This is a genomic window from Celeribacter neptunius, assembly GCF_900113955.1.
Classification (GTDB): Bacteria; Pseudomonadota; Alphaproteobacteria; order Rhodobacterales; family Rhodobacteraceae; genus Celeribacter; species Celeribacter neptunius.
In genome coordinates this window covers 115344-169626 of the sequence record NZ_FORH01000007.1, presented here as the reverse complement: position 1 = coordinate 169626, position 54283 = coordinate 115344, and the positions used below count along the sequence as shown (strand labels likewise).

The 54283-nt window shown below is 62.0% G+C and carries 63 protein-coding genes, 1 pseudogene and 1 riboswitch (2 of these 65 only partly in view); of the genes and pseudogenes, 25 read left to right on the top strand and 39 right to left on the bottom strand.

The window, feature by feature from the left end; genetic code table 11:
- Window positions 1-901, bottom strand: the 5' portion of a protein-coding gene (locus tag BM151_RS16685) for an MFS transporter (protein ID WP_177213192.1). 290 nt of this gene lie to the left of the window's left edge; the window shows 901 of its 1191 coding nt (coding positions 1-901); the start codon lies at window positions 899-901; its stop codon lies off the left edge, out of view.
- A gap of 282 nt (window positions 902-1183) precedes the next feature.
- Here BM151_RS16685 and BM151_RS16680 point away from each other — a divergent pair, with 282 nt between their 5' ends.
- The 6 genes and pseudogenes from BM151_RS16680 (at window position 1184) to BM151_RS16660 (ending at window position 4883) form a co-directional block, all read left to right on the top strand.
- The gene (locus tag BM151_RS16680; RefSeq protein WP_090061881.1) at window positions 1184-1807 is read left to right on the top strand and encodes a 50S ribosomal protein L25/general stress protein Ctc; all 624 of its coding nucleotides are present in this window, start codon (window positions 1184-1186) and stop codon (window positions 1805-1807) included.
- 134 nt (window positions 1808-1941) lie between these two features.
- Window positions 1942-2511 carry a glycerophosphodiester phosphodiesterase gene (locus BM151_RS16675; protein WP_090061880.1) on the top strand — a complete coding sequence of 190 codons (570 nt, stop codon included), beginning with the start codon at window positions 1942-1944 and terminating at the stop codon, window positions 2509-2511.
- A gap of 15 nt (window positions 2512-2526) precedes the next feature.
- Window positions 2527-2682 (top strand): annotated as a pseudogene (locus BM151_RS22030) (hypothetical protein); the annotation flags it as partial.
- Window positions 2683-2714: 32 nt separating this feature from the next.
- A complete protein-coding gene (gene pth / locus BM151_RS16670; RefSeq protein WP_090061879.1) occupies window positions 2715-3440 on the top strand; it encodes an aminoacyl-tRNA hydrolase in 726 nt (241 codons plus the stop codon).
- Entirely contained in the window at window positions 3437-4477 is a 1041-nt protein-coding gene (locus BM151_RS16665) for a DUF2332 domain-containing protein (protein WP_090061878.1), read from the top strand. The genes pth and BM151_RS16665 overlap by 4 nt, the downstream gene beginning before the upstream one ends.
- Before the next feature lie 28 nt (window positions 4478-4505).
- Window positions 4506-4883 carry a DUF2237 family protein gene (locus BM151_RS16660; RefSeq protein ID WP_090061877.1) on the top strand — a complete coding sequence of 126 codons (378 nt, stop codon included), beginning with the start codon at window positions 4506-4508 and terminating at the stop codon, window positions 4881-4883.
- 8 nt (window positions 4884-4891) lie between these two features.
- Here the strand turns inward: BM151_RS16660 and BM151_RS16655 are convergent, their stop codons facing one another.
- The 10 genes from BM151_RS16655 to BM151_RS16610 all read right to left on the bottom strand — a co-directional run bounded on the left by BM151_RS16655 (window position 4892) and on the right by BM151_RS16610 (window position 13639).
- Window positions 4892-5398 (bottom strand): helix-turn-helix transcriptional regulator, encoded by a 507-nt coding sequence (locus BM151_RS16655; RefSeq protein ID WP_090061876.1) that lies wholly within the window; start codon window positions 5396-5398, stop codon window positions 4892-4894.
- Between the two features lie 191 nt (window positions 5399-5589).
- Complete coding sequence (locus BM151_RS16650; RefSeq protein WP_143093120.1) at window positions 5590-5967, bottom strand: hypothetical protein; 378 nt, start codon at window positions 5965-5967, stop codon at window positions 5590-5592.
- A gap of 290 nt (window positions 5968-6257) precedes the next feature.
- Entirely contained in the window at window positions 6258-6722 is a 465-nt protein-coding gene (locus BM151_RS16645) for a hypothetical protein (protein ID WP_090061874.1), read from the bottom strand.
- A gap of 368 nt (window positions 6723-7090) precedes the next feature.
- Window positions 7091-7582 (bottom strand): hypothetical protein, encoded by a 492-nt coding sequence (locus tag BM151_RS16640; RefSeq protein ID WP_090061873.1) that lies wholly within the window; start codon window positions 7580-7582, stop codon window positions 7091-7093.
- A 219-nt stretch (window positions 7583-7801) separates the two neighbouring features.
- Window positions 7802-9052 carry a tryptophan synthase subunit beta gene (gene trpB / locus BM151_RS16635; RefSeq protein WP_090061996.1) on the bottom strand — a complete coding sequence of 417 codons (1251 nt, stop codon included), beginning with the start codon at window positions 9050-9052 and terminating at the stop codon, window positions 7802-7804.
- 101 nt (window positions 9053-9153) lie between these two features.
- Window positions 9154-9795, bottom strand: coding sequence for a phosphoribosylanthranilate isomerase (locus tag BM151_RS16630; RefSeq protein WP_090061872.1), 642 nt, complete (start codon window positions 9793-9795; stop codon window positions 9154-9156).
- A gap of 24 nt (window positions 9796-9819) precedes the next feature.
- Complete coding sequence (locus BM151_RS16625) at window positions 9820-10167, bottom strand: LapA family protein (RefSeq protein ID WP_090061871.1); 348 nt, start codon at window positions 10165-10167, stop codon at window positions 9820-9822.
- A 77-nt stretch (window positions 10168-10244) separates the two neighbouring features.
- Window positions 10245-10526 (bottom strand): integration host factor subunit beta, encoded by a 282-nt coding sequence (ihfB, locus tag BM151_RS16620; RefSeq protein ID WP_090061870.1) that lies wholly within the window; start codon window positions 10524-10526, stop codon window positions 10245-10247.
- A 522-nt stretch (window positions 10527-11048) separates the two neighbouring features.
- Window positions 11049-12251, bottom strand: a complete 1203-nt coding sequence (locus BM151_RS16615; RefSeq protein ID WP_090061869.1) for a cytochrome b/b6 domain-containing protein — start codon at window positions 12249-12251, stop codon at window positions 11049-11051.
- 119 nt (window positions 12252-12370) lie between these two features.
- Window positions 12371-13639, bottom strand: coding sequence for an OmpP1/FadL family transporter (locus BM151_RS16610; RefSeq protein WP_090061868.1), 1269 nt, complete (start codon window positions 13637-13639; stop codon window positions 12371-12373).
- Window positions 13640-13879: 240 nt separating this feature from the next.
- Between BM151_RS16610 and rimO the strand changes: the two genes are divergently transcribed.
- Window positions 13880-15283, top strand: a complete 1404-nt coding sequence (gene rimO, locus BM151_RS16605; protein WP_090061867.1) for a 30S ribosomal protein S12 methylthiotransferase RimO — start codon at window positions 13880-13882, stop codon at window positions 15281-15283.
- 136 nt (window positions 15284-15419) lie between these two features.
- Complete coding sequence (locus BM151_RS16600; protein WP_090061866.1) at window positions 15420-16478, top strand: type I restriction enzyme HsdR N-terminal domain-containing protein; 1059 nt, start codon at window positions 15420-15422, stop codon at window positions 16476-16478.
- A gap of 91 nt (window positions 16479-16569) precedes the next feature.
- Here the strand turns inward: BM151_RS16600 and BM151_RS16595 are convergent, their stop codons facing one another.
- Window positions 16570-17250 (bottom strand): DUF2270 domain-containing protein, encoded by a 681-nt coding sequence (locus tag BM151_RS16595; protein WP_090061865.1) that lies wholly within the window; start codon window positions 17248-17250, stop codon window positions 16570-16572.
- Window positions 17251-17369: 119 nt separating this feature from the next.
- Between BM151_RS16595 and BM151_RS16590 the strand changes: the two genes are divergently transcribed.
- Complete coding sequence (locus BM151_RS16590) at window positions 17370-17762, top strand: rhodanese-like domain-containing protein (protein ID WP_090061864.1); 393 nt, start codon at window positions 17370-17372, stop codon at window positions 17760-17762.
- A gap of 15 nt (window positions 17763-17777) precedes the next feature.
- On the opposite strand, the gene BM151_RS16585 is transcribed toward BM151_RS16590, so the two are convergent.
- Window positions 17778-18128 (bottom strand): YigZ family protein, encoded by a 351-nt coding sequence (locus BM151_RS16585; RefSeq protein WP_090061863.1) that lies wholly within the window; start codon window positions 18126-18128, stop codon window positions 17778-17780.
- A 15-nt stretch (window positions 18129-18143) separates the two neighbouring features.
- A complete protein-coding gene (locus BM151_RS16580) occupies window positions 18144-18518 on the bottom strand; it encodes a diacylglycerol kinase (RefSeq protein ID WP_090061862.1) in 375 nt (124 codons plus the stop codon).
- 130 nt (window positions 18519-18648) lie between these two features.
- On the opposite strand from BM151_RS16580, the gene BM151_RS16575 reads away from it, so the two are divergent.
- Window positions 18649-19188 carry a DUF4405 domain-containing protein gene (locus BM151_RS16575; protein WP_143093119.1) on the top strand — a complete coding sequence of 180 codons (540 nt, stop codon included), beginning with the start codon at window positions 18649-18651 and terminating at the stop codon, window positions 19186-19188.
- A 99-nt stretch (window positions 19189-19287) separates the two neighbouring features.
- Here BM151_RS16575 and BM151_RS16570 read toward each other — a convergent pair whose 3' ends face one another.
- The 10 genes from BM151_RS16570 to BM151_RS16525 form a co-directional block, all read right to left on the bottom strand.
- Window positions 19288-19569: a DUF6455 family protein gene (locus BM151_RS16570; RefSeq protein ID WP_143093118.1), complete on the bottom strand. Its 282-nt coding sequence runs from the start codon at window positions 19567-19569 to the stop codon at window positions 19288-19290.
- A gap of 41 nt (window positions 19570-19610) precedes the next feature.
- Entirely contained in the window at window positions 19611-19880 is a 270-nt protein-coding gene (locus BM151_RS16565; protein ID WP_090061859.1) for a DUF6455 family protein, read from the bottom strand.
- A gap of 805 nt (window positions 19881-20685) precedes the next feature.
- Window positions 20686-22365, bottom strand: a complete 1680-nt coding sequence (gene rpsA, locus BM151_RS16560) for a 30S ribosomal protein S1 (protein ID WP_090061858.1) — start codon at window positions 22363-22365, stop codon at window positions 20686-20688.
- A gap of 230 nt (window positions 22366-22595) precedes the next feature.
- Window positions 22596-23126 (bottom strand): hypothetical protein, encoded by a 531-nt coding sequence (locus BM151_RS16555; RefSeq protein ID WP_090061857.1) that lies wholly within the window; start codon window positions 23124-23126, stop codon window positions 22596-22598.
- A 94-nt stretch (window positions 23127-23220) separates the two neighbouring features.
- The gene (locus BM151_RS16550) at window positions 23221-23853 is read right to left on the bottom strand and encodes a nitroreductase family protein (RefSeq protein ID WP_090061995.1); all 633 of its coding nucleotides are present in this window, start codon (window positions 23851-23853) and stop codon (window positions 23221-23223) included.
- Window positions 23854-23988: 135 nt separating this feature from the next.
- On the bottom strand, window positions 23989-24597 hold the full coding sequence (locus tag BM151_RS16545) for a (d)CMP kinase (RefSeq protein WP_090061856.1): 609 nt from the start codon (window positions 24595-24597) through the stop codon (window positions 23989-23991).
- A 49-nt stretch (window positions 24598-24646) separates the two neighbouring features.
- Window positions 24647-25180: a hypothetical protein gene (locus BM151_RS16540; protein ID WP_090061855.1), complete on the bottom strand. Its 534-nt coding sequence runs from the start codon at window positions 25178-25180 to the stop codon at window positions 24647-24649.
- Window positions 25181-25192: 12 nt separating this feature from the next.
- On the bottom strand, window positions 25193-26542 hold the full coding sequence (gene aroA, locus BM151_RS16535) for a 3-phosphoshikimate 1-carboxyvinyltransferase (protein WP_090061854.1): 1350 nt from the start codon (window positions 26540-26542) through the stop codon (window positions 25193-25195).
- A 101-nt stretch (window positions 26543-26643) separates the two neighbouring features.
- On the bottom strand, window positions 26644-27732 hold the full coding sequence (locus BM151_RS16530) for an amidohydrolase family protein (RefSeq protein ID WP_090061853.1): 1089 nt from the start codon (window positions 27730-27732) through the stop codon (window positions 26644-26646).
- Window positions 27733-27932: 200 nt separating this feature from the next.
- The gene (locus BM151_RS16525; RefSeq protein ID WP_090061852.1) at window positions 27933-28508 is read right to left on the bottom strand and encodes a bifunctional transcriptional activator/DNA repair enzyme AdaA; all 576 of its coding nucleotides are present in this window, start codon (window positions 28506-28508) and stop codon (window positions 27933-27935) included.
- Window positions 28509-28673: 165 nt separating this feature from the next.
- Between BM151_RS16525 and BM151_RS16520 the strand changes: the two genes are divergently transcribed.
- Window positions 28674-29540, top strand: coding sequence for a DMT family transporter (locus BM151_RS16520; protein WP_218151383.1), 867 nt, complete (start codon window positions 28674-28676; stop codon window positions 29538-29540).
- A gap of 105 nt (window positions 29541-29645) precedes the next feature.
- Here BM151_RS16520 and trmB read toward each other — a convergent pair whose 3' ends face one another.
- From trmB to miaB, 11 genes are all read right to left on the bottom strand, one after another.
- On the bottom strand, window positions 29646-30365 hold the full coding sequence (gene trmB / locus BM151_RS16515; protein WP_090061850.1) for a tRNA (guanine(46)-N(7))-methyltransferase TrmB: 720 nt from the start codon (window positions 30363-30365) through the stop codon (window positions 29646-29648).
- A 92-nt stretch (window positions 30366-30457) separates the two neighbouring features.
- Window positions 30458-30904, bottom strand: coding sequence for a DMT family transporter (locus BM151_RS16510; RefSeq protein WP_090061849.1), 447 nt, complete (start codon window positions 30902-30904; stop codon window positions 30458-30460).
- Window positions 30905-31282: 378 nt separating this feature from the next.
- Window positions 31283-31747: a preQ(1) synthase gene (gene queF, locus BM151_RS16505; protein ID WP_090061848.1), complete on the bottom strand. Its 465-nt coding sequence runs from the start codon at window positions 31745-31747 to the stop codon at window positions 31283-31285.
- A gap of 62 nt (window positions 31748-31809) precedes the next feature.
- Window positions 31810-32991 carry a methionine adenosyltransferase gene (metK, locus tag BM151_RS16500; protein ID WP_090061847.1) on the bottom strand — a complete coding sequence of 394 codons (1182 nt, stop codon included), beginning with the start codon at window positions 32989-32991 and terminating at the stop codon, window positions 31810-31812.
- Between the two features lie 8 nt (window positions 32992-32999).
- Window positions 33000-33050: riboswitch (SAM-SAH riboswitch) on the bottom strand.
- A 36-nt stretch (window positions 33051-33086) separates the two neighbouring features.
- A complete protein-coding gene (lnt, locus tag BM151_RS16495) occupies window positions 33087-34592 on the bottom strand; it encodes an apolipoprotein N-acyltransferase (protein ID WP_090061846.1) in 1506 nt (501 codons plus the stop codon).
- A 3-nt stretch (window positions 34593-34595) separates the two neighbouring features.
- Window positions 34596-35540: a transporter associated domain-containing protein gene (locus BM151_RS16490; protein WP_090061845.1), complete on the bottom strand. Its 945-nt coding sequence runs from the start codon at window positions 35538-35540 to the stop codon at window positions 34596-34598.
- Window positions 35541-35583: 43 nt separating this feature from the next.
- Window positions 35584-36072: an rRNA maturation RNase YbeY gene (ybeY, locus tag BM151_RS16485; RefSeq protein WP_090061844.1), complete on the bottom strand. Its 489-nt coding sequence runs from the start codon at window positions 36070-36072 to the stop codon at window positions 35584-35586.
- A 24-nt stretch (window positions 36073-36096) separates the two neighbouring features.
- The gene (locus BM151_RS16480) at window positions 36097-37110 is read right to left on the bottom strand and encodes a PhoH family protein (RefSeq protein WP_090061843.1); all 1014 of its coding nucleotides are present in this window, start codon (window positions 37108-37110) and stop codon (window positions 36097-36099) included.
- Between the two features lie 196 nt (window positions 37111-37306).
- The gene (locus BM151_RS16475; protein WP_090061842.1) at window positions 37307-37636 is read right to left on the bottom strand and encodes a hypothetical protein; all 330 of its coding nucleotides are present in this window, start codon (window positions 37634-37636) and stop codon (window positions 37307-37309) included.
- An 11-nt stretch (window positions 37637-37647) separates the two neighbouring features.
- Window positions 37648-38157 carry an OmpA family protein gene (locus BM151_RS16470; protein WP_090061994.1) on the bottom strand — a complete coding sequence of 170 codons (510 nt, stop codon included), beginning with the start codon at window positions 38155-38157 and terminating at the stop codon, window positions 37648-37650.
- A 308-nt stretch (window positions 38158-38465) separates the two neighbouring features.
- Entirely contained in the window at window positions 38466-39803 is a 1338-nt protein-coding gene (gene miaB / locus BM151_RS16465; RefSeq protein WP_090061841.1) for a tRNA (N6-isopentenyl adenosine(37)-C2)-methylthiotransferase MiaB, read from the bottom strand.
- Between the two features lie 198 nt (window positions 39804-40001).
- On the opposite strand from miaB, the gene BM151_RS16460 reads away from it, so the two are divergent.
- From BM151_RS16460 to BM151_RS16445, 4 genes are all read left to right on the top strand, one after another.
- Window positions 40002-40865 (top strand): glycosyltransferase family 2 protein, encoded by an 864-nt coding sequence (locus BM151_RS16460; protein WP_090061840.1) that lies wholly within the window; start codon window positions 40002-40004, stop codon window positions 40863-40865.
- The gene (locus tag BM151_RS16455; RefSeq protein WP_090061839.1) at window positions 40856-41536 is read left to right on the top strand and encodes a hypothetical protein; all 681 of its coding nucleotides are present in this window, start codon (window positions 40856-40858) and stop codon (window positions 41534-41536) included. Before BM151_RS16460 ends, BM151_RS16455 begins: the two co-directional genes overlap by 10 nt.
- A 112-nt stretch (window positions 41537-41648) precedes the next feature.
- The gene (locus BM151_RS16450) at window positions 41649-42083 is read left to right on the top strand and encodes an FKBP-type peptidyl-prolyl cis-trans isomerase (RefSeq protein WP_090061838.1); all 435 of its coding nucleotides are present in this window, start codon (window positions 41649-41651) and stop codon (window positions 42081-42083) included.
- Window positions 42084-42176: 93 nt separating this feature from the next.
- A complete protein-coding gene (locus tag BM151_RS16445; RefSeq protein ID WP_090061837.1) occupies window positions 42177-42686 on the top strand; it encodes a hypothetical protein in 510 nt (169 codons plus the stop codon).
- Here the strand turns inward: BM151_RS16445 and BM151_RS16440 are convergent.
- The 3 genes from BM151_RS16440 to irrA are packed head-to-tail and all read right to left on the bottom strand — an operon-like array spanning window position 42667 to window position 44087.
- On the bottom strand, window positions 42667-43272 hold the full coding sequence (locus BM151_RS16440) for a DNA-3-methyladenine glycosylase I (protein WP_090061836.1): 606 nt from the start codon (window positions 43270-43272) through the stop codon (window positions 42667-42669). The genes BM151_RS16445 and BM151_RS16440 overlap by 20 nt on opposite strands.
- 39 nt (window positions 43273-43311) lie before the next feature.
- Window positions 43312-43605, bottom strand: a complete 294-nt coding sequence (locus tag BM151_RS16435; protein ID WP_090061835.1) for a hypothetical protein — start codon at window positions 43603-43605, stop codon at window positions 43312-43314.
- Between the two features lie 47 nt (window positions 43606-43652).
- Entirely contained in the window at window positions 43653-44087 is a 435-nt protein-coding gene (gene irrA / locus BM151_RS16430; RefSeq protein ID WP_090061834.1) for an iron response transcriptional regulator IrrA, read from the bottom strand.
- 219 nt (window positions 44088-44306) lie between these two features.
- On the opposite strand from irrA, the gene fabA reads away from it, so the two are divergent.
- From fabA to BM151_RS16405, 5 genes are all read left to right on the top strand, one after another.
- Window positions 44307-44816, top strand: a complete 510-nt coding sequence (gene fabA / locus BM151_RS16425; protein ID WP_090061833.1) for a bifunctional 3-hydroxydecanoyl-ACP dehydratase/trans-2-decenoyl-ACP isomerase — start codon at window positions 44307-44309, stop codon at window positions 44814-44816.
- A 68-nt stretch (window positions 44817-44884) separates the two neighbouring features.
- A complete protein-coding gene (fabB, locus tag BM151_RS16420; protein ID WP_090061832.1) occupies window positions 44885-46114 on the top strand; it encodes a beta-ketoacyl-ACP synthase I in 1230 nt (409 codons plus the stop codon).
- Between the two features lie 374 nt (window positions 46115-46488).
- Entirely contained in the window at window positions 46489-47277 is a 789-nt protein-coding gene (locus tag BM151_RS16415; protein WP_090061831.1) for an enoyl-ACP reductase FabI, read from the top strand.
- Window positions 47277-47858 (top strand): histidine phosphatase family protein, encoded by a 582-nt coding sequence (locus BM151_RS16410; protein WP_090061830.1) that lies wholly within the window; start codon window positions 47277-47279, stop codon window positions 47856-47858. Before BM151_RS16415 ends, BM151_RS16410 begins: the two co-directional genes overlap by 1 nt.
- A gap of 102 nt (window positions 47859-47960) precedes the next feature.
- Window positions 47961-49547 (top strand): GMC family oxidoreductase, encoded by a 1587-nt coding sequence (locus tag BM151_RS16405; protein WP_090061829.1) that lies wholly within the window; start codon window positions 47961-47963, stop codon window positions 49545-49547.
- Between the two features lie 9 nt (window positions 49548-49556).
- Here BM151_RS16405 and BM151_RS16400 read toward each other — a convergent pair whose 3' ends face one another.
- Window positions 49557-50177 (bottom strand): hypothetical protein, encoded by a 621-nt coding sequence (locus BM151_RS16400; RefSeq protein ID WP_090061828.1) that lies wholly within the window; start codon window positions 50175-50177, stop codon window positions 49557-49559.
- 253 nt (window positions 50178-50430) lie between these two features.
- On the opposite strand from BM151_RS16400, the gene BM151_RS16395 reads away from it, so the two are divergent.
- The 5 genes from BM151_RS16395 to BM151_RS16375 all read left to right on the top strand — a co-directional run.
- The gene (locus BM151_RS16395) at window positions 50431-51210 is read left to right on the top strand and encodes a zinc metalloprotease (RefSeq protein WP_090061827.1); all 780 of its coding nucleotides are present in this window, start codon (window positions 50431-50433) and stop codon (window positions 51208-51210) included.
- A gap of 77 nt (window positions 51211-51287) precedes the next feature.
- Complete coding sequence (locus tag BM151_RS16390) at window positions 51288-52133, top strand: alpha/beta fold hydrolase (RefSeq protein WP_090061826.1); 846 nt, start codon at window positions 51288-51290, stop codon at window positions 52131-52133.
- Between the two features lie 8 nt (window positions 52134-52141).
- Complete coding sequence (gene pcaD, locus BM151_RS16385) at window positions 52142-52933, top strand: 3-oxoadipate enol-lactonase (RefSeq protein ID WP_090061825.1); 792 nt, start codon at window positions 52142-52144, stop codon at window positions 52931-52933.
- A gap of 8 nt (window positions 52934-52941) precedes the next feature.
- Window positions 52942-53655: an alpha/beta fold hydrolase gene (locus BM151_RS16380; RefSeq protein ID WP_245781238.1), complete on the top strand. Its 714-nt coding sequence runs from the start codon at window positions 52942-52944 to the stop codon at window positions 53653-53655.
- A gap of 87 nt (window positions 53656-53742) precedes the next feature.
- Window positions 53743-54283 carry the beginning of a TCR/Tet family MFS transporter gene (locus tag BM151_RS16375; protein ID WP_090061823.1) on the top strand. It continues 710 nt past the right edge of the window, so the window shows 541 of its 1251 coding nt (coding positions 1-541); it begins with the start codon at window positions 53743-53745; its stop codon lies beyond the right edge, outside the window.

The following is a 54283-nucleotide window of genomic DNA, read 5'->3' as shown; positions in this document are numbered from 1 at the left end:
GCGTCATCGATTGCGACAGGGTCAGGGCGCCGATCACCCCCATCACGCCGGAGAACAGCACCACACGGGCCTCGCCGAAACGCTGGGTCGTCACCTGCCCCATCAGCCGGAAGATGAACATGATGAAACCGAGCATGGCCGGGCCGAAGCCACCCTGTCCCGGCGCGCCGCCGAGCTCGCGCTCGAGAAACAGCGCCGACCAGCTCTCGATCGCGTTTTCCCCCATGAAGGAGACGAAGAGCATCACCGCCACCGGCAGGATCGCCGCCCAGGGCAGGCGCGCCGGCGCGGCACTGTCCTCTTCGCTCTCCACCTCGGCGGGCTCTTTCTCTTCACGACAGAGCCAGGCAAAGCCCAACAGGATCACGCCGATCAGCGGAAAGACCTGCGGGATGCCCCATCCGACACCGCGCATCAGCCCGGTGAGAATGGCCGCGATGCCGAGAAACAGCGAGAAATTCGCATGGTTGATATTCATCAGATGCAGACCGCTCTGCGCCTCGAGCTGGGAAATCCGCAGATTCGCACCGATGTCGAAACTGGCCACCGCAAGGCCGATTGCCACCATCATCGGAAAGAGATGCCAGGGCGCGGAGACCAGCAGCGGGATCTGCAGCATCATCGCTGCGAAAACGGCGAGGATCGGCAGGGTGCGATGTTTGAACAGCGCCAGCAGATAGGGGGCAAGATACATGGCGATCATGCCACCGGTGGCCGAGCCCAGGAGCGCCAGACCGAATTGCGCATCCGTCGCCCCGGTCTGGGCCTTCAAGGCCGGCACCATGGTGGCGAAAGCGCCCCAGACCACGCCGGTGCCGCCAAGCGCCATGAAGGGCGCGCGCGACATCGCCACAGCTCTTGCGAACCCGCCGAAGATCCCGTTCGAGATGTTACCTGACATATGCGACCTCCCGTTCGACACTGCCCGCCCCGCGCCAGTCCAATGTGCCCGCCCGACATGCCAACCCGACGAGCCAGTCCGACGCCATAGCCAAAGCGCTTTGGCGAACGCTACGCCGATGCCCTTCGCCCGTATAGAGCGAATAAACGCAAAGCCGGGTCGGCGATCCGCGCTCAAATCGCGAATGGCCCTTCCCATTTCAGCGATTCCCGTGTATGGGCACGGCTTCACGCGGGACTACAGCCTTGGAGGAGTCCCGCCCTTATTATGGAGAATTCAAAAATGGCTGGTGAGATTCCTGATCTTATTGCCTTGGAACGTACGGGGACAGGCAAGGGCGCCGCTCGTCAGGCACGTCGCGACGGTCTGGTTCCGGGGATCGTTTACGGCGATGACAAAGAGCCGCTTCCGATCAACATCAAATTCAACGAGCTGCTGAAGCGCCTGAAAGCCGGCCGTTTCCTGTCGACGCTGTTCAACCTCAAGGTTGAAGGCCATGACGACGTCCGCGTGATCTGCCGCGGCGTGCAGCGTGACGTTGTGAAAGACCTGCCGACCCATGTCGATTTCATGCGTCTGCACCGCAACTCCCGCGTCAACCTCTTCATCCCGGTCGTGATCACCGGCGAAGAAGCTGCCCCGGGCATCAAACGCGGCGGTGTCGTGACCCACGTGCGCTCCGACGTCGAGCTGATCGTGACCGCGTCCGACATTCCGGACCACATCGAGCTGGACATCACCGGCGGCAACATCGGCGATGTGTACCACATCTCCGACGTCAAACTGCCCGCTGGCGTGAAGCCGGTCATCGAGCGTGACTTCGTGATTGCCAACATCACCGCTCCGGCCGGTTTGGGCGGCGGCGCCGACGAGGAAGAGACCGAAGAGGCCGCAGCCGAGGAATAATCCTCAGCACGGTTTTCGACCGGTTCGAAAATTTGAAACGCGGGGTCTCAGGACCCCGCGTTTTTCTTTCGCGAGACGATGGCCTGCGCGCCCCTCGTTATCGCCCTGTCATGAAACGGCCCTAGCCTGCCCGCATGACACTGATTTCCTGCCACCGTGGCGCCCGTTTCACCGCTCCCGAGAACACCTTTCCCGCGTTTGACGCGGCGCTGGCGCAGGGGGGCGAGATTCTCGAATTCGATGTCCGCCAGTCGCACGACGGCGTGCTCTATGTGCTGCATGACGACAGCGTGGATCGCACCACCGACGGCAGCGGCCTCATCGCCGAGCTGACATCGACCGAGCTTGACGCGCTGGATGCCGGCAGTTGGTTCGCGCCGCGGTTCGAAGGGCTGCGCCTGCCGCGTCTCGAGGCGTTCTTCGAGCGCTACAAAACCCGCGCGCAATTCTATATCGAAGTGAAATGGGCCGATTGCGCCGCCATTGCCCGGCTCATTCGCCAGCTCGACATCGCGTCGCAATGCTACACCTGTTCCTTTTCCGAAGAAATGCATCTCGACATGCTGCGCTATGCCCCGGAGGTGCGGCAGATGGTACATTGGCGGCGCGAGGGCAACGCCGAAGCCGCGATCGAGAAATACAATGCCGCCATCGTCGAGTTCTTCGACCAGGAAGGCCACGCCCATCATGATTTCACATTGTAAAACGTCCGGGCGGCGCAAGCGGCAGGGCTGAAGACCCAGGTCTATAGCGAGCGCAACGATCCGGCTCTGTTTGCCCGCATCCGCGATTGGGGCGTCGATTGCATCAACACCGATCATGTCGCCGGTTTCAACGCGTTTCGCATGTCGCAGGACTCGCAAATCACCCTGTAACAGGCTAGGTGTTCCTGCAAAGGAGACCGCCCATGCGTTTGTTTGTCGGCCTCGGGAATCCGGGCGCAAAATACGAGAAAAACCGCCACAATATCGGCTTCATGGTGCTGGACCGGATCGCCTATGATCACAGCTTCGCGCCCTGGCGCGGCAAATTTCAGGGCCAGCTCTGTGAGGGCCGTCTCGGTCGGGAAAAGGTGATCCTGCTGAAACCCGTGACCTTCATGAACCTGTCGGGCCAGGCGGTCGGTGAGGCGATGCGGTTTTACAAGCTCACCCCCGAAGACGTGGTGGTGTTCCACGACGAGCTGGATCTGGCGCCGGGCAAGGTGCGGGTGAAATCGGGCGGCGGGCATGCCGGGCACAACGGGCTGCGCTCGATCCATCAGCATATCGGCGCCGACTATGACCGGGTGCGCCTCGGCATTGGCCACCCCGGACACAAGGACCGGGTGGCGCCCTATGTGCTCTCGGATTTCGCCAAGGCCGATCAGGACTGGCTCGACGATGTGATCCGTGGCTGTTCCGATGGTGCGCCCGCGCTGGCCGAGGGAGAGGCGGCGAAATTCGCCAATGCGGTGGCGCTGCGCACAGCGCCGCCGCGCAGCTCGACGGGGACGAAAGCCCCCAAGGCCCAGACTGAGACGAAGCAGGCCGAGGCGAAACTGACAGACGCGAAACAGGCTTCCACGCCCCCCGAAACGCCGGCGAAAGACAGCCGCTCGCCGCTCGAAAGACTGCGAGACAAGTTTCAATGAGCTGGCAAGACGCGTTCGAAGCGCAGGTCCGCTCCTGCCAGAACCTCGGCTCGCCTTTCACCGCCATGCTTCTCGAAGGGTTTGCCCGGTTCGGCCTGCCCGCAGGCCCCATTGGCGCCCGCATTGCCACATGGCCCGGCGATATCTCCAGCAACGGCGCCTCCGTCCCCTTGCGACTCGCGGGCGCGCTGCACGGGTTGGTGCTTGAAGGGGTGGATGCGGATCTTGGCGCGCTCTACCCGCCGCATCCGCTGCCGGAGCCGGAGCGCCTCTGGCAGGCCGCCTGTGCCGCCATCGCCCGGCACGAGGCCTATCTCGACCAGCGTCTGAACGATGCGCCGCAGACCAACGAGGTCGCCCGTGCCAGCGCGCTGATCCTCGGGGCCGATGCACTCGCCGCGCACCTCGATCTGCCGCTCGTGCTGTCGGAACTCGGGGCGAGCGCCGGGCTCAATCTGAATTTTGACCGGTTTCACCTAAAGGCCTCAAATGGCGATTTCGGCCCCACAGACAGCGCCGTGGTGCTGACGCCGGAGTGGCGGAGCCCCGCCCCCGCGCCACATGGGTTTCGGGTGACGGATCGACAGGGCGTCGATCTGAGCCCCCGCGATCCGGTGGCCGAGCGCTTGCGGCTCCTGTCCTTTATCTGGCCGGATCAGCGAGCACGGTTCCAGCGCATCTCCGCCGCGCTCGACATCGCCGCAGACCATCCGCCGCACGTCGTTCAGGCCGATGCAATCGACTGGCTCGAACAACGCCTGTCCCAGGACTTTGCCGGACAGGCCCATCTCGTCTATCATACCGTGGCATGGCAATATTTCCCGGCAGCGGCACAGGCACGCGGAGAAGCGCTTCTGGCCGAGGCAGGAGCCCGTGCGACCGAGGAGGCGCCGCTGGCGCGTCTCGCCATGGAGGCCGACGGTCAGGGGCCCGGCGCCAAGCTGGTGCTCACCCTCTGGCCCGAGGGCCGGCAACACGATCTCGGGCGGTTCGATTTCCACGGCCGCTGGATCGACTGGACATCACCGGTCTTCTGAGCGGGGATAGTGTTTGAAGGAGACTGTGATGGAAAAGGCCCCTTCCCTGAACGTGTTGGGCGGCGTGCTCGCCCCCTGCTCCACCGCGCCGCTGACAGGCTATTTCCGCGACGGCGCCTGCAACACCTGCGCCGAGGATATCGGTTCGCACACGGTCTGCGCGGTGATGACGGCGGAGTTCCTGGCCTATTCGAAATATGTCGGCAATGATCTGTCGACACCCCGCCCGGAATACGGGTTTGCCGGGCTGAAACCCGGCGATCACTGGTGTCTTTGTGCCGGACGGTTCCTGCAGGCCCATGACGAGGGCTGTGCACCCGATGTGTCGCTGCAGGCGACCCATCAAAAGGCGCTCGAGATTGTGCCGCTCGAGGTGCTCCGCACCCATGCGTCCGATCCGCAATAGCATGCGGATCAGTCCGCCTTGCGCAGACGTTCCATGATGTCCTCATCCATCAGATCGTCGAGGAACAGGCTCAACAGCCCGGACCGCCCGCTGACATCCGCCTTGCGATAGATCGCATTGCTCTGTGCCTTGATCGTGCCGGCAGAGACACCGCGCGCGGCAGCGATCTCTGCCCCGGACATGCCCTTGATCGTGAGGATCGCCACATCGCGCTCGGCCTCTGTCAGCCCCCAGAGCTCGAAACGTTCGCCGATCAGTTCGGAAAACTCGCGCGAAATCCGTCTGAGCCGGTCCTGCGCCTGTCCGGCTTCGCGTTGCGCCCGGAGAAGCGCCTGGCCGCCATAGATCATGCCGAAGACAAGGCTGAAGGCCGCGGCGATTTCCATCGCCTCCCGAAATTCCCATTTGATCGGCTTCACATAGATGCCGAAGACCGACAGGAGAATGCCGGAGACAAAGAAGATTGCCGAGGCTGCCTGAACCAGAAACAGCACCCCAAGTGTAAACCGACGCATGGCCGACCGCTCCCTGCGGGCAGAGCCCAATTGTTCTGCCACATCGGTTTAAAACGGTTTTCGGCGGCTCTGCATCCCGGAACTTCACAAATCGCCCTGCGTCGGCGTGATATCGCGCGCCGAACTCGCCCTGCGCAGATCCTTCTGGCCTGATCGTTCGGGCCTGATCGCGTCGTCTTAATCGCTTCGTCTTAATCACTCGCGCCGCGCTCGGGACGCTCCGGCGCCGGGGCGGCGTTGTCCCGGTCCTCCGCACCGTCGTGATTGCGCGGGGGCGGGACATGTTCGGGCCGCGCATCTTCCGCCCTGCCGGCACTCGGATCGCGCCGGATTTCCGTCGTCTCAGCAATGTAATCCCGCAGGATGGCGCCATTGCGGGGATCGAGAATGATCTCGCGCATGGCCCTTTGCCTCTGCGCCACGATGCGCACCCGTCCGAGCCAGGTGCGCGATGTGGTGATCTCGCTGTAGCCTTGCGCCTGAAGTCGCGCGATCATCTCCTCGGTCGTATCGGCCGAGGCCGCAATCGTCCCGGCGAAAAGCCAAAAGACGGCAAGCACCCATCTCATTTTGACCATCTCCTCTTCACGCGCCGGCATGGGCGCCTCACGCCCTGTCACACAAGCCCTGTCACACAAGTCCCAGTCCGATCACAGCCCGGACGACTGTCCGCGCCTCTCCTAGCGGGTTGGACATGCCCCTGTCCAGCGCGCCAAAACTTAGGAGGACCATGGCGAAATATGCCATGGCCCAACCTGACGGTCTCCCGGATCATCCACGGCACATTTTGGGGGGATAGGACGTGCACTGGATGCCGCACATTTGCGGGCGGAACACCGTATGTCTTGAGAGGGGCCTTTCAGGCCACCTTCTCGTTTATCTCATGGCCGTAAAGCTCTGATCCATAGAACTCCGGACCGTACAGAATCTGCCCGCTGTCATGGCGGAACAACAGCTCGACCCGTTCTGTCCCGTATTTCCGCACGATCAGGCTGCTCGTCCCGCCCGAACGCAGGACCGCCGAAAGCACTTCGTAGCCCTCGGCCTCCGCCGCCCGGATCGCAGCAGACAAGGCAACCCCATGCACATGGCTCAGCCCCCTGACAGCATGCATAAAACTCACCTCGTCGAGGCGCCCGTCTCCGAGATCGCAGACCAGCCCCCAAAGCGCGCCCTCCTCAAGCAGTTGAAGCGTCAGCCTGTTGGCCTCCAGACGGCAGGACAGAACCTGACAGCCCGCGGCCTCGACCGCCTCAATGACCGTCAAAGCCGGAAGCGGGGCTGCGCCCTGTGGGAAAGTCCCGAGCGGCGCCAGCGAAGACAAGAGAAGAAAGCGTCCTTTGCCGCGTCTTTCCGTGCCATGTCTTTCCGTGCCATGCCTGTCGCTCAGCCTGTCACCACTTCTGCTCACGCGCCCTGAACGGCGCTTCCCCCGATCTCCCGTGCCGCATCTTCATGACATTGGCCGGGACAGGGGTGGACAAGATCAATATTACGCCCGGACCAAACCCTCTGGGAATAAACCTCCGGGATAGAGCCGCCAGATTCTGGGACCCATTCGACCTGTAAACTTTTGTTTAAAGGCGACTGGGCACCGATGCCGCCCTGTCCGGCAAACTCGCCCTGCGCGGGAGCATCGGCACCCGCCGCGCTTTGCCCCGGGACGGGACAAAGGCTGCGGTCCGAGCGCGATCAGTCGTCGCTCTCGTCATCGTGGCTGTCATGATCGCCACCATCGCGATCACCACCATCCCGATCCCCGCTGTCATGATCGCTGCTGTCATCACGGCTGTCGTGATCGCTGCCGTCGTCGCTCTCATGATCGCGGTCGTCGCTGCTGTCGTCGCTCTCGTGATCATAGCTGCTGCCCTCATCACGGCTGTCGTCATCCCCGGACAGGTCATCCTCGGCACTGGCGTTCATCTCCTCCAGCGCGCTCAGCTCGGCATTGCCCAGCCGGCGGGTCTCGCGACGTGTCTGCTCATTGGTCTCATTGTCAAAGCTCGTCTCGAGCTTTTCACCATTCATATAGACTTCGACACGGGTCGCGCGGATGCCGCGTTTGATTTCGATACGCTGTGCCCCAGGGAACATGTCCACGATCTCCTGGGTCGACAGTTCCGCCGTGGCGGCAACGGGAGAGAGGGCCACGACGAGGGCGGAGCTCAGAAGAAATTTACGCATGTATCAGTCCTTTCAAGGTCAGGTCACCCTGGGAGCAGCCCCGATGGCTCCTCTCGCATGGCGCCCTTCAAGGCTGACCAGCCTGCGCCCTGAAAGCTACCAACCGGAGTGACAACCACCCCACTTTAATCCCCTGCCGGATCGGACTAAACTTAGGTTATAGATGAAAAAGAGCCGCCCCTTTCGGGACGACTCTTTGACTTCATTCGGAAAATCGGATTATTCCGCGTCGCGCCCCTCGTCACCGGCGAGATCGGCACCCAGGTGGCGCGCGACGGTAAAGATGTCCTTGTCGCCACGCCCCGACAGGTTGATGACGATGATATGATCCTTCGGCAGGTCACCGGCGATCTTCATCACATGGGCCACCGCATGGCTCGACTCGAGCGCCGGGATGATCCCCTCTGTACGACAGCAGAACTGGAAGGCTTCGAGCGCTTCCTTGTCGGTGATCGAGACATATTTCGCCCGCCCGATGTCGTGCAGCCAGCTGTGCTCCGGCCCGATGCCGGGATAATCAAGACCGGCGGAGATCGAGTGACCTTCGAGGATCTGTCCGTCTTCGTCCTGCAAGAGATAGGTGCGGTTGCCGTGCAGCACGCCCGGACGCCCGCCGGTCAGCGAGGCGCAATGTTCCATGCGGTCATCGACCCCGTGACCACCGGCCTCGACCCCGATGATGTTGACGCTCTCGTCATCGAGGAAAGGATGGAACAGGCCCATGGCGTTGGAGCCACCGCCGACGGCGGCCACGAGCGTATCGGGCAGACGGCCCTCGCCCTCTTGCTCGGCAAGCTGCCAACGGGTCTCTTGCCCAATAATCGCTTGGTAATCGCGCACCATTGCCGGATAGGGGTGCGGGCCGGCCACCGTGCCGATGCAATAGAAGGTATCGCGCACATTGGTCACCCAATCGCGCAACGCGTCGTTCATCGCATCCTTGAGCGTGCCACGACCGCTCTCCACCGGCACCACCTTGGCGCCCAGAAGCTCCATGCGGAACACATTGGGTTTCTGCCGCTCCACATCGGTGGCGCCCATGTAGACGATGCATTCGAGACCGAATTTGGCACAGACGGTGGCGGTGGCCACGCCGTGCTGACCGGCGCCGGTCTCGGCAATGATCCGCGTCTTGCCCATGCGCCGCGCCAGAAGGATCTGGCCCAACACATTGTTGATCTTATGCGCGCCGGTGTGGTTGAGCTCTTCGCGCTTCAGATAGATCTTCGCGCCGCCCAGCTCCTCGGTCATTTTCTCGGCGAAATAGAGCGGGCTCGGACGGCCGACATAGTGTTTCCAGAGATCGCGCATCTCGGCCCAGAACTCCGGATCGTCCTTGGCCTTGTTATACTCCTCTTCCAAAGAGAGGATCAGCGGCATCAGGGTCTCGGACACGAAACGCCCGCCGAAAATGCCGAACCGGCCCTTTTCATCGGGACCGTTCATGAAGGAGTTGAAAAGATCGTTCATCGCGATGCTCCTTTGCGCGTTCGCCATGGTGTATCGCAGCCCGCCGGGCCGGTAAAGCATGGCTGGCGGCGTGCGGTTCCAAAAATCACCGAAGTTCCCGCTCAGGCGGCGCGAATGGCCTCGATGAAAGCGCGGATTCTGACGGGGTCTTTGACGCCCGGCGCGCTTTCGACACCCGACGAGACATCCACCTGTTTCGCGCCGGTCATCTGGATCGCCAGCACGACATTTTCCGGCGTCAGCCCGCCGGCCAGCATCCAGGGACGGTTCCAGCCGCGTTTGGAAATCAGCCTCCAGTCAAAGGCCAGCCCGTTGCCCCCCGGCAGCGCCGCGCCTTTCGGCGCTTTCGCGTCGACCAGGAGCTGATCGCAAACCATGCCATAGGCGTCGAGCGCGGGGACGTCTTCCGCTGTCGCCACGCCAACCGCCTTCATCACCGGCAGGCCGTAGCGGCTGCGGATCTCCACCACGCGTTCCGGGCTTTCCTTGCCATGAAGCTGCAACATGTCGAGCGGCACCTCACCGGTGATCCGGTCCAGCTCGGCATCGGTTGCGTTGACCACCAACGCCACCTTGGCCACGCCCACGGGCACATCGAGCGCCAGATCGCGGGCGGTCGAGATTTCCACATGACGGGGGGATTTCGGGAAAAAGACAAAACCCAGATATTGCGCCCCCGCCTCGACAGCAGTCGCAACAGCCTCGGGCGTTTTCAGCCCGCAGATTTTCACGCGTGTATCCATGGGACCGGGTCTAACCGAGAGAGCTCAGTTCTCCAAGAGCGCGAGAACCTCGTCGCCTTCGTTTTTCGCCTTGTCCACCTTGAGCTTGTCAACCTCGCGCGCCAGCTTGTCTTTTTCGCGCTTGTGCACGGAGGCGGCGGAGCGATGCTTGTACTCACGCATCCATTCCCAGACGAAACCGATCAGCAGCCCGGCAATAATCGCGCCAAAGATGACCACGAAGAGCGGCAGGGTCAGAGACAGGCTCACGCCGCTCAACACCGCCAGTTCCCCGGGCAGAAGATTGAGCGTCACCGTATCCCGGTTGGCCAGAGCCACGGTCACAAGCACCAAGGCCAGCACGGCCAGAAAAGCATAGCGGATATATCGCATGGAAAGCCCGTCCTCATGTCGTCATCGAGCGTCTTCGGGGCGACCGCACAATCGGGGCCCCGAGTCGCCCAAGGACTTTACTCCTCGTTCAACCGGTCCCGCAACAGCTTGCCGGTCTTGAAGAAGGGCACATGTTTTTCCTCGACCGGGACGGCCTCGCCGGTGCGCGGATTGCGACCCATGCGGGCATCGCGTTTCTTGACGGAAAATGCGCCGAAACCACGCAGCTCGACCCGGTCGCCACGGGCCATCGCCTCGATGATTTCTTCGAAGATCGTGTTCACGATCCGCTCGACGTCCCGTTGGTAGAGATGCGGGTTTTCGTCTGCGATCTTCTGGATCAACTCTGACCGGATCATGAAGTCCCCCTCTTTCGTGGCGTCCCGGGTCTCGCCCGGTTATGGTTCCCTGTTACACGCGCTTCCCCCCCTTGGGAGCGCATCAATCTGCGCGCGTCTTCCTCCGTAACTATAGGCCGCGAACGGTTTTCGGAAAAGCGTCTGTTATGTCGCGTCGGCGGGTTTTTTGCCTGTAATATGCTGAGTTTTGGTCCAAAAATCGCTTACAGGGTGTCCCGTCTCCGGGATTCATGGTGCATTTCGCAACGCTGCGTCGCCGCATCGGAAACGATTCGCAAGCTTGCTCAGGGGTCGGAAAGCGACACCTCTGAGAGCAACACCGGACCAATTCCGGCCGGTCCCGGCCCCGAACCGGTTTCGCGCCACCGGAGCGGCGGCCCTCCAAGCCCGGTTGGCAACACGAAACGCGCAGGAAACGCACAGGCAGAAAACGTACAGGCAGAAACCCACAGTCAGCCCGTCGGCGCGTGCGCCGCAAATGCGCCTCGCTCCAAACCGAACGGCCTGATCCCAAGGGTCTGCTTAGTCGCCAGCCCGCTGCGCCGTCAGTTCCGTCGCCACTTCGACCGCGAACCCCACCGTGGCCTCGTCTCCATAGCCCGCGCCCATGCCGAAATCGCGTCGATCCAATGTCGTGCCTCCGGACATGGTCGCCGTCTCGCCGTCAATGGTGAGATCGAAATCGAGCGTCACCGGCACGGTCTGACCGACGAGCGTCAGGGTTCCGACCGCCTGATGTCTGGCACCATCGAGGCGCGAAATCTCCCCGTCGAAAGTCGCGGTCTTATAGGCCTCGGCATTGAAGAACTCTGCGCCAAGCGCCTGTTGCGTCACCGAACCGAGCGTCAGCGATGTCGTGTCGATGGTGACCGAAACCTCACCCACGCCGCTGGCCTCGTCATAGGCGATCGCCGCAGTCCAGTTGGCGAAGGAACCGGTGACCGGCGCGCCCATCTGTTTCACAGAAATCGACAGGCTGCCGTCCTGCACGATCCAGCCGGACAGTTCTGCGGCAAGTTCCGCCACCGGCGTTTCCATGGCAGCGGTCGCCATCGCTTCCGGTCCTTCAGGCAGAGGCACGACAAAGGGAAAAGCCAGAACACCGCCCCAGAGCACCAAAGCGGCAAGCGGCGGCAGAGCGGCAAAGCGGTGACGCTCCGGCGTCCCGGCCTCGGCCCCCGAGAGCATGCGCGCCAGAACCCCGTCGCGGTCGATGATCGCATGTTTCAGCGCCCCCGCCACATGCAGCGCCACGGCGGCATAGATCACCAGCGCCGAGAGCCCGTGTACCGCACCGGCCATATGGGCGATCTCGTCGGATTTGGGCACGAAAGGCAGGTTCTGGCCAAAAGGCCAGAGGATCGGGGCAAAGCCGCTCTCCGCCGAATGGATCACCCAGCCCGACAGCGGCATGACAAAGATCGCACCATAGAGCGCCCAATGGATGGTCTCGGCCAGGATCGTCTCGGCCTTGCGCTCCGGATGCACCGGCACGGGCCTCGGCTGGACCAGCGCCCAGATCACCCGCAGCACGGCCAGGAACAACACAGAGACGCCGATGGTCTTGTGCACCGAGTAAAGCGTTTGCAACTGTCCCGCGGTCTCGGCATTGCGCGGCGTGTTCTCACCAATCAGGCCGAGCACCAGATCGGTCAGGAGCAGAAGCGCGATGGTCCAGTGAAAGAAACGCGCAATCGCGCCGTAACGGGTGGCTGTGTTGAACATCGTGGGGCCTGTCTGAGTGAGCTTTGGCCCAAATTACCCGATGTCCCCGGCCCGAACATCATCGCCCCCCGCACAGAGACTGTGCAGGGGGCGAGAGAAAGTCACGCAATTGTGCGGGCTCAGAAGGTACGGGTCCAGCCGATCGAGGCCGAGATCTGGCTCATATTGAGCTCGACATCGCCGCCCGTCGGACCGGACAATGTCATCTCCGGGCCGGACACCGTGTTCTCAGGCACATAGGAGATCGAGAAATCGATCCGGTCGCGGGCGTTGATCTGGCGCGAACCACCAAAGGCATAGTGGTCCTCCACCACCCCCGGGGCGAGAATGCCGAAGGTCACATCATCCGCGCCGACCGGGTTGGACGTATGGGCATAGCCGACGCGCCAGGTCATCAGCTCGGAAGACTTCCATTCGGCGCCGAGACGGATCACCTCGACATCGTCCCAACCGAAACCAGCCCCGCCATCGGCGCCCAGCGCACCGGCGGACATGGAATTCGCCACGGCGGGCACATCGGAATAGAAGATCTTCTGATAATCGAGCAGCAGCGCCAGGTTGCTTTGCGGCTGATAGGCCAGACCGACAGTGACGGAGGCGGGGATATCGAAATCGCCGCCGCCTTCAAACAGACCCGCATAATCGTCGAATTCCGACATGTTGAACTTGGTCTGCGCCGCGAGACCCAGGGTCAGCTGATCGGAGAGCTCATATTGCATCCCGACCCGGAGGCCGACACCGGTCGAATAATCGAGCCCATTGTCGGTGAGCGCCGTGGCATCGACCGACGCCGCAGCAAAGGCGCCGAGCCCTTTGGCCTCAAAGGCCTGGACCGCCAGTGTTGGTGCGATCCCGAAGGAAAACCGCCCCATCTTCTGCGCATAGGTCACCGAGAGGAAAAGCTGGGTCAGATCGACGCCGGCTTCTCCGGCACAGAAGACACCGCTGCCGCCACCACAATTGGGGTTGGCGACATTGCCATAACTGGTGTTCATGCCACCGTTGCCATAGGCGGCAAAGTTCACCACCGCGCCGTTCGACAGCGGCAGGTTATAGGCGGCATTGGGCACCGGGAAGAACTCCTTGCCCGAAGACACTTCGCCCGAGGGCACAAAGCCCGTCGAAGTCCCGGTATAGCCGCGCGACGGCGAGAAGGCCTGGAAGCCGAGGTTCAGCTCCCGACCGACGGTCGCAACCGCAGCCGGGTTGATGGCGCCGGACATGGCGTCCTGGGAATAGGCGACACCGGCGCCCGCGACACCGCGCGCGGCCGGGCTGTAGCCGAGCGCAAAATAGCCTTCGGTGGCGGAGGCCATTTGTGGCAATGTGCCTGCAGTCAGGCATAGGATGATCGGTCCCGCAAAACGGGTTTGTCCTTTCGAGAACATGTAGTTCCTCCATTAAATTCCGGGTGGTGCCAACGCCCTCCTCCTGACGTCGGGAACGCGCCCGAACCCGCGCCCCGCGGGTTTGTGCTAATTTTTTAAGGATCACACGTCTGTGATCTCCATCAATTTATGCGAATATTTGCGCAGAAACGACAAAATTTTCCGCCGCAAAGCAGCGCAAACCATGCCGCAACGCAACAGGGCTTCCCGTGGAGCGGGCTTTCGGAGTATACGCCGGACATGAGTCAGAACCCGCCGAACCTCCGCCCCGACCTCGCGCCGAAAGCGCATTTTGACGCGAAACCACGTGACGGCCAGCCGACCATCGGCATGGTCTCGCTTGGCTGTCCGAAAGCGCTGGTCGACAGCGAACGCATCCTCACAAGGCTGAGGGCCGAGGGCTATCAGATCGGCGCGGATTACGCCGGCGCCGATGCGGTGATCGTCAACACCTGCGGCTTTCTCGACAGTGCCAAGGCCGAAAGCCTCGAGGCGATCGGCGAGGCCCTCAATGAGAATGGCAAGGTCATTGTCACCGGCTGTCTGGGGGCCGAGCCCGAGTATATCACCGGGGTGCATCCGAAAGTCTTGGCCGTGACCGGCCCGCATCAATACGAACAGGTTCTCGACGCGGTGCATGGCGCGGTGCCGCCCGCGCCCGATCCCTTCATCGACCTCTTGCCCGCCACCGGCGTGAGCCTGACGCCCCGGCATTTCAGCTATCTCAAGATTTCCGAGGGCTGCAACCACGCCTGCAAATTCTGCATCATCCCGGATATGCGCGGAAAACTTGCCTCGCGCCCGGTGCACGCGGTGCTGCGCGAGGCGGAAAAGCTGGTCGAGGCCGGTGTGCGCGAACTTCTGGTGATTTCGCAGGACACGTCGGCCTACGGGCTGGACCGCCGTTACGACACCCATCCGTGGAAAGAGCGCGAGGTGCGGAGCCATATCACCGATCTGGCGCGTGAACTCGGCCAGCTGGGCAGCGCCGACGAGCTCTGGGTGCGTCTGCATTACGTCTACCCCTATCCGCATGTGCGCGAGTTGATCCCGCTGATGGCCGACACCTCCAACGCCGTCCTGCCGTATCTGGACATCCCGTTCCAGCACGGCCACCCGGATGTGCTCAAGCGCATGGCGCGCCCTGCCGCCTCGGCAAAGGTGCTGGACGAGATTGCCGCCTGGCGCGACATCTGCCCCGAGATCACCCTGCGCTCCACCTTCATCGTCGGCTATCCCGGCGAGACGGAGGCAGAATTCCAATACCTGCTGGACTGGATGGACGAGGCGCAACTCGACCGCGTCGGCTGTTTCCAATACGAAAACGTCGCCGGCGCCCGCTCCAATGCGCTCCCCGATCACGTGCCCGACGAGGTGAAACAAGACCGCTGGGAACGGTTCATGGAAAAGGCCCAGGCAATTTCCGAAGCCAAACTCGCCGCCAAGGTGGGCAGCGTGCAACAAGTCATCGTCGACGATATCGACGAAGACGGCATCGCCACCTGTCGCACCAAGGCGGATGCACCGGAGATCGACGGCAACCTGTTCATCGATGAGGGGACGGAAGGGTTGAGCGTCGGGGATCTGGTGACGGTCGAGGTCGATGAGGCCGGGGAGTATGATTTGTGGGGCAAACGCGTCTGAAAATCAGTCCGGGGGACTGATTTTCCGCGTTTGCGCGCGGAGAACCGAAGGCTCGGAGCGCCGAGCGATCTCGAAATAGTTGATTCGACCAATCTTCTTGGCCTTAATGCTTCCAATTCATTTGGGAGATTTGGGAATGGAATTCAAAGAGCAGATCAAAGAGCTTGCAAAGCGGTCTAAGATCGCCAGCGAGAAAGCTCTCACCGAAGAGGCAACCAAGACTTCTGTTATTCTACCGTTCATCCAGTCTCTCGGATTTGATCCTTTCAATCTCGATGAGGTCATCCCTGAATATGTGTCTGATGTCGGCACCAAAAAGGGTGAAAAGGTTGACTTCGCTCTTAAAATCAAAGGCGAAACGAAAATTCTAATTGAAGTGAAACCTATCACTTCTTCGCTTGGAAATACTCAGTACAATCAACTTTATCGCTATTTCGGCGTCACAGAAGCCAACCTCGCGATCCTGACCAACGGTAGGGAAGCATGGTTTTTCTCCGACATCGACGCCCCTAACAAAATGGACAAAAAGCCCTTCTTCAAATTCAACCTGCAAAAACACGATGAAAATGAGATCGAAGAACTGAGCCGCTTCCAAAAGGACGTATTCTCGATTGAGAGCATCTTGGAGGCGGCATCTGCTCTGAAATACTCCCAAGCTGCCGCTCAGTATTTAAAGGCGCAATTGGATGAGCCGGACGATGAGTTCGCCAAATTGATTGGGCGGAAAATTCATGATGGCATGCTGACGAAAAATGTTGTCGAGCAAATTCGCCCCGCCATTCAATCCGCAATCGAAATCATCGTCAGGGATCGCATTCAGGATCGTCTCGACATTGCGTTCAGACCGAAATCTGAGGCTCAAAAAATGGAAAGCGGTTCGGATCAAGAGGAACCTAAATCCGACATCGTCACAACCGACGAGGAAAAAGAAGCCTTCATGATGGTCAAAGCCATCGCGGCAAAAGCAATTTCGACGGAGCGTGTCACTATCCGTGATGCGAAGAGCTATTGCAGCGTCTTTGTAGATGACAACAATCGAAAACCCTTGTGCCGCTTCTATTTCAACGCAAAGTCAAAGAATGTCCTTGGCCTTTTCAATCCCGACAAAGACGAGAGGAAAGTCGACCTCGTCTCACTAGAAGACATCTACCAATATGCCGACGAAATCAGTGAGACCGCAAAATCCTATGCGTAGGCACTTTCTCCTCAGAAGCTGCCCGGCGCTTCGTTTCACTTCGCGCGTTCGCACGTTCAAACAGTCTCCCAGACTGTTTTCTATACGGTCCTCACCCCATCCCGCTCGAACCACTGCCGCGCTTCGCCGCGCGGCGTTTGTCGTCTTGCCAGCTCACGAGCGCGATCACGGCCCAGCTGCCCAGATAAAGCGCGCCCAGGGCCAGGAGCCAGCCGCCGTGCACCGGACCGATGGCGGCGCGGGCGTAGAGGTCTTCGATCGAGGTGAGCGGCGTCGGGTGCACCATGAGTTTGCCGAGATAGGCCATGGTCTGGATCAGCAGCACCCAGACATAATTGCGGCGGATGCGGCGGCCGATGGCGATGCGCAGCGGCACATGGTAGGCCGGGTGCAGGTAATCTTTCGCCAGCACCTTTTGCCAGTCGGTCTCGCAGGTGATCGCCTCGCGGTCGAGCATGGGGACGAAGAAATGCGTTTCCATCCAGCGACAACGCGCCCGCCAGACGTTGAAATAGCGATAGCGGCGCGCTTCCAGCATCAGGAAAAAGATGATCAGGACGCCAACCAGCAGCAAGGGCAGCGGCGAGGCATTGGGGGTGGCAAAGGTGATCGAGAGCGCGACGCCCAGTGTGACCACCGCCCAGTTCGTCGTCGTGTCGAGCCGGGTGCGCCAGAGCGTCGAGCGATAGACCTCGCCGCGATAAAGATGTGCGAATGCCGTAATTTCGGCATCCGTCAGCGCGGTATACGCCCTGGATTGATCTTCTCCCATATCTCCTCCTGCCTGTGAGCTTGTCATGCGGCACGCGCATTTGGCAAGGGTTTCGACCCGCTCGCCCCTTGACCTCGCGCCGCGCAGTTGCGCAGAGTTGCGCGCAAGAGGAGTAGACCATGCTGAAGAATTACAAAGACCTTCTGGCCGCCGCACATGAGGTGGTCGAGACCATTCCGGCACAGGCGGCGATCCGGCTGGTGCAGAACGACGGGATTCAATTCGTCGACCTGCGCGACCGCCGGGAATTGGAACGCGAGGGGCGCATCCCCGGGGCGTTCCACTGTCCGCGCGGCATGCTCGAGTTCTGGATCGACCCGGAAAGCCCCTATTACAAACCGGTGTTTGGCGAGGACAAGAAATTCCTCTTCTACTGTGCCTCGGCCTGGCGCTCGGCGCTCTCGACCAAGACCTGTCTCGACATGGGGTTCACCAATGTCGCCCATATCGGCGGCGGGTTCAGTGCCTGGAAAATGCATGGCGGGCCGGTGGAAACGGTGGAGAAACACTGAGCCAGGCTGAGCGGCTCACAGCCGTTCGAGGTAATAGCGCACCGCGTCCTGCACATGGCGGAAGCGGTCGCCGCCCAGATGCTTGCCGCCATACCAGCGGGTGACCACGACGATCTGGCCGGTGATGCCGTCGCGCTCCAGCATGCGCAGGATCACCATGCCGGCGCCGCTTTCGCCATCGTCATTCTTGAGCAGCGTGCCATCCGGCAGGATCACGCCCCATGTGTTATGGGTCGCTTTCGCGAATTTCTTCTTGCGGCACAGCTCCTTCACGAAGGCTTTCGCCTCCGCCTCGCTGACGCAGGCCCCGCCGGAGACCGCGTATTTCGAGCCACGGTCGGATATGATGCCGTCATAGATCTGCATGCGGGCGTTATAGGCTCAGCCGATCAGGATCACCAGCCAGGCCACGCCCGCCGCAATCGCCGTCACGGTCACCGCCGCCGAGCCCGCATCCTTGGCGCTCTTGGCCAGCGGGTGGTCCTTGTCCGAGATGTAATCCACCGCATCCTCGATCGCCGTGTTCAACAGTTCGGCCGCCAATATCAGAAGCCCCAGCGCCAGGATCAATCCGCGCTCCCCGGGGCTCAGATCAAGGACAAGCACCAGCCCGGCGGATACAAGATTGGCCCAGACCCAGGTGCGAAAGGAGTGTTCGGAACGCCAGGCATATTTGAGCCCCTGAAGGCTCCAGTCCGTGCGTTTGACCAGACGCTTGCCGGTGTATGTGAGCTTGTCGATCAGCTTGTCCGTCATCACGCCTCCTCGTGTCTCGGGTCAAGTCAGGATGAGCGAGGCCGGGGAGTGATGCAAGAGACATCAAAGCGCGACGGAAACCGCGGGCCGGCTCGTTCTAGACACATGTATCGTTTGAAAGAGGCCGGCCATGTCCACATTACGTAAATTCGCAACCCCATTGACCATCGCGACCTTCACCATTGTCGGCGTTACGGGTGTGCTTTGGTATTTCCATTTCATCACCTCGGCGGGGCGTTGGCTGCATGAGATCATCGGCCTCGCGATGATGGTGGTGATTGTCCTGCACGTCGTGTTGAACTGGCGCGCCTTCAAGACCTATTTCAAACGCCCGCTGGCCATTGCGATCATCGTTCTGGGCGTGGTGCTGACCGTCGGCGCCTATCTGGTGCCGGATCAGACCCCGGCGCGGGGCGGACCGCCGCAATTCGCCGCCTTTTCGAAATTCGCCGATGAGGATCTGACCACGCTCGGACCGATTTTCGACACCACGGCGGAGGATCTGGTGACCCGGCTCTTGGCGGCCGGCTATAGCGGCGCCAAGGTCGACAAAACGATCGAAGATCTGGTCGGCACCAATGTCCGGGCACAGATGCAGGCCTTTTCCGCACTGGCGGCGGATGGCTCCGGGCTCGGCGGTCAGGGTCAGGGCGCCGCGCTGCGCAATTGAGCGCCACCGCACCGGCTAGGAAGATCGGAAACACGAAAGGACCCCGGCGGGGTCCTTTTCATTTCTGACGCATTTTCATCTCCGACGCAGGGCGTGGCGTCAGCTTGCGATCAGCTCGGCCTGGACCGCCCGAACGTAGTTCAATTCCTGCGTGTTCAGGCAATAGTCCGGCGTGGCCTCCTGCGGCCCCTGATGGTCCATCAGCCAGAGGATGCACGCGTCATGCTTGCTGCACTGGCCACAACGGGTCTCCATCTCGGCCAACTCGCCCTGAGAAATCTCGCCGGAATTGGCGGCCCGGACCACATCGGCCCCGAGCCGTTCGGCCATACCGTGCATCAGGCAGGCGCTGCCCGGCGGAAGAAGCGTATCTGTCGTCATGGTTTTCTCCGTCTCTTTTCTCTCTGCCACCATTGTGCCGCTCATCCGGCGGCCAGACGTTCGAGCGTCAGCTTGTTGCGACAATAGGCCGGGGCGACCTCGGCTTTGGTGCCGGCGCCGAGATGATCGTCGAGGAAATGCACGCAGGCTTCCGGATCCGTACAGCCCAGACAGCGATAGACCCGTCGGCGGCTCTCTTCCTCGCTTGGTCCCTCACCGCGCTGCACCATCTCGGCGAGATCCAGCCCCAGTGTTTCACTCATGCGATCCACGAGATCCGCATGCGTGTCGTAGTCCCCAAACTTGGTCATGACAGCCTCCGGTCTATGCGTATTTTGACATCCCGCGGAAAACAGACCATGGCGGCCCGACGCAAAACCTTGATCCTGATCAATTTGGGGGATTGTGGGCGTTTCCCAGCCTTAACCACGATCGAATGCCGAAAATTAAGGCGCCGTTTGCGAAAATCCCGAAATCAGCGCGGCCAATCGGTGAATAGGACAGGCCCCCTGTCCCGAATCTCGGCGCCGATATCCGGCCCCGATTGTTGAACAACAGACGAAATCGACCTTCGCGCAGATCGCAGCGAACGACCGGAACGAGCTCTTTGGGGACATCCGTCACGAGGGCGTGCGCCGGACCGTGGGCAGGCGCTGCTACTTTTGAACGTTATACTTTATGCCAGCCAACTCCGAAAAGGATCAGATCGTTGTACGCGACACCCAATGCGCCTGACCGCCGGGACGGTCCGGCGCACGCCCGGGCAACTGCGTTGCTGTTCCGGGCGGTTGCGCTTCGTTCGAAAGTCCGCTCCATCCCGCTTTGCCGACCCTCGTTTGGATCGCGCCAGAGGTCCGGTTTGGGTCAATATTGCATGACGCGAAAGCGGCGCAGTTCCAGAGAACCGGGCCGCATTGAGTCAAAGCTGCGCGACATGCCATATCGAGACCCGGCACCGAGAGCGCGTACATTCCGGTGGCGTCAAAGCCCCCCAAAGCCTCCCCGTCTCAGCGGAGCGCCCGCGCGCAAGCCCCGCGCGACGCCAAAGATCTTCACACCAACGAAAAAGGCCCCGCGTTGCCGCAGGGCCTTTCCCAATTCTAGTCGTGACTGCGATTACTCGTCGCCGGACTTCAGAGCCGCGCCGAGGATGTCGCCGAGCGACGCACCGGAGTCGGAGGAACCGTACTGTTCGACGGCTTCTTTCTCTTCGGCGATCTCGCGGGCTTTGATCGACAGACCCAGACGACGGGTTTTCTGATCGACATTGGTCACGCGCACATCGACGTGATCGCCGACCTGGAAGCGCTCGGGGCGCTGCTCGGCACGGTCACGCGACAGGTCGGAGCGACGGATGAAGGATTTCGCGCCTTCATACTCGACTTCGACGCCGCCATCTTCGATCGCGGTGACGGTCACGGTGATGATCGAGCCGCGTTTCACGCCTTCAACCGCACCGGAGAAGCTGTCGTCCAGAGCTTTGATGGAGAGCGAGATACGCTCTTTGTCCACGTCCACTTCGGTGACAACGGCCTTGACCATGTCGCCCTTGCGGTAGTTCTGGATGGCGTCTTCGCCACGCTCTTCCCAGGACAGGTCGGAGAGGTGAACCATGCCGTCGATGTCGCCCGGCAGGCCGACGAACAGACCGAATTCGGTGATGTTCTTGACTTCGCCTTCGACAACGGTGCCTTCCGGATGGGTCTCGGCAAAGAGCTCCCACGGGTTGCGCATGGTCTGTTTGAGACCCAGCGACACGCGACGTTTCGCGGTGTCGATCTCGAGCACCATGACTTCCACTTCCTGCGAGGTGGAGACGATTTTGCCCGGGTGGACGTTTTTCTTGGTCCAGGACATCTCGGAGACGTGCACCAGGCCTTCGACGCCCGGCTCCAGCTCGACGAACGCACCGTAGTCGGTGATGTTGGTCACGCGGCCGGTGTGCACGGATTCCAGCGGGTACTTGGCTTCAACAGCGTTCCACGGATCGTCCTGCAGCTGTTTCATGCCGAGGGAGATACGGTGGGTCTCTTTGTTGATCTTGATCACCTGAACGTTGATCGTCTCGCCGATGGAGAGGATCTCGGACGGGTGGTTCACACGGCGCCATGCCATGTCGGTGACGTGCAGCAGGCCGTCGACACCGCCGAGGTCCACAAAGGCACCGTATTCGGTGATGTTCTTGACCACACCTTCGACAGCCTGACCTTCGGTGAGGTTGCCGATGACTTCGGCGCGCTGTTCCGCACGGGACTCTTCGAGGATCGCACGGCGCGACACAACGATGTTGCCACGACGACGGTCCATCTTGAGGATCTGGAACGGCTGCTTGAGACCCATGAGCGGGCCAGCGTCACGCACCGGGCGCACGTCAACCTGCGAGCCGGGCAGGAAGGCCACGGCGCCGCCGAGATCGACGGTGAAGCCGCCTTTGACGCGGCCAAAGATGGCGCCTTCGACGCGCTCTTCGGAAGCATAGGCTTTTTCCAGACGGTCCCAGGCTTCTTCGCGGCGGGCTTTGTCACGCGAGATGACAGCTTCGCCACGGGCGTTCTCGACGCGGTCGAGGAACACTTCAACCTCGTCGCCAACGGCAACGGTCGGAGCTTCACCGGGGTTTGCGAATTCTTTCAGATCAACGCGGCCTTCCATTTTGTAGCCGACGTCGATGATGGCCTGACCTGCCTCGATGGCGATCACTTTGCCTTTGACAACCGAGCCCTCGGCCGGGGTGTCAATTTCGAAGCTTTCATTCAGGAGGGCTTCGAAATCCTCCATAGATACGTTCTGAGCCATGTGGTCTCAATTTCCTTTTCAAACGTTTATGCGGGCCAGGCGGTTGTCTCCACCGGTCTTGGTTTCGTTTCAGTCTTTGAAATCAGCGCAGACGCGACAGGCCGGGAAACAAACAAATCAGGGCCGAAGCTCTCCTTCGACCCTGCCCGTACTGTCTTGTGACGTCTGATGGTCCCATAGACTGGCGCGCGTATAGGCGCTTTCAGCCAATAAAGCAAGGGATTCGCGTACTATTCGAAGAGGTAGGGGCAACGTTCATACAGCGTCTCGCCCCAATCCCGGTGTCCATTGTAATATTTTGACCAATAGACGCGCCGCCCGTCTTGCGCCTCAACAAAATCGTAGCCGGATATGGTGCTACCCACCTCTTGAAGCTGGTCCCACCGCAGAAAATTCACGTGGCGACCCAGCAAACCGAAACGACGGGTCCCGTTTCCCCAAAGCCCTTCCTCGTCCCAACAGACAAACTGTCGGTTCACGATACCCCAGAGACTTCCCACGGAAACCAACACAAACAACTCGCCCCCAACCAAAGCCACTGGCGCGCCAGCACTCCACCACACGTAGGTCGCCAAAATCGTGAACGCCGCCCCAACGATCAGGCAAAAAAACATAACCCAGAAACTGAGTTCGATTTTCTGGGCATTGCCTTTTCGAATGGACAGATTCTCAGCTGTGTTACCCAGAACCAAACGGAGCAACCACGCGACAAGAAGTTCACCGAGAACGGCAGCAATCAAAGAGAGTATAAATTCGAGCATTGAAGCTTTCAGACAAATTCATCGAAACAATGCGCGGCATGCTATGACAAAGGACGGGGAAAGCAACCCGCCCTCTGCCCAGACTGTCTTCGCTTTAATCCAGCTCGGTCACCAGTTCGCGCATCGGTTTACGGACCTTTTTCAACGGCGCGAGCCAGTCGCCGCTCTCGTCGCGGGTGCCGATGGCGAGGATCACCGCGGATTTCAGCCCCTTGTCCCTGAGCCCGAGGATCTCGTCGAACTGACCGGGGTCGAACCCTTCCATCGGTGTTGTGTCCACCCCCAGCTCGGCGGCGGCGGCCAGGGCAAAGCCCAGCGCGATATAGGCCTGACGGGCGGCATGGTCGAAATTCTCCTCTGCCGTGCGCGGCAGGTACATGGATTTCAGCGTGCCGTAATAGGTCTCGAGTGCCTCGCGCGTGCCGGGACGCTCCTCGGCGTGCTGATCGACCACCGCGTCGATCCGGGCGTCCGAGTAATCGTCGAAAGCGGCAAAAACCAGAAGATGCGAACCATCGGTCAGCTGCGGCTGATCGAAAGCCGCCCCGCGCAGCTTCGCCCGCAGATCGGCGTTGCGAATGACGAAGAGATGAAAGGGCTGAAGCCCCGACGAGGTCGGCGCCATGCGGATGGCATCGACGATCTTGGCAACCTTGGCCTCATCGGCGGGCCTGTTCGGGTCCATTTTCTTGGCGGCATAGCGCCAGTCGAGCTTGTCGAGAAACATGTGCATATCCTTTTGAGCAGTCGTGTTCTGCTCGTGGATATGCGCCCCAGCGGTCGACAAATAAATTCCAGCTCCGCGCACATGACATGGCAGATTTCGAGAGGTATCTTGACGTCAAGATAAACATGACATGTGTTAGCCTCGGCGATCCCCGATCAGCGCCAGCACCTGTGCAACAGCCTCGTCGATGCTCATGTCGGACGTGTCGATCACCGTGGCATCTTCGGCGGGCTTGAGCGGCGCCGTGGCCCGCGCTGCATCGCGTTCGTCGCGTTCGCGCAGATCCGCCAGAACCTCTTCAAGGGTGATCTCCTCGCCCTTTTCGACCAGTTCCTTGTGCCGCCGCTTCGCGCGCACCTCGTCGCTTGCCGTGACATAAAGCTTCACCTCGGCATCGGGGCAGATCACCGTGCCGATGTCGCGCCCGTCCAAGACCGCGCCGCCTTCCCGGCGGGCAAAGGCCTGTTGAAAATCCACCAGCGCGGCGCGCACTTCCGGCACGGCAGCGACGCGGCTTGCCGCCTGCCCGGCATCGCCAGAGCGCAGATCGTCGCGTTTGAGATCCTCGGCAGTCAGCGATTGTGCCGCCTCAATCGGCGTCAGCCCCTCAAAGGTCTTCGCCCCGGTGGCGCGGTACAAGAGCCCGGTGTCGAGATGGGCAAAGCCGAAATGCGCCGCCACGGCCTTGGAAATCGTGCCTTTGCCGGCGGCGGCGGGACCATCGATGGCAATACAGAAACTCATGTCTTCTCCTCCTGCGGGGAGGCCACGCTGACTCTTTGCGCGGGCAAGGTCAAGTGTTTGTGTGGCGCGATCTTAACCGGGCGATCACTCGCCAGATCAGCAACGCCAGCCACGCTGTCAATGCCAGGCTCACCGCCCCGGCCTTGAGCTGAGAGACATAGCTCGCCCGCGCGATGGCCGCATCGGATATCGCCGTAGGATCGGCACGCAGGAAACCAGCCACCATGATATTCTCGGCGTAATCGGCACACATGCCGATCAGAGCCACAACGGTTGCGAAACGAAACAGCCTGGGAAACCGCCCCCGCAAGGCCCAGCGCAGCGACCAGATCAACACGGCGGCGAGACAGGCCGGGTAAAGCGCATCTAGGAGACGCTGCGGCCCCTGATAGAGCGCCCGCCCCTCTGCGCCGAGATGGCTCAGGAAATCGCGGGCCTCGACCGGTGTATAGCCGCCGGGACGCATATCAAAGGCCGGGCTGCCGGCGTCTTGCGCGATCTCCGGCAGTGTCCAGAAGATCATCGTGGCATAGAGCCCCAGCGTCAGCGCCAAGAGGCTCCAGAAGGCCACGATGCGTTTCATCCCGGCCTCATCTCAGTTGTTGCGGGTCACATGGGCGCCGAGGCCCGTCATGAGTTTCTCGAACACCGGGAAAGAGGTGGCAATCGGGCCGCCGTCATCCACCGTCACCGGCTGTTTCGAGGCCATGCCGAGGATCAGGAAGGACATGGCGATGCGGTGATCGAGATGGGTGGCACAGGTGCCGCCGCCCTCGACCCCGTCCGGCCCCAGCCCATGGACGATGAGCGTGTCCTCATCCTCTTCGATGGTGACACCGCAGGCCTCCAGCCCGCGCGCCATGGCATCGATCCGATCCGATTCCTTCACGCGCAGCTCTTTCACGCCGCGCATCACCGTCTTGCCCTCGGCATAGGCGGCGATGGCCGACAGGATCGGGTATTCGTCGATCATCGAGGCGGCGCGTTCGGGCGGCACTTCGATGCCTTTGAGCTTCGAGTATTTCACCCGCAGGTCTGCGACCGGCTCGCCCCCCTCTTCGCGGGTATTCTCGAAGGCGATATCGGCGCCCATCTCGACCAGCGTGGTGTAAAGCCCGTTGCGGGTGGTGTTCTGGCTGACGCCGGGCACGAGGATGTCGGAGCCTTCGACGATCAGCGCGGCACAGACCGGAAACGCCGCCGAGCTTGGGTCGCGCGGCACGGCGACCTCTTGCGGTTTGAGCTCCGGCCGCCCGGTGAGCGTGATCTTGTTGTAGCCCTCGGGCGTCTTCTCGGTCACCACCTCGGCGCCAAAGCCCCGGAGCATGCGCTCGGTGTGGTCACGGGTGGCTTCCTTCTCGATCACCACGGTCTTGCCCGGGGCGTTCAGACCGGCCAGAAGCACGGCGGATTTCACCTGTGCCGAGGGCATGGGTGTCTGGTATTCCACCGGCACCGGCTCGGCGGCACCGATGAGCGTCAGCGGCAGACGCCCGCCGGAGCGACCGACGGAGCGTGTGCCAAACAGCGCCAGCGGATCGGTGACCCGCGCCATCGGCCGTTTGCGCAAAGACCCGTCGCCGGTGAAGGTGGTGCAGAAATCATAGGTCGCGACACAGCCCATGATGAGGCGTACGCCGGTGCCCGAGTTGCCGCAGTCGATCACATCCTCGGGTTCGGAGAACCCGCCGACGCCAACGCCATGCACGGTCCATTCGCCGGCCCCCTCGCGGGTCACTTCCGCGCCCAGCGCCTGCATCGCCTTGGCGGTGTCGAGCACATCCTCGCCCTCGAGCAATCCCGTGATCCTGGTCTCGCCCACGGCCATGGCGCCAAAGATCAGCGCCCGGTGCGAGATCGACTTGTCGCCGGGCACTGCCGCCGTGCCTTTCAAAGGCCCGGATTTACGGGATGTCATCGGGATCGGGGTACCGTGGCTGGACATGCTGCTCTCCTCTGCGGGATATCCTCAATAGAGTACACCTGTCGCTTAAACGAGCCGCGCGCCATCGTCCACCGCTTTAGCCCGCTCTGCCAGAGCCGTGATCACTTGTCAGCTTCGCCCAGCCAGATCCTCGGGTTCTGTTTGGCGATCCGGGTGAATATCGCCTCGCCCAACGCATCGCGCAGCTGGATCGACACGGCCTTTTCCGACAGTTGCTCCTGTCGCGTCATGTAGAAATCCGAACCAAAGAGCACGCGTGAGCTTATCACCTCGTCTTCGAGAAAGAGTTTGAGCAGCGCTGAAAAGGCGTTGAAATGGAACATCGTGTAGGAAATGTCGGTCCAGAGGTTCGGATAGGCGCCCGAGGTGATCATCTTGTTGATCTGATAGACCCAGTTCTGATCCTTGGCATGGGCCCTTTCGGGATCGAAGCCCTTGCTGAGATAATCCTGCCAATCGGTCTGACCGCCGTAATGCGCGAGGCAAAGCTGCATCTTCGGAAACCGGTTCAAGACTTCGCGGTAAGCATAGGGTTCGGTGACCCGGTCGCGGCTATAGGCGTCACGGGCCCAGGCCCGGCTACAGACGCCGCCGCGCGAACAATGGCTGATCACCGGCAAGCCGCGCTCTTCGCAATAGGGGTAGACCTCCTGCATCAGCACCGGGTGATCGGGGGCAAAGCCGGTCTTGGGATAGATCTTCAACCCCTTGAACCCATGGCTCTCGACGCAGCGGCGAAACTCAGCAAAGGCGCCGGGGCGATCCGGGTAGACATTGGCAAAGGGGATGATGTTGCGGGGATGCAGCCGCGCCAATTCGGCCAGCTCGTCATGCTGGGCGCGGATGTCCTTTTCAACCGGCCCGTAGCCGATCAACCCCATATCGAGCGGCAGGGCCACATAGCGGCTGTCGCGCGGGTAGAAATGCCGCATCTCGCGGTAGACCTCGGCCTGTGAGGTGCGTTGCCCGGTGGCGTGGAAATTCTCCAGCCTGTGCACCTTGGCATAGAGCCCCTCATAGGGCAGCACCGAGGCAAGCTTGCGGATGACCCGCACCAGCCATGGAAAATAGCGAAACAGCACCATGAGCCGGTACGGATAATAGCGCGGCGTATGAGCCGTGGTGAACAGATGCGTGTGGCAATTGACGATGGGCAGATCGGCAGGATCGGGTGTGGAAACTTCGGACATCGGGAAACCTCTTACACAACTGCAGGAAGGGTAACAGATTCGGGGCCCGCCCGGAGGTACGGCTTTCCGGCAGGTGGCGAGATCTCATACGGATTTTACCGTTTGTTCTCGCAGGTCTTGGCGCGTTTCCTCGACCCGGGCTCGACTGGGGAAGACGCCGCCAGCCGGGAGAGTGCCAGATAGCCGCATCCCGATCCGGATCACCTGCGCGAAAGCCCCCCGCGCTTGCGACGGTATTGCGAGGGAGAGCATCGGTATTTCTCCGAAAACGACGCATTGAACTGGCGGACACTGCCAAACCCGGACTGAAAGGCAATCTCAGATATTTTCAGATCACATGCGTCGAGCAGACGCTTGGCGCGTTGCAATCGCATCGTTCGGGCGGTCTGCATCGGGCTGGCGCCAACATGTCGGGCGAAGAGCCGGGACAAATGCCGTTCACCGATCCCAAGCCGGTCCGCCAGATGTTTGACACCTGCCTCGTCCAGCGCCCCTTGCGCAATCAATTGCAGCGCCCGGGAGACCGTCGCCTGCGTTCCCTTCCAGGCGGCCGAATCCGGTGCGGCCTCGGGACGACAGCGCAGGCAGGGCCGATAGCCCTGTGCCTCGGCCGCCGACGCGGTCTGAAAATAGGTGACGTTTTTCGACAGCGGCTGTCGCACCGGGCAAATCGTGCGGCAGTAGATGCGTGACGTTGTAACGCCAACGAAAAACACCCCATCGAAGGAGGGATCTCGCGACAGCCGTGCCGCCTCACAGGTTTCAAAAGCCAACATTCGGCAAAACTAGCGAACGCGGCGCAGCTTGTCGAAGGTCTGGCGATTTCCACGTCCGAAAACCGCCAGACCTCTGTGGGAATTGGTGCGAAAACTCTCGCAGAGCTGAGAATACAGTCGCAGAGGGCGGTCCCGATGAATTTATCGAAAACAGAAAACGCAGCGATGGTCGCGGTCGCGCTCTCCGGATTGGCCTGGGGCCTCTTCTGGCTCCCTCTCAGGGCGCTCGACGATGCCGGGATCAGCGGTGTCTGGGCCGTTGCCCTGTTCTATATCCTGCCGATGATCCTGCTCCTGCCGGTCATTTTTTGGAGGCGGCGCCAGATTGCCCGCGGCGGTTGGCCGCTGCATCTGGCCGGTTTGTTCGCCGGGCTGGCTCTGGTCCTCTACGCCGGCGCCCTGGTGTTCACAGATGTGGTGCGGGCGCTGCTGTTTTATTATCTCACACCGATCTGGAGTACGATCCTGGCCCGGCTGGCGATTGGAGAACGCATCACCGGACGCCGTTGGGGAACCATCGGCCTCGGCCTGCTGGGACTGCTGATGATTCTGAGGATCGATAGCGGCTTCGGCACCACGCTCAACACCGGAGATGTGATGGGGCTCGCGGCCGGGGTGATCTGGGCGATCGCGGCGGTCGTCATGAATGGCAGCTCCGACGGCAATGGGCTGGACTTCACGCTCTCGTATTTTGTCTGGGGCAGTGTCATGGCGCTCGCCCTCACGATGTTGCCGCTTGCAGGAGCGCAAGCGGCTCCCGATTGGGAGGCAACGCGCCATGTACTGCCGTGGATCTCGCCTGTGGTTCTGGTGCTCGTCATCCCTCCGGCGCTCGCGATCATGTGGGGAGCGACCGTGCTGAGCCCCGGTCTTCTGGCCATCCTGTTCATGACCGAGATCAGCGCCGGGACGGTCACCGCAGCACTTTGGGCTGACGAACCGTTTGGGATCAGAGAAGCCTCCGGCGTGGTCCTGATCGCAACCGCAGGCATCTGGGAGCCCGTCCTGTCGCTTTGGCGCGACAGAGCCTGACGGACAGGCCGGTGCCGGGCCCCGCGCGAGTGTGGATGTCCGTCCGCACGGATCATCCGGCACACCAGAGAATGGCCATGCCCGTCCACCCTATGGCCGACAGGCTCAGCCTTTACGGAACGTCATGTAATGCGGCGTGCGGCCTTCGCGGATCGCTTTTTTCTCGTAGCGGGTGGAGAACCAGTCGCCCCAGGGCTTGCGCCAATCCTCGGCACATTCGCCCAGCCATTCGAACCCCGCGCGCGGCACCTCTTCCATGGTCTGGCGGACATAATCCGGAATATCGGTGGCCACCCGGAATTCGGCGCCGGGCTTGAGGACCCGATACAGCGGCTCGAGATGTTCGGGGGTGACGAAACGACGGCGGTGATGCCGGGCTTTCGGCCAGGGGTCCGGGTAGTTGAGAAAGGCCTTCTCAATGCTCTCATCGGGCAGCACGTCGAAAAGATCGCGGGCGTCACCGGCGTGGATCGCGACATTGTCCAATCCGCCCAAGCGCCGCAGGTGGCCGAGACAGGAGGCCACGCCGTTGACATAGGGCTCGCAGCCGATGATCGCCACATCCGGGTAGCTCTGCGCCATATGGATCAGGTGCTCGCCGGCGCCAAAGCCGACTTCGAGCCAGACCGGCTTGCCCTCAAAGCGGCTTGCCAGATCGAGTTTGGCACGATCCGGGTTTTCCTCCCAGGTGACCGGACCGGGCGAGAGCCGCGGCAGATCCTCTTCGAGATACTCTTTCTGCGCCTGGTTGAGCGTCTTGCCGTGGATACGGCCATAGAAGTTGCGCCACGGTGCGCCGGATTGGTGCTTTTGCTCGTCAGACATGGGAGACCCCTCGTTTTTCAAGCCGGGCTTTTGCCAAGAAATGGCACAAAGGGCAATGGGCTTGGGTTTTTCAGCACTCGGGCCGCCTGGTTTCAGGCCCGCTGGATCATGTAGAGCCCGAGCGCCATGGTCCCCATGCCCGCCGCCCGCAAGGCGTTGATCGGATCGCGGGCCGCCCCGAAGAGGCCGAAATGATCGATCGCCCCGGCGGAGATGATCTGCCCCAGCAGCACGAAGAACACCGCATTACCGACGCCGAAACGCGGCGCGATCGTGGTGATCGACAGGATGTAGAAGGCAAAGAGCACCCCGGCGAAAAACAGATGCGCCGGCTGGTGCAACAGTTTCGAGACCGGGACAGCGGGTCCCAACACCGCGCGATAGAGAAAGATCGAGCTGAAGGCCACCACGGCAAAGACCAATGCGGCCAGAGCGGGCGAACCGAGCCTTGCGCCCAGCTGCGCATTGAGCGCGGCAAAGACCGGAATGCCGATCCCGGCAAACAGCATCACGATCGGATCTCTCAATGTCTCGGACATCGGCGCCTCCCTTGCGTCATCCGCGCCCAGAATAGAGCGCGCGGCGCAAAACAAAACCACAAGAAATGCCGGTTGGCTTTGCAGGAACGCGGGATGCGCGGGGGATTGGCGGGACGGAGCTGTCATTTGAGCGCAGAGCCATTGGCGCGGAACAAGGCGAAGCCGCCGCGCCTGCGTCATGCTGAAAGCATGCCTCCGGCATGACCCCGTCCCAGCGGGCGAGCGCATTTTCATCCGCGCGCAACGGATTGAACTTTCGCGAATTTGACAGAGATAAAGCGACGGCCGCAGAGGTCGAAACGCTCTCCCACGGGCCCGCACAGACGCTCAGCTCTCGAAGGTCCCCAAAGGGCGCAAACCCCGCACTCGCCCCCGGTCTCAGCCCCGGCCACGATAGGGCGGCACGCCCTGATCCGGGATCCAGACGTCTTTCGGCTCCGGTCCCGAGGCCCAGAACACGTCGATCGGAATGCCGCCGCGCGGGTACCAATAGGCGCCAATGCGCAGCCAGACAGGGTCGAGAAACTCGGTCAGACGCTTGCCGATATAGACCGAACAATCCTCGTGAAACGCGCCATGATTGCGAAACGACCCGAGAAACAGTTTCAGCGACTTGCTCTCCACCAGCCACTTGTTCGGGATGTAATCGATCATCAGATGACCGAAATCCGGCTGGCCGGTCATCGGACAGAGCGAGGTGAACTCGGGCGCGGTGAACCGCGCCACGTAACGCTCGCCCTCATGGGTGTGCGGCACACGTTCGAGCACCGCCTCTTCGGGCGAGGCGGGCAGCGCGGCGGCGCCCCCCAGTTGCGTCAGTCCGGATGTATCGGTTTTGACCATGGCTGTTCTCCAAAGAAAAAGGGCGGGAAGGTCCCGCCCCGTTCATAACATGATTGCACCGCTCAGACGGCGTTTTTCAACGCCTCGGCCAGATCCGTGCGTTCCCAGCTAAAGCCACCATCGGCATCGGGGGTGCGCCCGAAATGGCCATAGGCCGCGGTGCGCTGATAGATCGGCTTGTTGAGCGCCAGATGGGTGCGGATGCCGCGCGGGGTGAGATCCATCACCTGCGGGATCGCAGCCTCGATCAGCGCCTCATCCAGCTGCCCCGTGCCATGCAGATCGGCATAGATCGACAGCGGCGCGGCCACGCCGATCGCATAGGAAAGCTGGATCGTGCATTTGTCGGCGAGACCCGCGGCCACGACGTTTTTCGCCAGATAGCGCGCGGCATAGGCCGCCGAACGGTCGACCTTGGTCGGGTCCTTGCCGGAGAACGCGCCACCGCCATGCGGCGCCGCACCACCGTAGGTGTCGACGATGATCTTGCGCCCGGTGAGGCCGGCGTCGCCATCGGGGCCGCCGATCACGAATTTCCCGGTCGGGTTGACGTGCCAGACCGTATTGGCCGTGAGCCAGCCCTCGGGCAGCACCTCTTCGATATAGGGGGCCACGATGGCGCGCACATCGTCTGAGCTGAGGCTTTCATCCAGGTGCTGGGTCGACAGCACGAGCGACGAGACCTCCACCGGCTTGCCATCCGCGTAACGGACGGAGAGCTGCGCCTTGGCATCGGGGCCAAGTGCCGGCTCCGTGCCGTTCTTGCGCACCTCCGCCAACCGCCGCAGGATCGCGTGCGAATACTGGATCGGCGCCGGCATCAGAGCCTCGGTCTCATTGGTGGCAAAGCCGAACATGATGCCCTGATCGCCAGCGCCCTCGTCCTTGTTGTCGGCAGCATCGACGCCCTGGGCAATATGCGCCGATTGCTCGTGCAAGAGATTGGTGACTTCAAGCGTCTTCCAGTGGAACTTGTCCTGCTCGTAACCGATGTCGCGCACGCAATCGCGGACGATCCCGTCGACCTTCTCCATATATTCGGACAGCTTGTCCTGATCCGACAGACCGACCTCGCCGCCGATCACCACGCGATTGGTGGTGGCAAAGGTTTCGCAGGCGACACGCGCCTCGGGCTCTTCGGCGATAAAGGCATCCAGGACGGCATCGGAAATGCGGTCACAGACCTTATCGGGGTGGCCTTCGGAAACGGATTCCGAGGTGAATACATAGTCTTTCCGGGACATGGGGATCGTGCTCCATTGGTTCATGTCACCCGCACGCCAGGAAGCCGTTGTGCGGGTCGATATTTAAACTGCGATATAACTGCCCCCCGGAAGGGTCAATCTGTTTTTCTCCGTAAGGTTGTGAGCGTTACGGCACAGCCACATAACAGCAGAACACTTAAGAAAAGGAGAAGCGGCACCTCGCCATACCGCGCGTAGGGCGGCGGGGCGTCTTTGCCCGGCAAAGCGGCGGTGAAAGCCCCGGCAGTGCCGAGCGGGATTTGCGCCTGCACATGGCCGCGGCTGTCGATCAGCGCCGAGATCCCGGTATTGGCCGCGCGCACCATCGGCAAGCCGGTCTCTATGCTGCGGAACCGGGCCTGCACAAGCGCCTGTTGCGGGCCGGAAAACTTGCCGAACCAGGCGTCATTGGTCATTTGCAACAGCCAGTCCGGCCGCGGCGTCATCCGCAGATCGCGCGGGAAAATCGCCTCGTAGCAAATCAGCGGCAAAGTCTTGCCCAAAGCGCCCGTATCCATCAGCCGCACCCCGGGTCCGGCGGAATAGCCATAGCCGTTCTTGGCGGTGAACGCCCTGAGCCCGATCCGCTCCAGCAGCCCCGGAAAGGGCATATATTCGCCGAAAGGCACGAGGTGATGCTTGTCATAGATCCGGAGCGGTCGTCCCGCCTCATCGAGGAGAATGGCACTGTTATAGCCCTGCATCCCGTCGACCCGGTTGAGCCCGACCACGGCACGTGCCGGGGCCACCGTGGCGGCGATCTCGCTCAGATAGGGACCCGCGGCATAGAGCGGCGCGGCCACCGAGGTCTCGGGCCAGATCACCAGATCGGCGCCTTCCGGATCGCTCAGCTCCAGCGCGCGCTGATAGAACACCGGGATATAGGCCGGGTCCCATTTCAGATGCTGCGGCGCATTGGGTTGCACCACCCGGATATGCTGTGGCGTGTCGGCAGGCAGCGGCGCGGTTCTGTGGGCAAAGCCCCAGATCCCTGCGGCACCGAACAGCGCCAGCGCCACCGCAGCGATGACAGGGGAGCGTTTCAAAACCGCATGGGCCAGCAGCCCGGCCAGGGAGAATGTCAGCGCCGTCAGCCCGTAGGGGCCGATCAGGGCGGCAAGCTGCGCCCAGGGCGTATCGATCCAGATATACCCGGGCATAGCCCAGGGAAAGCCGGTGAAGATATGCCCGCGCAACAGCTCCGCCGCCCCCCAGAAGGCCACCAGCCCCGGCAGGCCCGCGTTGAGCCGCTTTGCGAGGAAAAACGCCAGCGCCCAGAACAGCGCCAGCCCGCCCGCCATCAGCAAGAGCGCAAAGGGGATCATCCAGCCGGTGCGCCAGGGCTCGACCAGAAACGGGTTGGCGATCCAGCTCAGCGAAATGAGAAAGGCCGTGAGCCCGGTGAGCCAGCCGCGCATTGCCGCCTGTCCCGGGGTGAGAGCCATGCGCCAGGTGATGGCCGCCATGGTCAGGCCGATGAGCGCCACCGGCCAGAAATCCAGCGGCGCCTGACCAGCCGCAACGAGAAACCCCGCGCTCAGGGCGAAAGCCCTCGGCGGGGTCAGCAGATGTTGCAAACGCCGGGCAAGGCGGGTCGCCATCCCTCAGGCCTCGGTTTTTGCCGGCACGGCCGAGGGCAGACGCACACGGATGCGCTTGATCCGTCGCGGATCGGCATCGGTGATTTCAAAGGCCGCGCCGGACGGGTGTTCGATCACCTCGCCGCGCGCCGGCACCCGACCCGACAAAAGGAACACCAACCCGCCCAGCGTGTCGATCTCCTCCTCGTCTTCCTCATCGGTGAGACGCATGCCGATTGCCGCCTCGAATTCGTCCAGCGGCGCTTTCGCCTGGGCGATATAGACGCCCGGCGCCGATTGGGTCCAGAACACATCCTCGTCGATATCGTGCTCGTCCTCGATCTCGCCGATCACCTGTTCCACCAGATCCTCGAGCGTCACCAGCCCGTCGACCCCGCCATATTCATCGATCACCAGCGCCATGTGCATGCGGTCCGACTGCATCTTTTGCAACAGCACGCCGATCGGCATCGACGGCGGGGCGTACAAAAGCGGTCGCAGCATCTTCTTGAGATTGAACCGCTCACCGCCCTTGCCGTTGAACCCGTGGCCCAGCGCGAAGTCTTTCAGGTGCACGAGGCCCACGGGCGTGTCGAGCGTGCCCTTGTAGACCGGCAGCCGGGTCATGCCACTCTCGCGGAACACCTGCACCAGATCATCCTTCTTGATATCGGTGGGCACGGCGACGATCTCGACCTTGGGGATGGCCACATCATCGACCCGCATCCGGCGCAGGTTGACCATGCCGGGGCGCTGTGCCGGCGGCATTTGCGCGGCAGGCGCCGGGGTGTCGGCAATCGTCGGGGATTTCACGGGTTTGGAAGAAAACGCCGCCTTGATCCGGTCAAACCAGCCTGTGGACGAGGTCCGGCTCTGGTTCGAGTTGCTCTCAGTCGTCGAAACGGGGTTTTCGGGGTCCGTTGGCGCGCTCTGCGCTGCCATAGAAGACCCAGGCTCAGTGTCGCCCATGCGTCCTTTCCAAAATAACGCGGCCTCAAATCCGGCCGTTCGCCTAATATGGGTCTTCGAGACCCATGGTTGCAAGTATTTCGACCTCGGTGCCTTCCATAATTTCGGCATCAACGTCGGAGATGTGATCATAACCCAACAGATGTAACAGGCCGTGAACGATCAGATGCGTCACATGGTCCGGCAGGGGCTTACCAGCCTCAAGCGCCTCGCGCGCGCAGGTGTCATAGGAAATCGCGATATCGCCGAGCTCGATCGCGCCATCGAAATCCGGCTCCGGCAGGGGCGGACGGGCGCCCGGCGCGGCACGTTCCTCGGCCGGCCAGGACAGCACATTGGTCGCCTTGTCCTTTTCCCGGAAATCGGCGTTCAGCAGTTTGATCCGGGCATCGTCGCAGGCCAGGATCGAGCCTTCGCAGATCTCGGGGGCAAGCCCGAGGTGGGAAAGCGTCGCAACCTCGACAGCCTCTGCCAAAGCCGCCAGCCCCGCCGCTTCCCAGCGGTCGTCCTCGATCATCACTTCAATGGCCATGCGGCGCTCCGACGGTTTCCGCGCTTATTGCGCTTCGTCGGCCTCATAAGCCTCAATGATCGCGGCGACAAGCGGGTGGCGCACCACGTCTTTCGACGAGAAGTAATTGAAGGCGATATTGGGCACGCCAGCGAGGATGCGTTCGGCATCCCTGAGACCGGAGGGCACGCCGCGCGGCAGGTCGACCTGCGAGCGGTCGCCGGTGATCACCATGCGCGAGCCTTCGCCCAGACGGGTCAGGAACATTTTCATCTGCATAGTGGTCGCGTTTTGTGCCTCGTCCAGGACCACGAAAGCCCGCGACAGCGTGCGTCCGCGCATGAAGGCCAACGGCGCGATCTCGATGGTCTTTTCCTCTTTCATCTTTGCCAGCTGCTTGGCCGGCAAGAAGTCATTGAGCGCATCATAGAGCGGCTGCATATAGGGATCGACCTTCTCGTCCTGGGTGCCGGGCAGGAAGCCCAGCCGCTCTCCGGCCTCGACCGCCGGGCGCGACAGGATGATCCGGTCGACATGACCGTTGATCAGCATGTTCACCCCGACCGCAACCGCGAGATAGGTCTTGCCGGTGCCGGCCGGGCCGATGCCAAAGGCCAGCTCGTTCTTGAACAGGTTCTGGACATAGGTCTTCTGCGCCGCCGTGCGCGGTTCGATCAGCTTCTTGCGGGTCTTGATCTCGACCTCGCCGCCGCGGAACATTTCCATCTGATCGCCGGGCAGGCCGTGTTCGGCCGTCTCGGAATGCCCCATGCGGATCACCCCGTCGATATCGCCCGGCTCGATCTCGCGCCCGGCCTCGAGCTTGGAATAGAGCTCCTGCAACACCGCAGCAGCCCGCCCGCGGGCAGACCCGGTCCCCATGACAGAAAGCATATTGCCTCGTCGGACAATCTGGACGTCGAGCTTGTGTTCGATTTGAGCGAGGTTCCGGTCGAATTCACCGCACAGGTCGATCAGCAACCTGTTGTCATGGAATTCGAGAAGCGTTTCGTGGACTGCGTCCTGCGATTTCGGGGGGGTCAACGCGCTCAGGCCCAATAATTGTCTCCGACTCTGGATTGTCTCCTAGGTTGATGGTGCCAAGGGATTGCGGTTCTGGCAAGCGGGGACACAAAATCTTCGCAATTGAGGCGGCAAAGCCCCGCTCAATTCTTGGCACATCGCCCAAAAAATAATCACACGAAAACGGCCACCCCGGGGGATGGCCGTCGCATTCTCCGTCCTCTGATCCGGATCAGATCGGGTCGCCGAAGGCGGAACCGTCTTTATACGGGCCCACTGCGGTGTTCGGCGCCGCAATGCCGGAACAGACCGGCTTGCCGTATTTGTCGACCCGCGCGCTCAGGTAGCCCTCGACACCATCATCGATGATCCAGTGGTCACAGCCCTGCGGGTCAATCCAGATCCCGGCGACCAGCGAGGACAGATGCTTGCTGTCAAAGCCGCGGTCAACGGTCTTGTCCTTTTTATGCTCTTCATAACCGGCACCGCCGAGAACGGCTTCGGTACAGGCGGTGGTCATGCTCAGAACCGCGAGAAGGGCGATTGCTTTATAGGCTTTCATCGTCTCTCTCCTCACTTGATACAGATGATTTCGACGCGGCGGTTTTGCTGCATGCCGGCGGCGGTCGAGTTCGACGCCCGCGGCATCCGCTCACCATAGCCCCGCACATCGGCGATACGGGCCCCGGTCGACTGCGCGATCTTGGCGACGGCGTTGGCGCGATTGTAGCTCAGACGCATGTTATATTCGTCCGAGGCGCGGCTGTCGGTATGACCGATGATGATATAGGCGGTGGCCCCGGCCTGTTGGAAGAAATCGGTCAGACGTTTGCGACCGGTCGCCGAGATCGAATATTTGTCGGTGGCGAACAGCTGATCCGAATTCATCACGGCACAGCTCTTGACCGGGTGACAGGTCGGAATGCCCTGACGGTTGACCTTGAGGTCCATATAGCCCTCGACCCCGTCATCCATGACCCAGTGCTCACAGCCATCCGGATCGATCCAGATCGTCGGCGTGTAATTTTCGGCATTGGTTGCGGTTTGCGCAAAAGCCGGTGCACTCGCACCCGCCAGCGCCATGCTGGCCACAAGCGCCAGAGCCACCCGGCTGTTCTTGAGAATTTCGATGGTCACGTGTCCCGTCCCCTCATTTGCATGCGTTTTCGGGCCGCTCCGCAAAATTGAACGATTGCGCCCCCACAGCTTTGACAGCTGCCGCGCCCTACTCACCACGATCATGGTAAAAGAATAGCAAACTTCGGTGTCTTGTGAAGGAAAAACACCAGATATTGTATCGCGATCTGCAACGAAAATGCGCGCAAGCATCAATTGTCGCCAAGGCATGCCATCAGGAGGCAAAACTTTTGCCTCAACGTCCGATCACATGGTTAACGCAGCATTTCGCCCGCCAGCGAATTCGGGCCGCTCTCGATGATTCTCACCCGTGCGATCTCTCCCACGGCAATATCGTCGGTGACGTGAACTGCATGAAGATACTCGGATTTTCCAACCATCTGCCCCGGCAGACGCCCCTTGCGCTCGAACAGAACCGAGACCTCGCGCCCGACCATCGCGTCCTGAAAGGCGCGCTGTTGCTCGGTGATCAGCGCCTGCAACCGATAGAGCCGCTCGGACGCCACATCGGGGTCGACCATCTTCGCCTCTTTCTCGGCGGCCGGCGTGCCCGGGCGCGGCGAGTATTTGAACGAGAAGGCAGAGCCATAGCCGACTTCGCGCACGAGGCTCATGGTGTCCTCGAAATCCTGATCGGTCTCGCCGGGGAAGCCGACGATGAAGTCGCCCGACATGGCGATATCCGGTCGCGCCGCGCGAATACGCTCGATCAGGCGGATATACTCTTCTGCCGTGTGTTTGCGGTTCATCGCCTTGAGGATCTTGTCGGAGCCCGACTGCACCGGAAGGTGCAGATAAGGCATGAGTTTTTCGCAATCCCCATGGGCGGCGATCAGGTCGTCCTCCATGTCGTTGGGGTGCGAGGTGGTGAAGCGGATACGCTCCAGCCCGTCGACCTTGGCGAGTTCCCGGATGAGCTTGGCAAGCCCCCATGTTCCACCCTCACCCGCGCCGTGATAGGCGTTGACGTTCTGGCCCAGAAGGGTGATCTCCCGCACCCCGCGTTCGACCAGATCGCGCGCCTCGGAGAGCACACGATCCACCGGGCGCGACACTTCGGCGCCGCGGGTATAGGGCACGACACAGAAGGCACAGAATTTGTCACAGCCCTCCTGCACGGTCAAAAACGCCGCCGGGGCGCGTTTCGCCTTGGGCCGGGCTTTCAGATGTTCGAACTTGTCTTCCTCGGGGAAATCCGTGTCGAGCGCCTTTTCGCCATGCCCCGCCTTGGCTTCGAGTTTCGGCAGCTTGTGATAGCTCTGCGGCCCGACCACGAGATCGACCATCGGCTGACGCCGCATGATCTCTTCGCCCTCGGCCTGCGCGACGCAGCCGGCCACGCCGATCTTCAGGTCAGGCTTGGCAAGCTTCAGATCCTTGTAGCGTCCAAGCTCCGAATACACCTTCTCCGCCGCCTTCTCGCGAATGTGGCAGGTATTGAGCAGGATCATATCCGCCTCTTCGGGGCTGGAGACCTCGGTATAGCCCGAACCACCAAGGCTCTCTGCCATGCGTTCGCTGTCATAGACATTCATCTGACAGCCATAGGTCTTGATATAGAGCTTCTTGGTGTCGGTTTTGGTCTCAGACATCGCCTCAGGTCCACGAATATTGGGGGGATTGCGGCGCTTCCTACAGGAACGGGGCTGACAGGGCAAACGGCTTTTGACCCGCGCGCCCCGCGCACAATCGGGCAGCGCTTCGGGAATTGCTCCCACAATCCTTGCAATCCCCTGCCGGTCATGCATTTTTTAGCCCAAGAGGGACAATTGCCAGTATTTAGGACAGATATGCGTTACGACAGCCTCGACACATTCCTCACTGACGGCAAAGACGCCCTGTTGAAAGGGCCCATCGCGATGGTCTTTGCCGAGGATCTGGTCGAGGTGGACACGACCGTACGCCATCACCTGTCTCTGGGCTTCAAGCAGGTGCTGCTCTTTGCCCCCGATGAGTTGCGGCTGAGCGAAGGGCTGGAGCTGAAAATCCACCGCATCCGCTACGCCACCCGCGCGGCCAATATGCTCTCGGAGGCGGTCAACCGGATCATCGAGGCGGCGCCGGGGATCTGGCTCTATTACTGCTACAATGCGGAATATCTGTTCTTTCCGTTCTGCGAGAGCCGCACGATCGGCGACATGCTGACCTTCCACACCGAGGAGCGGCGCGACGCGATGCTCACCTATGTGGTCGATCTCTATGCCGACAATCTCGACGACAGCCCCAATGCGGTCTCGCTCGAGGACGCGCATCTCGACAAATCAGGCTATTACGCGCTTGGCCGCAACGACGCCGAGAACCATCCGAAAGAGCGCCAGCTCGACTTTTTCGGCGGGCTCCGGTGGCGGTTCGAGGAACATATGCCACCCAATCGCCGCCGCATCGACAGGATCGCGATTTTCAAGGCCAGGAAGGGGCTCAGGCTCAGCGAGGACCATCTGTTCAACGATGAGGAATACAACACTTTCGCCTGCCCCTGGCATCACAACCTGACCGCCTCCATCGCGTCGTTCCGAACCGCCAAGGCTTTGAAAACAAATGCCGGTTCGACCTATGACATTCACAATTTCATGTGGCACAATTCGACCGAGTTCGAATGGCACAGCCAGCAATTGCTGGACCTGGGCCTGATGGAACCCGGGCAGTGGTTTTGACGCCCCTGTCGTCCTTTCTGGGCTCTGCCCTGCTTCTGGTCGGCGTTCTCGGCCTCGCGGCCGCGCAATGGGGTCTGCCGATCGCCTATGCACGACGCTTCAAGGCACAGCAACGTCCCGTCCTGTTCTTTCTGTGCCACGGGCTTTTGAGCTGTTTCGCCTATTTCGCCATCCTCGGCGCCACGGTCGGCGACGCAGCCCTGCCCCTCATCGCCTTTCCCATTCTGGGGTTCTTTTCTGTCGGTCAGATCCTCGATCTCATCGCAGAGACCGGGTTCGTCACGCAGTCTCTCGCGGCCTTCACGGTCACGGCGGTTCTGATGGCGCTCCTGGCAAAGCGTTTTCGCCCGATCCGCGCCATCGCTCTGCTGCTGACCCTCACGGCCGCGACCGCCTCGGCCATCACAGTGGCGGATCATTCGGCACAAAGGCGCATCTCCGAGGCGGCGTCCGAGCTGGGCGCCGATTGCCTGCACTCCATGTCCCTGTGGGCCTCCGCCGGTCAGAGGCTCGGCACCTTCACCCTGATGGGGGAGCTCCGCTATGCCAATCGCCACGCCACGGCATGGGTCGGACAGACCTTCTACGCATGGAGCTACAAAGAAAACCGCTTCTACCCGATCAACACCGTGCCATTGCATTACAAACGCCCGAGCGCCTGCGCCCTCTGACGGAAGGAGGGGGTTTACAACAGGCACAGAGCCCCTATCCTCTCGCGCAATCGCAACGGGCACCCGCAAGAGCGCGGCCCCGAAATTCACCCCCGAACAGTTAGGATTTTCCATGACCGAAGTTAAATCGGGCGACAAAGTACGCATTCACTACACCGGCACGCTTCAGGACGGCACCGTCTTCGACAGCTCCGAGGGCCGTGACCCGCTCGAATTCACCGTCGGCTCCGGCCAGATCATCCCGGGCATGGACAAGCACCTGCCGGGCATGAACGTGGGCGAAAAGAAAACCATCGTCGCCGTCGCCGACGAGGCCTATGGCCAGCGTCACCCCGATGCCCAGCAGGCCGTGCCGCGCGCCCAGATCCCGGCGGAAATCCCGCTCGAGGTCGGTCTGCAGCTGCAGATGCAGTCGCCGCAGGGTCAGGTCATCCCGGTGACCGTCGTTGAGATCACCGAAGAGGAAGTCACGCTCGACGCCAACCACCGTCTGGCCGGCGAAGACCTGACCTTTGCCATCGAGCTGGTCGAGATCGTCGCGGAATAATTCCGATCCTACGCGAAATTTGCGAGAGCGGTGTGCCACAGGCGCGCCGCTCTTTTTCGTTGATCGCCCGGCGTGATGACGTCAAATGGCCCCATGACACCGAGTGAGTTCCGAGCCGACTGTTCCAACTGCGCCGCCCTGTGCTGTCTGGCGCTGGCCTTTGACCGGGGCGAGATGTTCGCCCATGACAAGCCCGCCGGGACGCCCTGTCACCGGCTCGGCCTGAGGGACAGTGAATTTGCCTGTTCCATCCACGAAGATCTGGCGCAAAAGGGCTACCGCGGCTGTGTGGCCTTCGACTGTCTTGGCGCCGGACAGCGGGTGAGCGCCCTGTTTTCCGACACATGGAAGAGCCGCCCCGAGCTGACCGCTCCGATGATGGAGGCGTTTCGCATCATGCGCCAGCTGCAAGAACTGCATCAGATGCTCACGGCCGCCCGCGCCCTGCCCCTGCCCGAGGACAAGCTGGCGGAACTGAGCGATCGGATCGCGCAAGTCGATACGGCGAAGCGGGATCTCGAGAGCCTGCATTGTTTTGATCCCAAACCTGCCCGCGATTGGCTCAAAAGCCTCGCGCCTTTCATCAGCCGACAGGGGGCGTGAACCCCTCGCGCGCCGCCATGGCCTTGGCATGATGCGCGCAATCCGGGTCATGATCATTCACGAGCCCCATTGCCTGCATGAACGCATAGCAGGTGGTCGGTCCGACGAATTTCCAGCCGCGTTTCTTCAGGTCTTTCGACAGGCGTTTCGAGGTCTCGGTCATCGCCGGAACACCCTCAACACCTTTTGGCACCTCTGTTTCCTCATAGGACCAGAAATAGGCTGCCAGCGAGCCGAGGTCGCGCTGCATCTCCACGGCCCGCGCGGCATTGTTGATCACCGCTTCGATCTTGCCCCGGTGGCGCACGATGCCCGCGTCCTGCATCAGCCGGGCGATGTCCGCCTCGCCGAACTCCGCCATTTTGTGGAAATCGAAGCCGGCAAAACCCGCGCGGAAATTCTCGCGCTTTCTGAGAATGGTCCACCACGACAGGCCGGACTGAAACCCTTCGAGACAGATTTTCTCAAAGAGGCGGATGTCGTCGGTGACCGGATAGCCCCATTCCTCGTCGTGATAGCGGATATATTCCGGGTCGCTCGCGCACCAGGAACAGCGGTTCAGACCGTCGGGACCTTCAAAGATCATCGGGGCTCCTGTCTTTATCTCGTCTTGCCTTGTCTCTGTTTATCGCTCGTAAGCCTGCCAAAAGGCCTTGGGCGCAGCGTCCGGGTTCACGATGCACACCCGCCGATCCGCGGTATAGGAATAATCGGAGAGATACACTTCGATCTCCGCCAGATGCGCGAAATCGACCACCTGCACCGGCGCGGGCTCGGCCACGCCTTTGCAACTGCCGCCGACATACCATGTCTCATCGGCCAGAAGCTCGGTCGGGTTGAAATGCACGAGAACCACCGCCTCGCCCCCGGTCACGAATTGCACCGGCAAGGCGCCCTGTGCCGCGAGCGACACCGGCATGGCCACAAGGGCCGCAAACCCGGTCAGGCGCAGAGACAGAAGGCGTATCAGTGCTTGGCTTTCGGACGCAGCCGGATCACCACATCGACCGAGGCAATCTCCATGCCTTCGGGCGGCTGCGGCAGGCTTTGAATCTTCAGCTCATGCGCCGGCGCATCGGTCAGAGCGCCGTTGTCTTCCCAGAAGAAATGCGGATGCTCGTCCATATTGGTGTCAAAGTAGCTGCGCGACCCATCGACCGTCACCTCTTGCATCAACCCGGCCTGACAAAACGCCCGAAGCGTGTTGTACACGGTGGCCAGAGAGACTTTCTCGCCCGCATCCCGCGCCGCGTCGAACAGGCTCTCGGCGGTGACATGCCGGTCATGCCCATCGCCGACCAGAAGCGTGGCCAACGTGACACGCTGACGCGTCGGGCGGACACCGCCATGGGCCAGCCAGGCCTCGCCGCGGCGGATTTCAGTCTCTGCAATCTGGGTCATGTGCGTTCATTTCCTAGCTACAGCGGTCAATATAGGGCGGAAGCCCGGTCAAATTCAATCGCAAATGCCTGATATAGGTTTACCGCGCCCGGTAGGATGCCGAGGCGGACCGGGCGAAAACACCGCTTTTGATCCCCCCTGTTGCGCCTTGCGCGCTTGGGCGCCACGGTGATAGAGGGGTGTGACTTTGAAGAATTAGAGAAAGCAAGGGTTCCCGCGATGGCCGACTATCCCACGAGTTTCACCAAGGAAGACCTGCTGAAATGTGCAGCCGGCGAATTGTTCGGCCCGGGCAATGCCCAGCTCCCGGCGCCGCCGATGCTGATGATGGACCGGATCACCGAGGTCTCCGCCGATGGCGGCGCCCATGGCAAAGGCCATATCGTGGCCGAGTTCGACATCACGCCCGAGCTGTGGTTCTTTGAATGCCATTTCCCCGGCAACCCGATCATGCCCGGCTGTCTCGGCCTCGACGGTCTGTGGCAGCTCACCGGTTTCAACCTCGGCTGGCGCGGCTGGCAGGGCCGTGGCTATGCGCTTGGCGTCGGCGAAGTGAAACTCACCGGCATGGTGCGCCCGGACCGTAAAATGCTGACCTACAAGATCGATTTCACCAAGGCGATCCAGACCCGCCGCCTCACCATGGGCGTCGCGGACGGCATCGTCGAGGCCGATGGCGAAGTGATCTATCAGGTCAAGGATATGAAAGTCGCGCTCTCGGAGAGCTGATCCGTCGGCTAAAGTGAGACAAGACCCGGGTCTCCGGGTCGCACAGATACACAGGGAAGGAACACGCCATGCGTCGCGTCGTCGTTACAGGTCTGGGGATTGTCTCCTCCATCGGCAACAATGCCGAAGAGGTGCTGGCCTCGTTGAAAGCCGGGAAATCCGGCATCACCGCCAATGAGGACATGAAGGAATACGGGTTCCGGTCCCAGATTGCCGGGGCCATCGATCTCGACATCAAGGAACATGTCGACAAACGCGCCCTGCGCTTCATGGGACCGGGTGCCGCCTATGCCCATATCGCCATGGGTCAGGCCATCGCCGACGCAGGCCTCGAGGAAAGCGACGTGGTGAACCCGCGCACCGGTCTGATTGCCGGTTCCGGCGGCCCGTCCACCTCGGCCATGCTCACGGCGCATCAATCCGTATTGAAGACCATGTCGACCAAGCGCGTCGGGCCTTTCGCGGTGCCGAAATGCATGGGGTCGACGATTTCCGCCAACCTCGCGACCGCCTATCAGATCAAGGGGATCAACTATTCGATCACCTCGGCCTGCTCGACCTCGCTGCATTGCATCGGTTCGGCCTCCGAGCAGATCATGATGGGCAAGCAGGACGTGATGTTCGCAGGTGGTGGCGAAGAGCTCGACTGGACGCTGTCCTGCCTGTTTGACGCGATGGGCGCGATGTCCTCGAAATTCAACGACACGCCGGAAAAAGCCTCCCGCGCCTTTGATGCCAATCGCGACGGTTTCGTGATCTCCGGCGGCGGCGCCATTCTGGTGCTCGAAGAGCTGGAACACGCGAAGGCCCGCGGCGCCAAGATCTATGCCGAAGTGACCGGTTTTGCCGCCACCTCCGACGGCGCCGACATGGTCGCCCCCTCCGGCGAAGGCGGCGAGCGCGCGATGCGTCTGGCGCTCTCCACCCTGCCGGAAGGCCGCAAGGTCGATTATATCAACGCCCATGGCACCTCGACCCCCGTCGGCGATGTCGGCGAGGTGGAAGCCGTGCGCCGGGTGTTCGGCGAAGGCGCAAGCCCGGTGATTTCCTCGACGAAATCGATGACCGGCCACAGCCAAGGCGCGACCGGCGCGCAAGAGGCCGTCTATTGCCTCCTGGCGCTTCAGAACGATTTCATCATCCCGTCGATCAACGTCGAGACGCTCGATCCGGCGATCCTCGACGGCGAGATTGCCACCAAACTGGTGGAAAATGCGGGCCTTGATACGGTTATGACCAACTCGTTTGGGTTCGGCGGCACCAATGGCTCGATGCTGATGTCGAAATACCTCGGCTGAGAATTGCCTCAGGATTGAATGTACGGCCATGCTCGAAAGGGCGTGGCCGTTTCCTTGGAGAGCGGTGAGAATGAGCCCTTTGGGGACGTTGACCCTTCTGGCGCGGAACGAGGCCGAAGGCCGCCGCGCCTGCGCCTGCCCGTCCCGGCGGGCTGGCGCATTCTGAGCTCGCAATGACCTCAAATGATGGATGTACTTGGCGCCATAAAGTGCCTTGCTCAATCGTGTGAGCGCCACCCCACGGACAGGCTGGTCACGGCTTGATGCCAAAGACGCCAACGTCCCCTCCGTCCACAAAGCTGACCCTCCCCCAAAACCTTGACCCCAAGAGCCAAACAGGCCAAACAAACCGCAAATGAAATACGGGAGCTGACATGGCTGATCTTCTCAAAGGCAAACGCGGGCTCGTCATGGGCGTCGCCAATGAACGCTCCATCGCCTGGGGCATCGCGAAAGCCTGTGCCGATGAGGGCGCGGAACTGGCCTTCACCTATCAGGGCGAGGCATTCGGCAAACGCTTGGAACCGCTCGCGGCCTCCGTCGGCTCCGACACCATGGTCGATGTCGATGTCACCAATCCCGAACAGATGGACGAGGCCTTCGGCGCTCTGAAAGACAAATGGGGCAGCCTCGATTTCGTGGTACACGCCATTGCCTATTCGGACAAATCCGAACTCACCGGCCGGTTCCGCGACACCACCGAGGCGAATTTCAAGAATTCGCTGCATATCTCGTGTTTCAGCTTCATCGATGTTGCCAAACGCGCCTCCGCGCTGATGACGAATGGCGGCACGCTGATGACGCTCACTTTCGAAGGCTCGAACAAGGTCGTGCCGAACTACAATGTCATGGGGGTTGCCAAAGCCGCTCTGGAAAGCTCCGTGCGCTACCTCGCCAACGATCTCGGCCCCGAGGGCATCCGCGTCAACGCGATCTCTCCCGGTCCGATGAAAACGCTCGCCGGCTCCGCCATCGGCGGTGCGCGCCGGACCTATAAACACGCCGAAAGCAACGCGCCTTTGCAGTCGAACGCAACGCTTGAGGCGGTCGGCGCCACGGCGGTCTATCTCGCCTCAGACGGTGGTGCCTTCACCACCGGCGAGATCATCCGCGTCGATGGCGGCTATCACATCATGGGCATGCCGCGGATCGAAAATATCTGATGCGGGTCTTCTACCTGTCCCATCCGCAGATCGCGTTGGACAGGCAGGTTCCGGTGCCCCGCTGGGGTCTCAATCATCAGGGCCGTCTCCGATTGGAGGCGGCCCTTTCCATGTCATGGCACCGAAAAATCACCCGCATCGTCAGCTCGACCGAGAGCAAGGCGATGGAGACGGCGGCGCATTTTGCCGAGGCCAAATCCCTGCCGCTGACCGCCTTTCCCGAGTTGCATGAGAACGACCGTTCCGCCACCGGCTTTCTGCCGCCCGAGGAGTTCGAGGCGGTGGCCGACGCGTTCTTCGCGCACCCGGACAAGAGCATCCGCGGCTGGGAGCCGGCACGCCGGGCGCAGGCACGCGTCATCGCCGCGGTCGGTCAAGTGCTCGACGGCCATGAGACGGGCGACGTGCTGATCTGTGGCCATGGCGGGGTCGGCACGCTGTTGATGTTGTCGCTCGCAGGCAAACCGATCTCGCGCGACGCCGATCAACCCGCAGGTGGCGGCAATCTTTTCGCCTTTGATCCGGAAAGCCGCGCACTCCTGTTCGGCTGGACGCCGCTGGAAGAGATGCCCCCCCTCTGAACCTGGCCCTGAACTTGCTCCTGAACCTGACGCGACGTCCTTTGGGACATGCGGCAAAGCTGGTGTAGCCTTCCCCCGTGTGGCGCGCGGAGGAGAAGCGGCATGTACGATTATATCATTGTCGGCGGCGGGTCGGCGGGCTGTGTCATGGCCAACCGGCTTTCGGCCGACCCCGAGAAGCGGGTCTGCCTGATCGAGGCCGGACCGCGTGACAAAAACCGGCTGATCCACATCCCGCTGGGCATCGCCGCCATTGCGCGGATGGGCTGGTTCAGCTGGGGCCATCACACCGCCCCCGATCCCGCCTTGAATCACCGCAGCCTCTATTGGCCACGCGGCAAGACCCTGGGCGGCTCCTCCTCGATCAATGCGATGATCTATATGCGCGGCCATCCCGAGGATTATCGCGGTTGGGCCGAGGCGGCAGGCGAGGCTTGGGACTGGCCGCGCGCATTCGAGCTGTTCAAACGGCTCGAGGCCAATGCCCAGATCGCCGACGAGTTCCACAGCAGCGATGGACCTCTGTCTGTGTCCGATCTGCGCAGCCCCAATCCGCTTTCGACGGCTTTCGTGCAGGCCGGGGTGGAGCTGGGCTACCCCGAGCGGCGCGATTTCAATGGTGCGGATCAGGAGGGCGTCGGGCTTTACCAATTGACGCAGAAGAACGGCCAACGCTTTTCCTCCGCCCGCGCCTTTCTCGATCCGGTGCGGCATCGTCCGAACCTCGACATCCTCACCGAAGCACAGGTCTCCCGCGTCGTGTTCAGGGACCGGCAGGCAACGGGTGTTGCGCTTGCGGATCGCGAGGTCCCGCTCAATCCCGGCGGCGAGGTCATCCTGTCCGCCGGCGCGCTGCAGACCCCACAGATCCTCATGCTCTCGGGGATTGGCCCCGGCGCCACGCTCAAAGACCATGGCATCGATGTGCTCTTCGAGCAGCCGGAGGTCGGCGCCAATCTCGCCGATCACCTCGACATCACCGTGGTGAGCGCCGCCGCCGACCGCCTGCCGATCGGCATCGCGCCCTCTTACCTGCCGCGTGCGCTGCGCAGCGCCTGGCAATTCGCGCGCAAGCGCCGGGGCGATCTGACCTCGAATGTTGCCGAGGCCGGGGGCTTCGTGCGCTCCGATGCCGACCAGCCACGCCCGAACCTGCAATTCCATTTCCTGCCGGCCTTCCTGCGCGATCACGGGCGCCAGACCGCGTGGGGCTATGGCATGACCCTGCATGTCTGTGATCTGCTGCCGAAATCGCGCGGCCATGTGACACTCGCCTCACCCGATCCGCGGGCGCTTCCCCGGATCGATGCGAATTACCTGAGCCACCCCGAGGACATGGACACCTTGCTCAAGGCGTTCAAGATCGCCCGCAGGGTGATGCAGGCGCCGAGCCTCACCCGCCATGTCAAAGCCGAGCTGGAGCCCGGCCCCGAAGTCCAAAGCGATGAAGCGCTGATCGCCGACATCCGCGCGCGCGCCGAAACGATCTACCACCCGGTCGGCACCTGTCGCATGGGGGCAGACACGGGATCTGTGGTCGATCCCGAGGCGCGGCTGCGTGGCGTGAGCGGGCTGCGCGTGGTCGATGCCTCGATCATGCCCTGCATCATTGCCGGCAACACCAACGCGCCAACGATGATGATCGCGGAAAATGTGGCGGATATGATGGGGGCGCCGGCGCGCGGCTGAAATCCTGCGTCAGTGACAACCGTCGGAACCGCAGCCATCGCAATCTTCGCAAGCCCGCGCCCGCCCCTTCATGTCGATGAACTTCTCATCCCAGCTCTCGCCATCGCCGAATTCCAGGAAATCCTGATAATGGTCATGCCGGTCCGGCATGTTCCGGGCGTGTTTGATCGGGCACCAGTAATATTCCGTGCGCCCGGCCACCTCGCGCACATAGGCCAGAAGCCCGTTGCCATAGCCGCAATAGATACAGTTCAGCTTCTGCATGAAATTCAGATAGGTGAGCTTGTGGCGGTCGACGGCGATATATTTTTTGCGCTCGACCTTCGGCAGCCCGTAGACCGGGAAACAGACCCATTGATAGATCGTCACGGCGAGATCGAGGAGCACGAAGGGCACGATCAGCCCGTAGATCAGCGGCGCGGTGATGATCTCCCAGGGGCGCGCCCGGCGCAGGAACACCGACCAGCGCACCTTGAGCAGGCGCCCGCGCCGCCGCGCCTCTTCCTCGAAGATCACCCGCCCGTTCGAAAGCCGGTACTGGAAGCGTTCGCGCGCCTCCATCGCCTCGCGTTCAAGCTGGTCTTGCAGTTCCCGAAGGCTTTCGCGAAGTTTCTCAACCGTATTGTTCATGATCCCCTCCGGGCAAATTCGCGCTGTCCCAAGATTAGGGCACAAATACGACAAGTCACCCCCTTGTCGTTTGCCCGGGCATTTTTTGCCTTTCATCCTGATTTTTCGCCCATTTCGCCACTGTAGCAAACATGGAAACAGAGCGTTGATCGCGGCTTTCATCGGGTCAGGCGGGGCATGTGCCACATTCTCGCCACATTCCAGACGCATCAAAACCTCAAGCATTTAAGATAAGTGAACGCCGTAAATTGCCATGAGTTTTCTCATCCTTGCCATCGCGTTGGGCATTTTTGCCCTGCCGCTCGTCACCGCGCCGCTGCCCGGCGCCGGGCGGATCACCGCAAGCGGTTTCGATGGCACGGGCGTTGTGATCGGCTTTGTCATCACCGTGGCGGTCTCGGCCCTCACCTCGCCCTTGTTCGGCATCGGCTTCGTGCTCGCGGTGCTGCTGCATGAATACGGCTCGGCGCTGGCCTGTCGTTTCATCGGCCATGAGGTGGCCCGCGTGCGCCTCGTGCCCCTGCCTTACCTGTCCGGACCGCGCTCCGACCGGGCGTTCGATCACGCGCTCGAGGAAAGCTTTGCCGCGCTCTATGCGCCGGCGCTGGCCATCGTGCCGATGGTCCTGGCCTTCGGCCTGTTCCACGCGCTTGCGCCCCATGCGCCGGGCATCGCCAACCTGATGCGCATCCTCGCCATCATGCTGGGCACGTTCAATTTCATCATGCTCCTGCCGTTTCTGCCGTTTGGCGGCGGCCGAGTGGTCCATGCCGTCTCGGACGCCTTCTGGCCGCAGCTGAGCCCGATCGTCACCGTCTTCATGAGCGCCGCCTTTGCCTCGGCCGCGCTGCGAGATCACTCCATTGCCATGGGCATCCTCGCCGCGGCCGGTTTCCAGAGCCTGTTGCACCGGCATCGTCCGAAACAGGCCCGCCTCAGCCCCAATCAGGCGCTTCTGGTCATGGCCGCTTACGCCTTTACCCTGACCGTGCATTTCACCGGCGGCTATTGGCTGCTGACCGGGCTGATCTGAGCGCCGCGCACCCGAAGGCCGCAAAAGCCCTTTTCTCTGCCAGACCCACATGACACTCTCGCGGCAAGGAGAGCGCCATGACCACATTCACCACCGCAGACGGGCTGACACTGGCCTATGACGATCAGGGCACGGGGGGGCCGATCCTCTGTCTCGCCGGACTGACCCGCAACATGGATGATTTCGAACCGGTGGTGGAGCATTTCGCCGCCCGCGCCCGGATCATCCGGCTCGACAGCCGCGGCCGCGGCGCCTCGGATCATGATCCGGATTTCATGAATTACACCATCCCGCAGGAAGGCGCCGATGCGCTGGCCCTGCTCGATCATCTGGGTCTCGAGAAGGCCGCGATCCTCGGCACATCCCGTGGCGGGCTGATCGCCATGGCGCTTGCGATCACCGCCAGGGACAGGCTGACGGGGGTGCTGCTGAACGACATCGGGCCGGACATAGATCCCGTCGGGCTCGCCCATATCATGGATTTTCTCGGGCGCCCCTCGGCCTATCGTTCCTATGAGGATGCGGCCCTGCGGTTGCCAAAAGCCATGGGCGCGCAATTCCCCGATGTCTCGCATGAGGACTGGCTGACCTATGCCCGCCGGATCTGGAGCGAGGGCGAAAAGCGCCTCGAGTTGCGGTACGATCCGAAGCTGCGCGATGCGATCGAGGCCCAGAGCGTCACCGGCGCCCTGCCGGATCTCTGGCCATTATTCGATGCGCTCGACGGGTTGCCGCTGGCGCTCCTCAGAGGCGAGAATTCCAACCTTCTGAGCGCCGAGACCATGGCCGAGATGTGCCGCCGCCGCCCCGACATGATCGCCGCCACGGTCGGGAACCGCGGCCATGTGCCGTTTCTCGACGAGCCGGAAAGTCTCAATGTGATCACCCGTTTCATCGACATGCTCGACGAGGCCCAACCGTGACTTCAGCCATGAAGATTGACCTCGGCCACATCGCCCTCAATGTCGCGGAAAGCGGGCCTGCAGGGGGCGCGCCGGTGGTCTTTGCCCATGCCTTGGGAACCAACCTGCATCTCTGGGACGATGTGGTACCGCATCTGCCCGAGGGACTCAGGCTCATTCGCTATGACCTGCGCGGCCACGGCCAATCGGATGCGCCCGATGGGCCCTATTCCATGGGGGCGCTGGTCAAGGATGCCGAGCGCCTGCTCGACCATCTCGGGGTGAAGGACGCGGTGTTTGTCGGCATTTCCATCGGCGGGCTGATCGCCCAGGGGCTGGCGGTCAAGCGCCTCGACCAGATCCGGGCGCTGGTGCTGTCGAACACCGCCGCCAAGATCGGCACGCGCTCCGTTTGGGACAAGCGCATCGCCGAGATCCGCGACAAGGGCCTGGAGGCCATGGTGGCCCCCACTCTGGAACGCTGGTTCGCGCCGAAGTTTCGCCAGAGCGACGCCGCAAGGCGCTGGGGCCAGAGCATCACCGACACCCCGCTCGAGGGCTATCTCGGCTGCGCCGCCGCCATCGCCGGCACGGATTTCTACACGCCGAGCTCGGGGCTGCGCCTGTCGTGCCTGGGCATTGCCGGCGGCTATGACGGCTCGACCCCGCCCGATCTGGTGCGCGAAACTCTCGGCGTCATCCCCGGCTCGAAATTCGAACTGATGCGCCGGTCCGGCCATTTGCCGCCGGTCGACGCGCCAGAGGATTACGCCCGGCTCATCGGGGATTTTCTCAAGGAGATTGGCCATGTCGCAACCTGAGGTGCTTTTTGATCCACGGCTCCGGCCATGGCGCCTGGTGCTGGCGCGACCTGCTTGCCGCGCTTGCCGCCCGCGGCATTGACGCCCGCGCCATCGACCTGCCGTCCCATGGCGAGGACCGGATGGATTACACCGAGGTGACGCAGGAACGCTATCGCGACGCCATCCTGCACGACATCGCCCGGCATGGGAACCGCCCGGTGCTTCTGATCGGCCATTCCGCCGGCGGGTTTTCCATCGCCGCCGCCGCAGAGCACGCGCCCGAAAAGATCGCGGGTCTCGTCTATCTTTGCGCCTATGTACCGCGCGACGGCATGAGCCTCGCGGATATGCGCAAAACCGCCGAGGCGCATCCGGTGCTGGATCTCATCGAGCGGACCGACGATGGCCGCGCCTTTCTGTTCAAAGCGAAAGAGGGCGTCGAGGCGCTCTGTCACGATTGCCCGGACGATGTGGCGGACTATGTCAGAACCCATCTCGGGCCACAGGCGATCCGGCCACAGGAAACGCCGCTTCATGTCACCGAAGCCTCGCAAACCCTGCCGCGCCATTATGTCATCTGTGACGCAGACCGGGTGATCCCGCCCGAAGAGCAGCGCAAGATGAGCGCGGAGTTTCCCGCCGGACATGTGCATGCCCTGCCCTCGGGCCATGCACCGTATTTCGCCATGCCCGACCGGGTTGCGGATATCATCGAGGGGGCTCTGCGCGAACTGTCATAGACAGATCACGAAAGGCGGGCCACAAAGACGGGGTCTTTTTCGAAATATCCCGCCTTTTCAGGTCGCCCCCTTTTTCAGGTCACCCCCATGTCCATCCCCTCCATTCCCGCGTCTGCCCCCGCGCCCCGGCGCCATCGCCTGCCGATCATCTTCATCGTCACCACGGTGCTGATCGACGGCATCGGCATCGGGCTGATCTTTCCGGTCATGCCAACGCTGATCCGCGAAGTCACCGGTCAGGCGCTGGCCGATGCGGCGCTCTGGGGCGGGCTTCTGGCCACCGGTTTCGCGGTGATGCAATTCCTGTTCGGCCCGCTGGTCGGCAATCTCTCCGACCGTTTTGGCCGCAAACCCGTGCTGATCTCCGCGCTTTTCGTGATGATGCTCGACTATCTGGTGATGGCGGTGGCGCAGACGATCTGGCTCCTGCTCATTGGCCGGGTGATCGCCGGGATCACCGCCGCCACCCCGGGCACGGCGGCGGCCTTCATGGCGGATATCTCGAAACCCGGGGAGCGCGCCCGCAATTTCGGCTATGTCCATGCCGCTTTCGGACTTGGATTTGCCTTCGGACCGAAGATCGGCGGGCTTCTCGCCACGATCGACACCCGCGCGCCCTTTCTGCTCG

Excerpts from the sequence above, each read along its gene's own strand:
- BM151_RS16615 (WP_090061869.1), bottom strand. The coding sequence starts at position 12,251 with ATGTTCAACACAGCCACCCGTTACGGCGCGATTGCGCGTTTCTTTCAC.
- BM151_RS16405 (WP_090061829.1), top strand. The coding sequence starts at position 47,961 with ATGTACGATTATATCATTGTCGGCGGCGGGTCGGCGGGCTGTGTCATG.
- pcaD (WP_090061825.1), top strand. The coding sequence starts at position 52,142 with ATGAAGATTGACCTCGGCCACATCGCCCTCAATGTCGCGGAAAGCGGG.
- BM151_RS16630 (WP_090061872.1), bottom strand. The coding sequence starts at position 9,795 with ATGGATACACGCGTGAAAATCTGCGGGCTGAAAACGCCCGAGGCTGTT.
- BM151_RS16585 (WP_090061863.1), bottom strand. The coding sequence starts at position 18,128 with ATGCAGATCTATGACGGCATCATATCCGACCGTGGCTCGAAATACGCG.
- BM151_RS16450 (WP_090061838.1), top strand. The coding sequence starts at position 41,649 with ATGACCGAAGTTAAATCGGGCGACAAAGTACGCATTCACTACACCGGC.
- BM151_RS16640 (WP_090061873.1), bottom strand. The coding sequence starts at position 7,582 with ATGCGTAAATTTCTTCTGAGCTCCGCCCTCGTCGTGGCCCTCTCTCCC.
- BM151_RS16570 (WP_143093118.1), bottom strand. The coding sequence starts at position 19,569 with ATGACGACAGATACGCTTCTTCCGCCGGGCAGCGCCTGCCTGATGCAC.
- BM151_RS16445 (WP_090061837.1), top strand. The coding sequence starts at position 42,177 with ATGACACCGAGTGAGTTCCGAGCCGACTGTTCCAACTGCGCCGCCCTG.
- BM151_RS16440 (WP_090061836.1), bottom strand. The coding sequence starts at position 43,272 with ATGATCTTTGAAGGTCCCGACGGTCTGAACCGCTGTTCCTGGTGCGCG.
- BM151_RS16575 (WP_143093119.1), top strand. The coding sequence starts at position 18,649 with ATGTCCACATTACGTAAATTCGCAACCCCATTGACCATCGCGACCTTC.
- fabA (WP_090061833.1), top strand. The coding sequence starts at position 44,307 with ATGGCCGACTATCCCACGAGTTTCACCAAGGAAGACCTGCTGAAATGT.
- BM151_RS16400 (WP_090061828.1), bottom strand. The coding sequence starts at position 50,177 with ATGAACAATACGGTTGAGAAACTTCGCGAAAGCCTTCGGGAACTGCAA.
- BM151_RS16600 (WP_090061866.1), top strand. The coding sequence starts at position 15,420 with ATGGAATTCAAAGAGCAGATCAAAGAGCTTGCAAAGCGGTCTAAGATC.
- BM151_RS16660 (WP_090061877.1), top strand. The coding sequence starts at position 4,506 with ATGGAAAAGGCCCCTTCCCTGAACGTGTTGGGCGGCGTGCTCGCCCCC.
- BM151_RS16590 (WP_090061864.1), top strand. The coding sequence starts at position 17,370 with ATGCTGAAGAATTACAAAGACCTTCTGGCCGCCGCACATGAGGTGGTC.
- BM151_RS16415 (WP_090061831.1), top strand. The coding sequence starts at position 46,489 with ATGGCTGATCTTCTCAAAGGCAAACGCGGGCTCGTCATGGGCGTCGCC.
- trpB (WP_090061996.1), bottom strand. The coding sequence starts at position 9,052 with ATGAACGATCTTTTCAACTCCTTCATGAACGGTCCCGATGAAAAGGGC.
- BM151_RS16675 (WP_090061880.1), top strand. The coding sequence starts at position 1,942 with ATGACACTGATTTCCTGCCACCGTGGCGCCCGTTTCACCGCTCCCGAG.
- rimO (WP_090061867.1), top strand. The coding sequence starts at position 13,880 with ATGAGTCAGAACCCGCCGAACCTCCGCCCCGACCTCGCGCCGAAAGCG.
- BM151_RS16680 (WP_090061881.1), top strand. The coding sequence starts at position 1,184 with ATGGCTGGTGAGATTCCTGATCTTATTGCCTTGGAACGTACGGGGACA.
- BM151_RS16460 (WP_090061840.1), top strand. The coding sequence starts at position 40,002 with ATGCGTTACGACAGCCTCGACACATTCCTCACTGACGGCAAAGACGCC.
- miaB (WP_090061841.1), bottom strand. The coding sequence starts at position 39,803 with ATGTCTGAGACCAAAACCGACACCAAGAAGCTCTATATCAAGACCTAT.
- BM151_RS16525 (WP_090061852.1), bottom strand. The coding sequence starts at position 28,508 with ATGTTGGCTTTTGAAACCTGTGAGGCGGCACGGCTGTCGCGAGATCCC.
- BM151_RS16520 (WP_218151383.1), top strand. The coding sequence starts at position 28,674 with ATGGTCGCGGTCGCGCTCTCCGGATTGGCCTGGGGCCTCTTCTGGCTC.
- BM151_RS16435 (WP_090061835.1), bottom strand. The coding sequence starts at position 43,605 with ATGCCGGTGTCGCTCGCGGCACAGGGCGCCTTGCCGGTGCAATTCGTG.
- BM151_RS16565 (WP_090061859.1), bottom strand. The coding sequence starts at position 19,880 with ATGACCAAGTTTGGGGACTACGACACGCATGCGGATCTCGTGGATCGC.
- pth (WP_090061879.1), top strand. The coding sequence starts at position 2,715 with ATGCGTTTGTTTGTCGGCCTCGGGAATCCGGGCGCAAAATACGAGAAA.
- BM151_RS16540 (WP_090061855.1), bottom strand. The coding sequence starts at position 25,180 with ATGAAACGCATCGTGGCCTTCTGGAGCCTCTTGGCGCTGACGCTGGGG.
- queF (WP_090061848.1), bottom strand. The coding sequence starts at position 31,747 with ATGGTCAAAACCGATACATCCGGACTGACGCAACTGGGGGGCGCCGCC.
- BM151_RS16530 (WP_090061853.1), bottom strand. The coding sequence starts at position 27,732 with ATGTCCGAAGTTTCCACACCCGATCCTGCCGATCTGCCCATCGTCAAT.
- BM151_RS16475 (WP_090061842.1), bottom strand. The coding sequence starts at position 37,636 with ATGAAAGCCTATAAAGCAATCGCCCTTCTCGCGGTTCTGAGCATGACC.
- ihfB (WP_090061870.1), bottom strand. The coding sequence starts at position 10,526 with ATGATCCGGTCAGAGTTGATCCAGAAGATCGCAGACGAAAACCCGCAT.
- fabB (WP_090061832.1), top strand. The coding sequence starts at position 44,885 with ATGCGTCGCGTCGTCGTTACAGGTCTGGGGATTGTCTCCTCCATCGGC.
- BM151_RS16545 (WP_090061856.1), bottom strand. The coding sequence starts at position 24,597 with ATGAGTTTCTGTATTGCCATCGATGGTCCCGCCGCCGCCGGCAAAGGC.
- BM151_RS16550 (WP_090061995.1), bottom strand. The coding sequence starts at position 23,853 with ATGTTTCTCGACAAGCTCGACTGGCGCTATGCCGCCAAGAAAATGGAC.
- BM151_RS16510 (WP_090061849.1), bottom strand. The coding sequence starts at position 30,904 with ATGTCCGAGACATTGAGAGATCCGATCGTGATGCTGTTTGCCGGGATC.
- irrA (WP_090061834.1), bottom strand. The coding sequence starts at position 44,087 with ATGACCCAGATTGCAGAGACTGAAATCCGCCGCGGCGAGGCCTGGCTG.
- BM151_RS16390 (WP_090061826.1), top strand. The coding sequence starts at position 51,288 with ATGACCACATTCACCACCGCAGACGGGCTGACACTGGCCTATGACGAT.
- BM151_RS16580 (WP_090061862.1), bottom strand. The coding sequence starts at position 18,518 with ATGACGGACAAGCTGATCGACAAGCTCACATACACCGGCAAGCGTCTG.
- BM151_RS16470 (WP_090061994.1), bottom strand. The coding sequence starts at position 38,157 with ATGGCGCTGGCGGGTGCGAGTGCACCGGCTTTTGCGCAAACCGCAACC.
- BM151_RS16490 (WP_090061845.1), bottom strand. The coding sequence starts at position 35,540 with ATGGGCGACACTGAGCCTGGGTCTTCTATGGCAGCGCAGAGCGCGCCA.
- BM151_RS16610 (WP_090061868.1), bottom strand. The coding sequence starts at position 13,639 with ATGTTCTCGAAAGGACAAACCCGTTTTGCGGGACCGATCATCCTATGC.
- BM151_RS16555 (WP_090061857.1), bottom strand. The coding sequence starts at position 23,126 with ATGCTCGAATTTATACTCTCTTTGATTGCTGCCGTTCTCGGTGAACTT.
- lnt (WP_090061846.1), bottom strand. The coding sequence starts at position 34,592 with ATGGCGACCCGCCTTGCCCGGCGTTTGCAACATCTGCTGACCCCGCCG.
- rpsA (WP_090061858.1), bottom strand. The coding sequence starts at position 22,365 with ATGGCTCAGAACGTATCTATGGAGGATTTCGAAGCCCTCCTGAATGAA.
- aroA (WP_090061854.1), bottom strand. The coding sequence starts at position 26,542 with ATGTCCAGCCACGGTACCCCGATCCCGATGACATCCCGTAAATCCGGG.
- BM151_RS16395 (WP_090061827.1), top strand. The coding sequence starts at position 50,431 with ATGAGTTTTCTCATCCTTGCCATCGCGTTGGGCATTTTTGCCCTGCCG.
- BM151_RS16625 (WP_090061871.1), bottom strand. The coding sequence starts at position 10,167 with ATGCGATATATCCGCTATGCTTTTCTGGCCGTGCTGGCCTTGGTGCTT.
- metK (WP_090061847.1), bottom strand. The coding sequence starts at position 32,991 with ATGTCCCGGAAAGACTATGTATTCACCTCGGAATCCGTTTCCGAAGGC.
- trmB (WP_090061850.1), bottom strand. The coding sequence starts at position 30,365 with ATGTCTGACGAGCAAAAGCACCAATCCGGCGCACCGTGGCGCAACTTC.
- BM151_RS16650 (WP_143093120.1), bottom strand. The coding sequence starts at position 5,967 with ATGAGATGGGTGCTTGCCGTCTTTTGGCTTTTCGCCGGGACGATTGCG.
- ybeY (WP_090061844.1), bottom strand. The coding sequence starts at position 36,072 with ATGGCCATTGAAGTGATGATCGAGGACGACCGCTGGGAAGCGGCGGGG.
- BM151_RS16655 (WP_090061876.1), bottom strand. The coding sequence starts at position 5,398 with ATGCGTCGGTTTACACTTGGGGTGCTGTTTCTGGTTCAGGCAGCCTCG.
- BM151_RS16595 (WP_090061865.1), bottom strand. The coding sequence starts at position 17,250 with ATGGGAGAAGATCAATCCAGGGCGTATACCGCGCTGACGGATGCCGAA.
- BM151_RS16410 (WP_090061830.1), top strand. The coding sequence starts at position 47,277 with ATGCGGGTCTTCTACCTGTCCCATCCGCAGATCGCGTTGGACAGGCAG.
- BM151_RS16665 (WP_090061878.1), top strand. The coding sequence starts at position 3,437 with ATGAGCTGGCAAGACGCGTTCGAAGCGCAGGTCCGCTCCTGCCAGAAC.